The organism is Paenibacillus nasutitermitis, from assembly GCF_014641075.1.
In the GTDB taxonomy this organism is placed as follows: Bacteria; Bacillota; Bacilli; order Paenibacillales; family Paenibacillaceae; genus Paenibacillus_Z; species Paenibacillus_Z nasutitermitis.
The window spans coordinates 865,072-922,742 of the sequence record NZ_BMHP01000003.1 but is presented as its reverse complement, the minus strand read 5'-3'; the positions used below and the strand labels follow the sequence as shown (position 1 = coordinate 922,742).

Here is a 57,671-nt window from a genome sequence, read left to right as displayed (position 1 = left end):
TGCGCTACAACAGCGGCGCGCTGCTCACGTATTCGCTTGTTGCCTACAGCCCTTACGAGGGCTGGCGGGCCACGATTAACGGAAGCGGAGGCCGGATGGAGCTGACGAATATTTACAGCAACGCGGATATGCGGCAGGAGGAAGACAACCGGATTAAGATTTACAAGCCGGATGGGACTACCGAGGATATCCAGGTTTCGGTATCGGCCGGAGGCCATGGCGGCGGCGATGCGAAGCTGCACAAAATCTTATTCTCCGGCGTGGAGACCGAAGATCCGCTCGGCCAGCAGGCGGGCAGCTATGCGGGGGCGATGTCGCTCCTGATCGGCCATGCCGCCAACAAGTCGATCCAGGAAGGACGGCAGGTGCATATTGCCGATCTGCTGCCGATACGAACGATTTAAACGGGATTGGGAGGAAAGCGCCGATGAGCGGATTATCTCAATTGGAATCCTTTATATGCACGTTATACGATACGAAAGACCAGTTGAAGCGGCATATTTTCGACCGCTCCGATGCTGCTTTCCGGCAAGGCGACCAGGACCGGGACGATATCCGCAGCCTGGAGCAGCTTAAAGCTCGGAAGCAGCGGATGCGCCGCAAATTTCTGGAGGCGGTCGGCGGCCTGCCGGCCGATGCCCCCTCATTGAATGCCCGGACCACAGGAACGATACGCCAGGGGAATTGGCGGATCGAGAACGTGATCTTCGAATCGAGGCCAGGCCATTATGTGACGGCCAATCTGTATGTCCCTGATGGGTCCGCGTCCCCTGGCCCGGCAGTACTGTTTCTGTGCGGACATGAACGCGATGCGAAGCACAGCGATCTCTACCGGAAAGTATGCATCCGCCTCGTCCAGGCAGGGCTGATCGTTCTTGCGGTGGATCCGATCGGACAGGGCGAGCGCTTCAGCTACATGCAAGGCGGTGGCCCGGGAACCGCTGTGAGCTGGGGTACTGCGGAGCATCAGCATGCAGGGGCGCAGTGCCTGCCGCTTGGCGAAGGACTGGCCCGCTATTTTCTGCATGATGCGATGCGGGCCGTCGATTATCTGCTCAGCCGGCCGGAGGTGGATCCTTCGCGGATTGGCGTAACCGGCAATTCCGGCGGCGGCACGCAGACTGCGATGATGATGCTGTGCGATGACCGCATCGCGGCGGCGGCTCCAGGTACATTCATCATGAACCGCAAGGATTATATGCATGCGGGCGGCGTTCAGGATGCGGAGCAGGTATGGCCGGGACTCAGTGCCGCAGGCTTCGATCACGAGGATCTGCTGCTGGCTTTCGCGCCGCGTCCGGTGCTTGTGCTGGCAGCCGCTTATGATTTTTTTCCCATCGAGGCCACGCGCCGCACGGTGGAACGCAGCCAGCGCTTCTGGGAGCTTTACGGCCAGGGCGGACGGCTGCGTCTGGCAGAGGACCAGACGCTGCACAGCTATACGGATGTTCTGGCGAAAGAAGCGGCCGTCTTCTTCCGCCGTCAGCTTGCAGGGAACTCTCGCGAGGTGGACTGGACACCGGAAATGCTGCCGCTCGACGGGAGTCGCCTTCAATGCACGGGAAGCGGTCAGGTCGTGACAGAGTTTGCCGACGCCAGAGTGGTCAGGGATGAGAACGAGGCACAGGCGGCGAAGCTTGCAGCTTGGCGGGCGGAACAGCCCGAAGCCGTCCTGCGCAGGAGAGGGCTTGCATGGCTGGCAGACCGGGTCATCGGGCCTCGCCTGCCAAGTCAGCTGAATCCCCGGCGCATGCCGCTTGGCTGTGTGGACGGCCTCGAAGCCGAATATCTGCTGTGGTGGTCGCAGCCGGGACTCATGAACAGTGCCATCCGTTTCCGTAAGCCGGCGGCTGTGCCGTCTGGAGGGGAATCCGGTGCGGCGGGCAGCTGCAGCACAGTCCGGGGCAATGGCGAGGAAGCGTTCGCTTCTAACGGCTCGAGTCCTCTGAGAGCGGCGAATGCAGCGGACAGGGAAAACGTCGGGGATGTCCGGCCCTCTGCTGTCGCAGCTTTATGGGAGGGCGGGACAACGGCGCTTGAACGTCATGGGGACTGGATCAAGGAAACATGCGCATCCGGGAGAGAAGTGTATGTGCTCAACGTCAGCGGGATGGGGCCGCACGAGCCGTATCCCATCTATAGGCGACCGGCGCTGCCGTTCTTCGGCGTTCTGCACAAGCTGTCTGACGACCTGCTGTGGATAGGCGACAGTCTGGCCGCCGTCCGGGCCTACGACGTTATCCGCTGCCTGGATTTAATCGGCCAAGTAAGCGGCCTGGGCGGGGAAGCGGTGGATTTCTACACGGCCGGAAGGACGAATCTGTATGTGAAGCTGGCTGCGGCGCTTGATCCTCGTGTTGGGGCTGCAGATGTGGTGGACCCGCTGCCGGAGGTATCTGCCTGGGTCAGTGCAGCCTTATATGAAGAAGAAGACGCGATGAGTTATATTCTTCCGGGCATGCTGAATTATTTTGATTTGGCGGACCTGGACAGGTGGCGCCTGGAGGGCAAGTGACAACTACGATGAAGAAGGGAGCGGATGACATGAAACGGAATGAACCGGTTACCGTCACGCTGATCGGCGCAGGCTTCCGGGGAATGATCTACACCGACTATGCCAAAAGCCGGCCTGACGAGCTTCGTGTTGTTGCCGTCGCAGAGCCTGATGAGCGCAAGCGCAGCCGGGTTAAGGAAAAGTTCGACCTTCCCGGGGAAAGCTGCTTCTCCAGCTGGGATGAGCTGTTCGCACAACCGCGCCAGTCCGATGCGGTGATGATTTGCACGCAGGACCGTTATCATTTTGAACCGGCGATGAAGGCACTGAAGGCAGGTTATCATGTCCTGCTGGAGAAGCCGATGTCGCCTGATGCCGAGGAATGTATCGCAATGGGGCGCCAAGCGGAGGAAGCGGGGCGCATTCTGACGATCTGCCATGTGCTGCGCTACTCGCCTTTTTTTCGCACGATCAAGCAGCTGCTGGATGAGGGGCGGATCGGCCGGCTGATGTCCATCCAGCATAATGAAAATGTGGGCTACTGGCATCAGGCCCACAGCTATGTGAGAGGAAATTGGCGCAATACCGAGACCTCAAGCCCGATGATTCTGGCCAAGTCCTGCCACGATCTCGATATTATGCTGTGGTTTGCCGAAAGCGACTGCCAGAGTCTCTCCTCCTACGGCAGCCTGTCGCATTTCAAGGCTGAATCCGCTCCACCGGGTGCGCCGCTGCGCTGTCTCGACGGTTGTCCGGTATCGGACAGCTGCGTGTATTATGCGCCCAATATTTATCTGCATGCCGATTACGGCTGGAAGCAGGCGGCTTCAAGTCCTGATCCCAGCTATGAAGCACGATATCAGGCGCTGCTGGATGGACCGTATGGCCGGTGCGTGTATCATTGCGATAACGATGTGGTGGACCACCAGGTTGTCAGCATGGATTTTGCCAATGAAGTTACGGGTGTCTTCACCATGAGCGCCTTTACGGAGGAAACAAGCCGTACCCTGAAGCTGATGGGAACGCTAGGCGAAATCCGGGCCTCGATGGAGAACAACGAGATTGAGCTGCGGATCTTTGGCAGCGGACGCAAGGAGCAGATTACGCTGACCGATCCCGGCGGACATGTCGGGCATGGCGGCGGGGACCACAGACTGGTCCGCGATTTTGTTCAGTCGGTCAGGCATTATGGAGAATACGATAGTGCCACTTCGGCCCAGGCCTCGATTCAAAGCCATCTGATGGCATTTGCGGCCGAGAAGTCCCGGCTGGAGCGGCGGATGGTGACGCTGAAGGAATTTTCATAACCTGTTTTGTGTTCATTTAGATGAGAAGAGCAGCCGGCAACGCCATAGCAGAGATGCTTTAACAACAAGCTGCACATCAAGGAGGAGTAAATCATATGCAAATTAATATTCTGGAAAATGCCGACCGTCTCGGTTACGAAGCTGCCCTCGCCAGTGAAGCGGCGCTTAAGGAAATTATCGCAAAACAAGGCCATGCCAGGATCGCCCTGTCTACAGGGGCCTCGCAATTTGAGTTTTTGAAGCACTTTATCGGTATGGACATTGAATGGAACAAGATCGAAATGTTTCATTTGGACGAATATATTGCCCTTTCCGAGCAGCATCCCGCAAGCTTCCGCAAATATCTGAAGGAGCGGTTCCTGCAGCATGTCAAAATTGGCAGCTGCCATCTGGTCGACGGGGAGGGAAATGCCGAAGAGACCGTCCGGCAATTGAATGAGCAGATTTCCAAAGCGCCGATTGATCTGGCGTTGATCGGAATTGGCGAGAACGCCCATATTGCGTTCAATGATCCCCCGGCGGATTTCAACAAAGCGGAACCTTATCATATCGTGAATCTGAATGAGGCCTGCAAGCAGCAGCAGGTTGGAGAAGGCTGGTTCGCTTCGCTTGCGGATGTGCCTAAGCAGGCGATCAGCATGTCGGTGAAACAGATTATGAGCAGCCATCGGATTATTTCCTGCGTACCACATCAGGCCAAAGCCAAAGCGATTGCCAACACGCTGAAACAATCGCTGGATCCGAACTGCCCGGCCACGATTCTGAAATCGCATCCGGATTGGAAGCTGTACCTCGACAAGAAATCCGCATCCGAGATTTACGCCTGGGTGTAACACATGATGATCTGCAAGGGTATTCGCGCAGATACAGGTGTGGCGGTGGAGATTTCGGTGGATGCGGGAGTGCTGCAGGGCATCACTCCGCTTGCAGACTTAAATTCCGGGACAGGGAAGCTTCCCTGGATATCCCCGGGATGGCTCGATCTCCAGGTTAATGGCTACGGCGGCTATGACTTCAACGCGGAGGAGATCTCGTTCGCCGACATCGAAGGGGCCAGCCGGGCACTTCATTCCCGTGGTGTAGCGCTTTATCTGCCGACAGTCATTACGGGCAGCAAAGAGCGGATGCTGCAGGGACTTGGGGCAATATCAAGCTACTGCCGCTCGCATCAGCATGCATGGGGTTCCATTGCAGGCATCCATCTGGAAGGCCCTTATTTATCCGGGGAGGACGGATGCCGGGGCGCTCACCCCAAAGAGCAGATGCGCGATCCGGATTGGGCTGAGTTCCAGGCGTTTCAAGAGGCGGCGGACGGCATGATCTCGCTGGTCACGCTGGCTCCGGAGCGCGAAGGCTCAGAAGCATTCATCCGCAGGCTGGTTGAAGCGGGGATTGCGGTTGCAATTGGCCATACCAAAGCAACGGCCGTCCAGTTGGACCGGGCCGCTCGGGCAGGAGCCTCGATATCGACGCATCTGGGCAACGGCTCCGAACCGCTGCTTGCCCGACATCCCAATTATATCTGGGATCAGTTGGCTGATGACCGGCTGTGGGCGACTTTCATTCCCGATGGCCATCATCTGGCCCCTTCCGTGCTCAAATCGATGCTTCGTGCGAAGCAGAGCAAAGCGGTTCTTGTGAGCGATTGCGTCAAGTTTGGCGGCATGCCCCCGGGACGCTACGACAGCCTGATCGGCGGGCAAGTGGAGCTGCATGCCGATGGCAGGTTGAACACGGCGGCCAATCCCGCCATTCTGGCTGGCTCGGCGTATTCGCTTGATCTGGGCATCAGCAGCGTTCTGCGGTATACGGATTGGCTGCTGCCCGAAGCGGTGGAAGCTGTTACTTCGAGACCGGCGCAGGCTCTTGGGCGGCCAGAGCTTGGGAAGCTTGAGCCGGGCAGTCCGGCGAATCTGACGCTATTCGAATATAATGAAGTAACGCATCAAATCACGATTCAAGAAACCATTGTCGCAGGCGAATCCGTCTTCCGGCAGACGTAAACCATAACCAGCAGCGTCACTTGCGAGTTCATCGCCGGACGCTGCTGGTTTTATGTTTTATTGCCCCTGCACGAGCGAAGGAAAAATATCGTTCCCGCCTCATCCCGGAAAAAGCCTGATGTGGTATAGTATTAAGCAATAAATACCGGCAACAAGGCCTATAAGGCGAACCTTTGTGAAGGAGTCGACCCGATGATGACAAAACGCAATTCTCTGAAACCGGAAGTGACCGCTTACCTGGAGCGGATCGGCTATAAGGGCGTGCTGGACGGCAGCGCGGCTGTACTGGCCGAGCTGCAGGAAAGGCATCTCCATTCGGTCCCTTATGAAAATTTGGATATTCTGAAGGGGATCCCGTTATCCCTGGAAGTTCCGGCGCTTATCGATAAAATCGTCGTTCGCAGGCGCGGCGGATACTGTTTTGAACTGAATGCCCTGTTCGGGTGGCTGCTGCGCGAGCTTGGTTACGTCGTCACCGATCTGTTTGCGCGGTTCTGGCGGGACGAGACCAACGCACCGCCCAAACGGCGCCATCATGTGTTGAGGGTAGAGGCGGAGGGCTCCACCTATCTGTGCGATGTCGGGGTTGGCGGTATTGTTCCGCGCCGCCCGGTTCGGATGGAGGAGCATCTGGAACAGCCTCAAGGCGACGAATGCTACCGGCTGGAGCGGGATTCGTATTACGGCTGGGTGCTCTGCGAGAGGAAGCGGGGGGAGTGGTGCTGGCTCTACTCCTTCACGGAAGAGCCGCAGCTGCCCAAGGATTTTATTATGGCGACCTACTGGTGCGAACACGCCCCGGATTCGATTTTTGCCCGCAGCGCTATGGCAGCTATGCGCACCTCTCAGGGAAGAAACACATTGGCAGGCAGGGAGTTCCGTATTTTCACTCCGGAAGGCGTTCAGGCTTTTACGCCGGAATCGGAGGAAGCCTATAACGAAGCGCTTAACACCTATTTCGGTATTGAGGCTCCTTAAATAACCGGCCTTGTCCGGTTATCCGACAGCCTGACGGTAATGTTATCACATATTCTCGATGCAATGGCCTGATGCAGCAGCAGCGTGTCTAATCCAACTATGGGAATCAACGGAAGGAACCGACGTGCATTTGCTGGAGCGCGCGCTGAGCAACTGTTGGATAGTGCCGTACGGCACACGCCTGAGCGTGGCAGAATAACGTGGAATGCCGCAAGGAGCATGACCGGATTTCGTTCACTATCCGCGATTCAAGACCGGCTGATGCGATTGCGAGAGAGGTTTACACCAGCAGCCCGTCAGCCCAAGTTACATAGGCTAATACACGTAACGGGCTAGCGGTGATTAGAGGCGGGAACCTCCGCCGAATTGATCTGCGCAACCCGCAACCCGCAACCCGCAACCCGCAACCCGCAACCCGCAACCCGCAACCCGCAACCCGCAACCCGCAACCCGCAACCCGCAACCCGCAACCCGCAAGAGTGACACTTTGACGTGTTCCTCTCTTGCGGGTTTTTTGTGGCAGCATCCTTGTCTCACGATCACTCGAACGGCTCGCAGGGCGTACCGGTATCACGGATGTTTCCTATTTGAAAGACCATGGAATATTCCCCGAAATCGTGATTTTGTCTTATACCATTATTGAAATGCGGATTATATAATGGGATACATCGGGCTAATGAAAGGGTTTACATTTGATATTACTGGAGGGAGGCACCGGTCTGATGAAAGCAGAACCATCCATAACAGAGCCAGTGGAGCCTGGAAAAACCGGCAAGGCATGGAAGGAAATCCGGATGGATTACCAGCTGTACCTGATGCTTCTGCCCGCTTTGGCGGTATTGATTGTATTCAAGTATTTTCCGATTTATGGCGCGCTCATCGCATTCAAGGACTATAACCTGGTAGAAGGGATCTTTGGGAGCAAGTGGGCAGGCTTGAAGCACTTCCAGAATCTATTCCAATCCGAGAAGTTCTACAGTGTATTTATCAACACGCTGCTTATCAACTTATATAAGCTGGTGTTCCAATTCCCCATTCCAATCTTATTGGCATTAATGATTAATGAAATTAGACATACCGTGTTCAAGCGTTTCAGTCAAAGCGTGACGTATTTGCCCCATTTTCTCTCTTGGGTTGTCGTCAGCGCAATCTTTGCCAACTTGCTGTCGCCTACGAGCGGAATCGTAAACGCTGTTATCGGGTATTTCGGAATCGATCCTATTCTGTTTATGACGGATGAACGGTTTTTCCGGGCTGTATTGGTCACCTCTTCCGCTTTCAGAGAGAGCGGATGGAGCTCCATTATTTATTTGGCCGCGATTATGGCCGTTGATTCGCAGCTGTATGAAGCAGCACGGATGGACGGTGCGAGCAAGCTCAGGCAGATCTGGCATATTACCTTGCCAGGGATACGAAGCGTGATCGTCTTCATCATTATGCTGCGTCTAGGTGCCGCATTAGCGAATGACTTGGAGCAGGTCTTGATGTTCTATAGTCCGATGGTATACAGCGTGGGTGATGTTCTTGGCACGTATGTGTATCGGATCGGCCTAGGACAGATGAAATACAGCTTCAGTACGGCGGTCAACTTATTCCAGTCGGTCATCGGATTGACGCTGGTCATCACAGCTAATGCGATCAGCAAGAAATTCGGAGAACGCGGGCTATGGTGATGCAGGTTGAGGCAAGCAGACATGCGGGGAGGGAGCAGGGCGCATCATGGCGTTAAAAACGAGAGGTGAAGCGATATTCGAAATCGTGAATTATTTCCTGCTGAGCATCGTTATCGTAGCGTGTTTATTACCGCTGCTCAATATAGCGGCAAAGTCTTTCAGCAGTGAAGCCTATGTCTTGGCGGGTGAAATCTTTATCTGGCCTAAAGGCTTCAGCGTCCAGGCTTACGAGATTGTTCTGGGCAGCCGGCGGTTCTGGACTTCTTTCGGGAATACGGTGTTCATTACAGTCGTGGGTACTGCGCTGAACACCACTCTTACGATCTTCGCGGGATATGCGCTGTCCCGTAAGCGTCTTCGAGGACAAAGTGTGATTATGTTTCTGTTTATCTTCTCGATGCTGTTCAGCGGGGGAATCATACCGACCTATCTGATTATGAAGGAAGTCGGGCTTCTCAACTCCTTGTGGGCACTCATCATCCCAGGGCTGGTAGCGCCTTTCAATATGATCATCATGCGGCTGTACTTTTACAATATCCCGGACAGTATGGAAGAGTCGGCGAAGATCGATGGAGCATCCCATTTCAGAATTCTGTTCGCGATTATGATTCCGCTCGCGATGCCTTCAATTGCGACGATCTCCTTATTCTACGCGGTGGAATACTGGAACAATTATTTCGATGCGTTAATCTATCTGAATAAGCATAGTCTGTTTCCGCTGCAGGTCTATTTGCGGGAAATCATTCTCAACGCGTCGAGCGCGGATGTGAATAACATCGACTTGATGCTGAATACCGCGCAGGAATCGGTGCGGGGGGCTACGGTTGTGGCGGCTACGCTGCCGATCCTGGTCGTGTATCCGTTTCTCCAGAAGCACTTTGTCAAAGGTGCAATGCTTGGGGCGGTGAAGCAGTAATCGTGTTCACATGTTTCTTCGGGAAGGAATTCAGAGCGGTCAGACGAAGGTCTGAACCATTCTTTATTCATAGATGAGCTAGGATGAATAGAAGGCGGACTATGGGAGGGAATGCTTGTGAAACGCTTGTGGGGAAATAGGCTTCAACCCGTCATGCTCGCGATGCTGGCTATGATAATGATCGCAGGGTGTGGAGGCGGGAATAACGATTCACCGAAGGGCGATGATGCCGCTGCAAAGGGGAATAATCAGGGCTCGACCGCAAAGGGGAGCGTACAAACGAAGCTAAAGGTGTACGTTCCATCGAATGTCGAGGAGTTTCCTTCGGGAACGGACCTCAATAAGAATGAGATTGTAGACTATATTAAAGAGAAAACGGGTTTCGACATCGAATGGGAGATGCAGCCGAAGGAAAGTGTGGATCAGAAGATCAATATTATGATGGCTTCCGGGGACACGCCGGACTTGATCATTACAGGCAGCAAATCCATCTATGCCAACCTTGCACAACAAGGGCTGCTTGCTCCTCTTGATGAGGCGCTGAACGAGCACGGGCCAAGAATCATGGAGACCGTCCCTGCGGATACATGGAAAGCGGTTACGTATAATGACAGCATCTATGCCATCGCGGTTCCCCAGAATCAGTCTTCGACGATGGGGATGCTGGTAAGAACGGATATTCTGGACGAACTGGGCATTCCGATTCCGAAGACGTTGGATGAATACTCGGCTGCGCTGAAGACGATTCATGAAAAGAAGTCTGCCAGTGGACTTATTCCATTATTGGGCGGGGCTGCTGACGGCAATGGCGATGCATTCGGATATATTCAGAGCTTCTCCGGCGCATTCGGGCTTGGCGCACAGTATGTGGTCGAGGGCGACAAAGTCGTACACACCTATACGCAGCCGGCTGCCAAGGAATACCTGTCGTATATGAGCAAGCTGCATGCGGATGGCATTCTGGACCGTGAGTTTCCAGTCAATAAGAATCCGAACATCCAGGAGAAATTGGTTAGCGGGCAGGCGGCAATGGCTACCGTCGGCTGGGCGGATGCGAAAGGGATTATTGAAGCCTTCAAGGAGAAGAATCCCAATGGAAAGCTTGAGCTGATCCACCCGCCGGTTGGTGCTGACGGCCAATACGGCTACCAGAAAAATACACCTGTACGCGTCTATATGCTAATTCCCAAAGCAAGCGCCAAGGTGAAGGAAGTCGTCCAGTTCATCAACAATTATATGGCTGAAGATATCCTGAATGTGGTCTCCTATGGATGGGAAGGCAAGCATTACAATATGAAGGATGGCGTGGTCGTCGCTTCGGAAGAAGCGGAGAATATCCGATACCGGATCTACTACCAGCTGTGGGATACGGAGAAGAATTTCTTGAACCGCGTTGCACTTAAGGGTTTCTCTCCTTATTACGATCCGCTTAAAGAATATCCGACCTATACGGAAATTACAAACTATGCGCCGCCGATTCCGGAGGTGGAGGAGAATTCGCAAGCGCTGCTTGATCTGACGAACGAGTATTTCATCAAAATTATTACAGGCGCACTGCCGCTTGATGCCTTCGATGAGTATGTAAGTAAATGGAACAGTCTAGGTGGAGAGGCCTCCCTGAAAGCCATTAATGAGTGGTACCAGACGTTTAAGTAATGTTCCCTGAGGACGGGAGAGGGACGTCCTCTCCTCCCTGGTCCCGTCTTATAGCCGCCATTGATGATGGTATAATAAGGACACGAGAGTTGGTTTAGCTTACGTTCTCTTCAAAGGGGTTAGGAGGAACGAATCGTGTTATCGATGGTTATTGTAGACGATGAGGATATTATTCGCGAGGGACTGAGAGACTTCGTCGATTGGTCGGTAATGGGCATCCGGATTACCGGCGAAGCGGGGAATGGAAGGGAAGCGCTGCAGAAGATCAGGGAGCTGAAGCCGGACATTCTGCTCACGGATGTGGTGATGCCGGGTATGAACGGTCTGGAGTTAATTCAGGTGATCCGGGAAGAAGCCCATCCGGTGGAGATCGTTGTTCTAAGCGCATTCGAGAATTTTCAATACATTAAATCCGCGCTTAAGTATGATGCAGTCGATTATCTGGTGAAACCGTTCAACCAGATTGAGCTTGAACAGGTGATGGATAAAGTTGTCCTGCAGGTGAAGCGTGATAAGCTGATTGCGGAATTTATTCCGGAGCAGACGCTTGCCGCCGGAGGCCGCACCCGGGAGGGTCGAATCTCGCAAGAGATCGTGAAGCTGATTGAACGGCGCTATATGGAGAAGCTTTCCATTCAAGATATCGCGAATGAAATTTGCCTATCGATCAATCATATGGCGAGCGTGTTCAAGAAAGAGACAGGCGATACCGTTGTCGATTATTTGACCAAAGTGCGCATGATGCATGCGAAGCGGATGCTACGCGATCCATCCTATAAGATTTATGAGATTGCAGATGGTACAGGGTACGCGGACGCGAATTATTTTGCCAAGGTGTTCAAGAAATATTCGGGTCTGAGTCCCAAGGAGTATAGAGACCAGTGGTCATGAAGAGACGGGGATTGACTGCAGGAACGAGGTCTTGGCCGGGGCGAATTGTCCGAAGGCTTCTGCCGAGAAGCTTGACTTTACGCGGCAAGCTCTTGCTTTCTTACTTGACGATCATTATTCTGGCGACGGCACTTATTGGATATTTTTCATACTTGAAAGCCACGCAGATCGTGGAAGAACAAGTCAGTGTGACTTTCAAGCAGGCCCTGCAGCAGGCGGCCATTAACATTACGTATCGGCTGGAAGAAGTGGAGAACGTATCGGAGCTCATTCTGATGCACCCGCAATTGCAGCTTATTCTGAAGAGGGAACGCTCAGGGTATGGCGATACGACGACGGTGCAGCTGCTGAACGACTTTCAGGATTTGATCAGTATTGTGACCAATCTGGAGAACAACCGGAACATCTATCGGATTCGAATCTTCGTCTCCGGCGATTCCCTGTACTCCCGCGAGAGCAATAATATTTTTAGAATGAAGGATCTGGACGGCGCGTTGATGAAGCAGCTGATGGATTCGGATGGTCATATCTTGTGGAAGAGCACGTACGAGCAGGAATACCTGCCCCGTAATCGGCTGGAGGTCATCTCCATGTTCCGCACTATGAACGATTTGCAAAACCTTCGATCAGTGATTGCAGTCGTTGCGATCGATATTCAGGAGAATGTGCTGAACAGCGTGTTCAAGGAGGTCAATTTCTCCGAGAATGGCGCCATCTTCGTCTATAACAACGGAGAACGGATAACGTCCTTCGCTTCTGAAGCGATATCCGAATTCGATGAACACGATGTTATGGAGAAGATCTCGCAGGCCGATCATACCGAGGATATGCCGATCATTCGATTGGGTGAAACGGATTTCTTCACAATCCTCCAGAAAGTGGAGTACAACGGCTGGGAGATTGCCGCCTTGGTTCCTGTCCGCGAAATCAGGGCTAAGAATCGAATTATCGGTGAATATACGGGCTATATCGGTCTGCTTGTGATCGGTCTTGCCACATTGTCGGCTATTCTGCTGGCGAATCGGCTGACTCGCGGCCTGCGTACGCTGGTTCTGCATATGCAGGATGTGAAACAGGGGAACTATGGAGAAGCGATCCAAGTAACCGGCAACGACGAAATATCCGGCTTGCAATCCCAATATAACAGTATGGTCCTGCGGATCAAGGAATTAGTCGATACGGTCTACCTGATAGGCGTACGTAAACAGGCGGCGGAGCTTACGGCATTAGAATCGCAGATTAAGCCGCATTTCTTATACAACACGCTGGATACGCTGAAGTGGATGGGGATCAGGATCAAGGCCGATCATATCGTGTCGCTGGTAGACTCGTTGTCGAGGTTTTTCCGGATCGGCTTGAATCGGGGGCAGGAGCTGACAGCGGTGGTGAGCGAGCTCAATCATGTCCAAGCCTTTATGAATATCCAGGAGATTCGCTATGCGGGGAAGCTGCATTACTACTGCGAGGTCGACAGTGAACTGCTCAGCCGCCGGATCACGAAGCTGATTCTGCAGCCGATTGTGGAGAATGCGGTTCTGCATGGGATTCAGCAGAAGGAAGACCATTCCGGAACGGTTATCGTACGGGTGCAAACGGATGATGACCACCTGGTGTTCACCGTTATCGATGACGGGGTTGGTATGACGCGCAAGCAGCAGGAGGTGCTGCTGCGCGAGGATCGTGGGGGCGGATATGGCGTGAAGAACGTTCATCAGCGGATACGTCTGTATTACGGGGAGAAGTACGGCGTCGAATGCTATAGCCGCCCGGGGATCGGAACATGCATCCGCATCCGCTTGCCGCTCGCCATGAATGAGCTTCATGGAAGCGGAAGGCTGCACGTCTAGCTTGGGACCGGCAACCGCTCCAGGATAATCAGTTTTTTAGAAATTATCATCATATACATGTTGGAGGGAATGGGCAGATGAATGTAAATCTTACGTTTGAGCAGCTGGCAAGCTACGAGGAAACGGGATATTTGGTTCTGCGCAATATATTCAGTGAGCAGGAGGTTCGATTGTGGCAAGCGGAATGCGAGCGTCTGCAAAGCTTGGAGGAGTACGTCAATCCACAGAATCTTCGGGTAGCCTTTCGCAAAGTCGCGAGCGGCGAGCAGATGATCGAGAAGTTCGATCCGCTGCTCGACGTCTCCCCGGTATTCGCCAATCTGTTTCAGGATGAGCGGATCCTGGCGCCGCTTCGGGATATTTACTTGGATGAGCCGCTTCTCTTCAAAGATAAGCTGATCTTCAAGCTGCCAGGCAATGCCGGCTATACGATGCATCAGGATGCCGCCTTCTGGCATGGATTCCCGTACGATGGACTCATCTCCGTCATGGTGGCGATTGATGGCGCAACGAAGGAGAATGGCGGCCTGGAATTATTCCCCGGCTACCACGACAAGTTCCGCCAGAAGGAAGCGCTGCGAAACTTCGACGCGGAAGAGGTGGCGGCGATTGACGCCTCCAAGGGGATCATCTACGAGACCAATCCGGGCGATATGATTCTATTCTCATCCTTGACGCCGCATCAGAGCGGCACGAATACGTCCAATTCCAGCCGCAGACAGCTATTCCTGACGTATTCCCCATCGAAGAACGGGCAGTTATATAAGGCGCATTATCAGCATTACCGGCGCTATGTCACTCGCGGAGCTGAAGCGAATGCATTGAACGAGAAGTACTTTAAATAAGCCGATTGTGGAGGGGGGTGTGGGAGTTAGACCACCCGCCTCCATTCGCGCATTTATATGAGAGAGGAGGATCAGCACATGTCGGGTCGTAAACAGGCCGATGCCGCGGCGATTACAGGGATTCCAGGGCTGATTAGCTTCTGGGATTTTCAAGAAACGGATGGGAATGAATACGTGGCGAAGGGGCTGCATCCGTACCGGCTCAAAGAAATGAACGGAGCTGCGGAGCGGGTGCAGGACGGGGTGTTTGGTGCATACTCGGTCAATGTAACCCATGGTAAGTGGCTAAGCATCCCCCGCAATGATTGCCCTGAACTGAATATTCATGGACCGCAGGCCAAGCTGACGGTGGCTGCATGGGTAAACCGGGCTGTGATCGCGAGCAGGGGCTGCGAGTTTATCGCAGGTATTTGGAATGAAACGGCTGGAAAGCGTCAGTACGGCATGTTCTTGAATTTGGAAATATGGGATAGTGCGGAGCAGGTGTGCGGACATGTGTCGGCTGTAGGAGACCCGACTCCTGGCTACAAATATTGCATGACCAGCTCAATCGGAGCCACTCCCGTATCCAAAGGAGAATGGCATTTCATAGCGTTCACCTATGACAGTGCGGAGTCGCGGGCCTATCTGGATGGACGGCTTGACCAGAGGGAAGCATTCAATCCGTATTCCTACCCGGATGGACTGTTTGACGGAGGAGAGGAGGGCGCAGACTTCACAGTAGGGGCAGTTAACCGCTCCGGTGAAATCGGCAACTTCTACAATGGCCTGCTGGGCGGACTCGCGGTCTTCAACCGTGCCTTGTCGGAGGAAGAGATACGCTCTCTCTATCAGCAGTGGACGGGAAAGCCATAACGGCACGACGGCTATGCATAAGCCGGTTTCTCACCGCTTGTTGGTTCCGGACTGAAGAAAACAACGGACATGTCCATCTACGTTTGCACTAAAAATAATCTATGTATTTGCTCCCCGTCGATTATGAACAGGGGAGTTTTTTCGTTTGTCGGCATATCGGCTTGCAGCGATGTCAAGAATAGCTGGTCACCGCAAAAATTGCTGGTGGACGTTGAAAGCGTATTAAAATACCATAACGACAAAGGAGGCCCTTGAAGAAATGTTAGCCGCACTCGCAACTTGGAAGGAAGGTGAAGCACTCTTGAAGCATGCTCCTCCGGCAGCGGCTTCCGCGCAGGCCGTAATTGGCCGCCGATCGGTGTTAGGCCGTTCGCTCAAGAAAAACTGGGATTTGTATATGCTGCTATTGCCGGTCGTCGCCTATTACTTCATTTTTCATTACATCCCGATGTACGGAGTGCAGATCGCATTCAAAGAATTTATTGCTTCCAAAGGGATAACCGGCAGCCCTTGGGTTGGTTTCGCTCATTTCCAGCGTTTTTTTGACAGCTACTATTTTTGGCGGCTCATCCGCAATACGCTTGGCATCGGAATATATGAGCTGATCGTCGGCTTCCCCGTCCCGATCATTCTCGCGCTGCTCATCAATGAAGTGAAAGCGAAATGGTTCAAGAAAACGATTCAGACGGTAACGTATGCTCCTCACTTTTTATCGACAGTCGTGCTCGTCGGCATGCTGATGATTTTCTTGTCGCCGAAGCATGGAATCGTGAACCTGTTCATGGGGTGGTTGGGCGGGGACTCCATTTCGTTCTTGACGGAGGCGAGCTGGTTCAAAACGATCTACGTTTTCTCCGGGGTATGGCAGCAGATGGGCTGGAGCTCGATCATCTATTTGGCCGCCTTGACCGGCATCGATCCGCAGTTGCATGAAGCGGCCAAGGTTGACGGAGCTAGCCGGCTGGCCCGCATCTGGCATATTAACCTTCCGGGCATATTGCCTACCATCGTGATTTTGCTAATTATGAATGTCGGATCCATTCTTGGCGTCGGCTTCGAGAAAGTGTTTCTGATGCAGAACAGTCTGAACATGGAAAGCTCGGACGTCATTTCGACCTACGTATACCGAAGCGGCATCCTGGAAGCGCAATACAGTTTCTCTGCCGCCGTAGGGCTGTTCAATTCGGTCGTCAACTTCATCATGCTGGTCACGGTCAACTACATTGCGCGGAAGGCTGGTGAAACGAGCTTATGGTAAAAGAGACGTTTGGCGACAAGCTGCTCAGTTTCATCATTCACGCTCTGCTCGTTCTCGTCCTGATCGCCGTCCTGTATCCGCTGTTGTTCGTGCTGGTCGCCTCGATTAGCGATCCTTCCAAAGTTTTGGGCGGAGAGGTGTGGCTGTGGCCGAAGGGCATCACGTTCCGCGGATACGAGAAAGTGTTCCAAAACAACGACATTTTGCAGGGCTACGGGAATACGATCCTGTACACCGTTATCGGGACGGCTGTCAATATCGTCATGACGATATTGGCCGCCTATCCGCTGTCGCGCAAAGATTTGGCCGGTCGCGGCCTCTTTACCGCCTTTTTCGTATTTACGATGTTTTTCAGCGGCGGGCTCATTCCGGCCTATTTGCTGGTGAAAAATCTCGGCATGGTCAACACGATGTGGGCGCTTATAATTCCGAATGCGCTCGCCATATGGAACGTCATCATTATGCGCACCTTTTTCCAGCAAAACATTCCAATCGAAGTACAGGAATCGGCGCAAATCGACGGCTGCTCCAACCTGCAAATCTTGGTTCGCATCGTCCTTCCGCTGTCAATGCCCATCCTGGCCGTCATGACCTTGTTTTACTGCGTCGCCCATTGGAATTCATTTTTCAACGCGCTTATTTATTTGACCGACCGGGGCAAATACCCGCTTCAGCTCGTGCTCCGGGAGATTTTGATTCAGAGCAATTTGAAGGATATGGTGGGAACAAGCGAGGAATCGCTTGCCAAAAGCGTCATGGAAGGCGAATCTATCAAATACGCGGTCGTTATCATCGCGAATCTGCCGGTTCTTCTGCTTTATCCATTCCTGCAGCGCTATTTCGTCAAAGGACTTGTCATCGGTGCGGTAAAAGGTTAATCCCACCCAGGAAGTGCCACAAGAAAAAGGAGGTCTTTTCTTGAAATTTAATAAAACGACAGCAGCCTTGTTATCCCTCTTCGTACTGCTGAGCTTGCTCTCGGCTTGCTCGGGGGACGGATCGAACGAAGCGGAAGGCGCCAAACCGAAAGAATCCGGCATCAATAAGATGGGCATGCCGATCGTAGCCGATAAAATCAACCTGAAGATGGTGGCCGGGAAAGCGCCAACGACCGCCTCCAACTGGAACGAAGTGATGCTCTGGCAAGAATATGAGAAGCTAACAAACATACATGTCACTTGGGAGATGGTTCCAAACGACAACTTGACGGAAAAGCGTAACATTATGCTGGCCGGCGGCGATTATCCGGATGCCTTCTTTACGGCAGCCATCCCTTCGACCGATTTGCTCAAATACGGTTCGCAAGGCGTATTTATCAAGCTGAACGATCTGATTGACCAATATGCCCCGAATCTCAAAAAGTTATTGGATCAATACCCGGAGGTACGCAAAGGGCTGACGATGCCAGACGGCAATATTTATTCCTTCCCGCTAATCTATGACCCGCAGTTTACGTCCGTGCTCGGCGGCGGCAAAGTGTGGATCAAGAAAGAATGGCTCGATAAGCTTGGCTTAAAGGAGCCGGAGACGACTGGGGATTTCTACAACATGCTGAAAGCGTTTAAAGAAAAAGATCCGAACGGCAACAACCAAGCGGACGAAATTCCGTTCGAGAGTGTTGGGCTGCCGACCATAATAAGCTACTTCAAGGGCGCCTGGGGGATCGGCACCCGGGGGACAGGCCACGCTAACGTAGATATGGACAACGCCGGCAAGCTCAGATTTATCCCTACCGATCCGAACTACAAGCAAATGCTGGAATATTTGAACAAGCTGTACAGCGAAAAGCTGATAGCGGAAGATATTTTTACGATCCAAGCAAATCAATTTTACGCGACCGGCGCAAAAGGATTGTACGGAGCCACCATCACGACAAGTCCGTACACGCTGATGAGCCAGACGGGATATATAGGCGCAAGCGCGCTCAAAGGTCCTCATGGCGACCAATTGTATTCCTCCGTCGGCTCCCCTCTCGCTGCTCCGGGCGCGTTCGTCATTACCGACAAAAACAAAAGTCCGGAAGCGACGGTTCGTTGGATGGATTACTTGTACGGCGAGGAAGGCAGCAAAATGTTCTTCATGGGCTTCGAGGGAAAGTCGTACGAGAAAACCGCCTCCGGCGATCTTCAATATACGAAAGAAATTACAGCCAATCCGAACGGCCTGACGATCGAGCAAGCGCTAGTGAAATACGTCGTATGGCCGGGTGGCGGTTACCCGAATATGGTGCAGCAAAAGTTTTTCAAAGGTGCCGAATCGCAGCCGGAATCGATCCAGGCGGCGGAGAAGTTCAAGAAATACATGCCTAAGGAGGTTTGGCCGACATTCAACTATACCGCCGAGGAAAGTACAAAAATGTCTGCGCTATCCGCTGACATCAATACGTACGTGTCCGAAATGGCCGCCAAATTCGTCTCCGGCAAAGCGTCTTTCTCGGAGTGGGATAACTATGTAGCCACACTGAAAAAAATGCGGCTCGACGAATATATGCAAATTTATCAAGCCGCATACGATCGGTACAAGAAATAAGAAAAACGCGGCGCCGGAGCGGTGTGGACCGATAAAACGGACCGGTACCGAGCGAAAAACGGGCGGCATGGCGAAAAGTGCTAGGATCGTACACGGGAGAGTGCGAATATGACGCTTGCCCGGCTGTAAAGCCCGGGTACCAACTACTCCCGGAACCGGTATGGAGGAGCGACCGATGAACATGATCCGCAGCCAACGATTTTACAGCTTCCTGTTCTCCTATATTGTGCTGGTTGTCGTTCTGCTCGTTGCCGTCAGCAGCGTCGTGCACCAAAACTTTTTCGATACGCTCCGCAAAGAAGTAGAGCATACGACCGTAGGTGCCCTCGGACAATTTCGGGATGCGGTCGATCTGCGCATGAACGAAATGAACCGGCTTGCCTCCCAGCTGTCGTACAATCCGGTACTGACTCCTTACATGGCCTCGGACGGAGGATACGGTTCTCTGCAAGCGGTTTCCGAGCTGAAGCAATATTTGTCCACGAACCTGTTTATCGAGGATGTCGTGTTATCCTTCAACGCACCAGGCAACAAACAGCTTTATGCCGCAAGCGGAACGTACAAACCCGATCTGTTTTTCGATTCGATCTACCATTATCGCAATTGGAGCCATTCGGAGTTTATGCAAACGGCCGTTACATTGTCCGCTCCGCTTATGCGAGGGAGCGAGCCGGTCCTGTTCAACCGGCTTGAGGAACGGCGGTATGCCACCTACATGGTGCCGATCCCACTAAACGCGGAAGTCCCTTACGGCGTCGCGCTTTTCCTCATTCGCGAGCGGGTGCTGACAGATTTGGCCCAAGGCGTGCTGACGGAGTCGAACGGCTTTCTGTTCATCCTGAACGAACGAAACGAAACCGTGTTCAGTCAATCGCAAGGAGAATCGCCCGAATCCGGCATACGCCTGCTCGAACAAATCAACGATATTCCAAGCCGTTCTCCCTTCAGCGAATTGTCCATGGACGGCCGGAAATATTCGGTGCTTACCCATTCGTCAAGCAACCGTCAATGGTCTTACGTGGCGGTACTGCCGACCGACCAATGGATGCAGAAAGTGAATGAGAAGCGCGGCATATTCACCATGACCATCGCAGCCGTTTTCCTAATCGGGGTTGCCATCGCCTTCGGCTTCTCGGTCAAACATTACCGGCCGCTCAAGCGTCTGGCCGGGATCGTTTCCAGCGAGGCGCGGTCCGAGCCGCTAGTAGGTTCGAGCGACGAGATCGATTACATTTCCCGGGCTGTCGGCCTCATGGCCAGTGAGAAGCAGAGCTTGCAGCATCAGCTGCGCAGCCAAGGCCGCACGCTCCGCGAGCAGGTGCTGCTGACGCTGCTCAAGGGGAAGCTGAGCACGAAAGCGGAAATGAGCGACATTATGCAATTTTCCAATATCCAGCTCGACAAACCCCACTACGCCGTCATGATTGTGCTGATTGACGATTACAACCGCTTTCGGCAGGACAATTCAGAGAAGATGCAGGAGGTGCTGACGTACAGCTTGATGAAGGTGGTCGAGGAGCTCGCCTTGGAGTCGGGAGCCGGATATGGAGCCGAGCTGATGGACGGCCGCAGCATCGCTTTTTTGGTCAATTTGAACGAAGGCTTTGACGATGCCGACGTTTTGCGGGAACTGGCCGTGAAGGCAAAGGCGTTTTTCCGGCAATATTTCCGGCTTACAGTAACCGTCGGTATCGGGGGCATTTACGACGATTTGACCTCCGTTCCGCAATCGTTCGTAGAAGCAAGTCATGCCGCAAGGTACCGGTTCGTGAAGGGAGGCGACCAGGTGTTTCTGTTTGCCGAGATCGGGCCCCGCCCAAGCGGAGAGTACGTCTACCCCGTCGACCGGATCGACCGGATCGTGAAGGCGATCAAGCAAGGGAACATGATTCAGGTCGAGCCGGCCGTTCGCGAGGCGTTTGGCCACATCGTGGAAACGGACGTGTCGCTCGAGGCGGCGGAATGCATCTGCTTCGATATCGTCAACAATATGATGAAAACGCTCATCGAGCTGGAAATCGAAATCGACGACGATCTGGGGGAAACGATGCAGCAGCTGTTCGTTCCGCGCTTCGAAACGATCGAGGAACTGGAACGTCTCGTCGTCTCGATATGCCGCAACGTATGCCGGTACGTGGAAGCGAAAAAAGAGAGCAAGAATATCGAGCTGCTGGAGAATATCAAGGTTTACGTCGCCCAGCAGTATTCGGATCAGACGATTGACCTCGAATCGATCGCGAACCGGTTCGGCGTCTCTCCGTCTTACGCGACGCGATTTTTCAAAGACCATACCGGCTGTCCGCTGATGAAATATATCGATTCGATCCGGATGGATCAGGCGAAAAAGCTGCTGAAAACAACCGATTTGCTGCTCAAAGACATTATGAACGAGGTCGGCTACGTAGACTCGACGAACTTCATTCGCAAATTCAAAAAAGTCGAAGGCATCACGCCGATTCAATACCGCAATATTGCCAAAAACTAAACCGCTTGACGAACAGGGAACGTATTCAGGAGCAGTTTTGGCTGGCTATATAGAGTGCTACGAAAAGCTGTTTCTCACGGAAGGCCGGAACCTGGTATGGGCTGCGTAGAAGCGCGATGTGCGGGCACGGCATGTCGAGTCCGGGAAGATTCCTGGGCTCGTCGCCCTGGTCAGCCGGTACGGTGAGACGCACGTCGAAGCGGTCGGCACGATGCGTCTGGACACGATGGTGTCCACATCCCATCGAAAACATCCACCATGTCATATGAATAAACCTGTACAATCAGCCCATCATGGACATGGATTAAATCTTGCTTCCCGCTAAATCAAGTATGGAATGAATGAAAGGCGCTTTAAGCTTGGTGTACGTTTCACGGTCATCCGCATGAAGTGAAGCAAGCTGCCGTTTCAATCGGGCATATTCCTGTACTTTCTCCGGGTGGTTTCTTAAATAATTTCGAAACAGCAGATTATTGTTCCATTCCTCGCTGCCGAGCTCATACACATGCAAATGATGAGTGCCTCTGCGCCATTTCCCTTTTCTGAAAAATTTTCGGTTTGGAAAATCCGCTTTGGGTACATACTCGTAATCCAACTCACCTAATGGCGTTATAAAAGCGTCCGCTTCCTCAAGATCATGTACGCCAATTGCGATATCCAATATCGGTTTTGAAGGAAGGCCTTCTACGGAGGTGCTTCCGATATGCTCAATGACGATGGACTTATCAGGCAAGACTGCTTGAAGCTTTGCTTGTTCCTGTTCAAACTGCGCGACCCATCCCGGGTTATATTCGGCAATTGTAACTTCGCAATCCATGTGTCATCCCCCTAACTAGACAGAACGTTTTTGTCAACTATCCCCGGAGCTTGCGAGCGATGATAAATCGTCCAGGAATATAATACCATACCCATTATTGCGATCAACCGATTCGAATTAACCGGATTGTCTTAAATACTAGAAGAAATGCTCAACAGCTTCAGACACAAGGCTTCTGATTTCTACGGGATCGATATTGGAGAAGCAGAGAGGAAGGATCGTGTGGCTTCAAAAGAAACTGTTCAAGAGATGGCTGTTCTTCGGGCGATCAGTATACTTGCTGTACTTATGGTTCATGCGACGTCCTCGGCGGTCAGCGCAGAGACGGGGTCCTCGTATTTTGGCCTGTTTTCTTTTCTGAATTCCATTTCAATGTTTTGTGTGCCGGCCTTTATTTTTTTAACCAGCTTTGTATTGTTTTATAATTATTACGAGCAGCCGTTCACGGCCAAAAACATGATGACGTTCTTCAAAAAAAGATTTACATACATCCTGATCCCCTACGTGATGATTTCATTATTCTATTTTGTTTATCGGCAGGTGACGGTTGATCCCAACCTGGATATAGGAGACGCTGCGCTGGCGTTTGCCGGGAAGCTTTCGAATGGTACCGCCTATTTTCACCTGTATTATGTTTTTATCGGGATTCAGCTTTATCTGCTGTTTCCATTTCTCTTGCTTCTCTTTCAGAAGCGGCCGCATCTGGCCAAATGGGCGATTCCGATCGGCTTCGCGGTTCAATGGGCATTTTATGCGGCTAACCGCTATATCTTCCTGCTCTCCTCCAAAGGAAGCGTGTCTTTGACTTATTTCGCTCCTTTTTTGCTCGGTGCCTTCGTGGGTATTTATTTTGACAAAATGAAGGGGTGGTTAATTTTGGATCGCGGCCACTGGCGGTCGGGGAAGGGATATGCTTCCATTGCCTTGTGGATCGTCTGGCTGGGCAGCGCGGCCGGCTTCTCCGGCATGTGGTATGTCACCAGAGTGACAGGGGAATGGTATGAGTCGGTCTGGTATGAGGCAGGGTATAATGTGTTCACCTTCTCCTCGATCCTGGTCATGACTCAAATTTCCTTTCTGGTTCTGAAATGGGTTTCGCCGGCTTTTCAAAAACTGATCATTGATTTGGCTTCGCTTTCCTTTGGCGTTTATCTGATTCATCCTTTTTTCCTGATGATTTACAAGCTGTATCCGCCGGATTTCAATCCGCTCTGGGAATATCCCCTATGGATAGCGGGTGGCTATGGCGTTTCGTTGGGATGCTCTTTGCTGGTCCTGCTGGCTGCTTACCGTACTGTCAAGGGAGCCTGGATTCTGTTCGGAAAAGTACCCGCAAAATTTCATGGCCAACATTAGGCAGGGCTTCCGGGCAATCGTCCTTTTCCCATATCCAGCGTATTGGCAGAGCGATTTTGGGGAATAACGTGAAAACTGACCTTTTTACATCCTGGGTAAGGTATAATAAGTTCCAGATGTGCCAGAGAGGATGATCAAATGTTTAAAGTTACGGAATACACTGCGGATTTGGTAAAGGATCCATTCGGGATCTTGACGGGGAAACGTTATGAGTTTGTGCTCGATCTGGATGTGCCGGAGGAAGACGAGCTGCACTCCGATAAAGGCGTTTATATTAAACTTATTTACATGGTAGACGAGAACCGCGAAGGCATTCTCAAGTATGAATTGCATGAGCGGACAACTGATCTGATATTGGATTTTGAAATGGAAGAGGACGAGCAGGAAGCGATTGCCGCTTTTTGCAAGGAACATTTGCCGGAATAACCCGGAAATAGCAGTGGCAGGAAGAGGGTATGCGGACCGGAAGGGTCCGGTACGCTCTCTTTTTTTATGCGGCAACTGCATATGCATTCTGCCTCCCTACATAATCTGATCATAGAGGAAGATGGGATGGAGGTTGGTGAGGATGACGATTAGACCGTTTGCGCTGCAGGCGGGAGATACCATCGGGATTGTTTCGCTGGGAAGCCCGCTGCCGGAGAACACCATAAATGAACGGATTGCTTATCTGAAAAGCATGGGGCTTCAAGTCGTTCTGGGACGTTATGTTTATACCGAAAATGGATTTCTGGCTGGTTCGGATGAGCAGCGGGCAGAGGATTTGATGAGCATGTTTGTCAATCCTGATGTGAAGATGATCCTGCCGGTCCGGGGAGGGGTGGGAGTGGAAGGCATTCTTCCCTACCTGGACTACGCCCTTATCCATAACCATCCAAAACTGATCAGTGGCTACAGCGATATTACGGTCCTGTTGAACGCACTGTACCAGTTTGCCGGCATCGTGACCCTGCACAGCCTGCTGCTGCTGGATTTCAAGGCGTCAACGCCGCCTTACAATTTCGAGCAATTTTTTACCGCGACTTCATCCCTTGAAGCTCCCCGCTTGCTGCTCAATCCGCCGGATATGCCGCTTGAGAGCAAGGTGGCGGGCAACGTAACAGGCCCGATTGTCGGCGGAAATCTGACCTCGATTACCGGTTCGCTTGGCACGCCTTATGAAATCGATACGTTGGGGAAAATTCTGTTTATTGAAGAAACGCATGAACCGGTCAATAAGGTATACCGGTATGTGGAACAGATGAAGCTGGCTGGGAAGTTTCAGGATGCCTCTGCGATCCTGATGGGACAATGTACGGATTGCGCAGATGCTTATGGTGTCTCCTATGCAGAACTGATCGATGAGATTATTGTCCCGCTGGGCAAACCGCTTATTATCAATCTGGCCTCCGGCCACGGGCGCTATAAAGCGGCTGTTCCAATCGGGGTGCAGGCGAATCTTAACAGCTTCACCGCTACCGTCACACTGCTGGAGCCGGCCGTGCGTTACTAAAGATACCGGTGCGCGTTTGCGCTTGGCGGTCCCTTTCGTTATCATGAATATACGGGTTGTCTTGATAATGAAAGACCAAAGAGGGTGTGAAGAGGATGCGCTTAAGCGTTTTGGACCAATCGCCGATTCCAGAGGGAAGCAGTGCCGCGGAGGCCTTGAAGCAGACAGTCAGGCTGGCCGAGCTGGCGGAACGGATGGGTTATCACCGGTTCTGGGTTTCGGAGCATCATAACACGGAAAGTCTGGCACATTCGAGCCCGGAAGTATTCATCTCCCATATCGCGGCGAATACCACAACGATCCGCGTGGGTTCAGGCGGCGTTATGCTGCCTCATTACAGCGCATATAAAGTAGCGGAGAACTTCCGCCTCCTGGAAGCTCTGTACCCCGGGCGGATCGATATGGGGCTGGGACGCGCGCCCGGCGGGATGCCGATTGCCACGAGGGCGCTGCAGGAGGGAAATGCCGGTACAGTCGACCGGTATCCGCAGCAAATCGAGGATCTGCTGCATTATCTGAATGTCGCCAGCCACAGGGAACATCGCTTTCCAGGGCTTACGGCTTCGCCTTCGATCAGCTCGGCGCCGGAGGTATGGCTGCTCGGCTCAAGCGGAGACAGTGCCATGCTTGCCGCAGAACGGGGTCTGTCCTTTGCATTCGCCCAATTCATCAATGGCAGCGGCGGGGCCAACTATATGAGGGATTACAAGGCGAATTTCGCTCCCATGCGCCATGGCGGCAAACCCAAATCCATGGCGGCGATATTCGTCGTCTGCGCCAAAACCGATGAAGAGGCGGAGCGGCTGGCTTCAAGCTTCGATTATCAATTTTTATTGCTGGAGCAGGGCAAGTTCGTCGGCATTGTGCCGCCGGAGAAAGCGCTGGCCTACCGTTATTCCGAGGTGGAGAAAATGCGGGTGCGGGAGAACCGCAAGCGTGTGGTCGTCGGCTCCCCGGAGACGGTGAAGGAGCAGCTGCTGCGCCTCGGCAGGGAATATGATACCGACGAGATCATGATCGCGACGATGGTGCATGATTATGAAGCGAAGCGGACCTCGTTCAAGCTGCTGGCGGAGGCGTTTGAACTGTCGGCAGTAGAGTGAATGGAATAGGATGAAGAGGCAGCCGCTCTGCGGCTGTCATGTTGCTGGTGGAGACTGGCATACGCAAAGGCGGAGCCATTTATTTCTTTGTATAGGGTAGGGGGGCTATGGTACAATATAAGAAAAGGGGGCGAGGTCGCATGGATGAACGCATTCAAGAAACGAATAAACATGAATCATGCGGTACTGATGGGCGCAAAAGCCATCATTCCGACAAAACCAAAAACAATCTCATTAGCAGACTGAATCGAATTGAAGGCCAAGTGAGAGGAATCAAGGGACTAATCGAGAAAGACACTTATTGCGACGATGTGCTTAATCAAATTGCTTCGGTCCAGTCCGCTTTGAACGGTGTCGGAAAGCTGCTTCTGGAACACCATATGAAGAGCTGCGTCATCGAACGGATTCAAGAAGGCGAGAATGAAGTGCTGGATGAGCTCTTAATTACGATCAATAAATTAATGAAATAAATGCTAGCCCCAGGGATTCGAAAGAGTCCTTTTTCTGCAGATTGTAATATAGGGTTGGGGGGTAACCTAAAAAAGTAGTTGACTCAATATAGGGTAGAGGGGTATACTACGATACAAGGAGGTGATAACGCTTGGAAGCTATTCAGGTGTTAAATCAAATTGCCTCCGCGATAGACCGTATCTTGACGGGGGACGTAAAGTTCTCTTGAAAGGGCATCTTAAAGAATGCATGGTAACTCGTATGTAACAGGGAGATTCCGCAATTGTTGTTGAACTGCTGCACAACTTTCAAAAGTTATGAAAGAACCCATTCGATTATAAAGGAGAAATGAAACATGAAGAACGTCATACTGAATGTCGAAGGAATGTCCTGCGGGCATTGTGTCAATTCAATCGAAGGCGCGCTGGCAACAATCGGCGCGAGCGGTAAAGTGGACCTGAGCGGAGGTACGGTTGCTGTTGCGTACGACGAAAGCAAGCTGACGCTCGAGGCCGTTAAGGAAACGATCGAAGAACAGGGATACGAAGTGGAGTAAATAATCAGAAAAAGAAGCGAGGTGTTCGTGATGGACGCAGCCAGGTTGGAATCGGAGCAAACGTCGTTGCAGCTAACCGGCATGACGTGTGCAGCATGTGCAAACCGAATTGAAAAAGGACTCAGTAAAATCGAAGGGGTCGCAGAAGCGAACGTGAACTTTGCCCTCGAACGGGCAACGGTCACGTACGATCCGAATAAAGTAACGGTTCCGCAAATGGAACAAACGATTCAGAAGCTCGGCTATGATACGGTGAAGGAAGTTGTCGATTTGCAGCTCGTCGGCATGTACTGCGCCGCATGTGCGGTCAAGATCGAAAAAACGATAAACAAAATGCCTGGTGTGACAAGTGCTGTCGTTAACTTCGCGGTGGAGAGCGCCCGGGTGGAATACAACCCGTCATCTGTTTCGATTGCCGATATTCAAGCCCGGGTAGAGAAGCTCGGCTATCAGGCGATTCCGAAGCAGGAGGCCGCCGATCCCGCGGAGCATCGCGAGAAAGCCATTTCGCAGCAGAAACGCAAGCTGCTCATCTCCGCGATTCTTTCCTTGCCGCTGCTCTGGTCCATGGTCAGTCACTTTTCATTCCTGTCCTGGATCTGGATGCCTGAGCTTTTCATGAATCCATGGTTCCAGTTGGCGCTGGCGACGCCGGTCCAGTTCTACATCGGCAAGCAGTTTTACGTCGGTGCGTTCAAAGCCCTTCGCAATAAAAGTGCGAATATGGATGTGCTCGTGTCTCTCGGAACATCGGCGGCCTACTTCTACAGCCTTTATTTAACGATAGAATGGGCATCGATGGGCAGCATGGCCCATCATGGCCCTTCGATGTATTACGAAACAAGCGCGGTCTTGATCACACTCGTCATTCTCGGAAAGCTGTTCGAGTCGCTTGCCAAAGGACGCACTTCCGAAGCGATCAAAACGCTGATGGGGCTGCAGGCTAAGACGGCTTTGGTCATCCGCGACGGGCAGGAGTTGACGGTTCCGGTTCAAGATGTGCTGGCCGGGGACATCGTTGTGATTAAACCGGGAGAGAAGATACCGGTTGACGGGGAAGTCATTGAAGGAAGTTCCGCTGTCGATGAATCGATGCTGACAGGAGAGAGTATCCCTGTCGAGAAGAAGGCGGGAGACAACGTCATCGGTGCGACCATCAACAAGAACGGCAGGCTGACCGTGAAGGCGACGAAAGTCGGCAAGGAAACGGCGCTTGCCCAGATCATCAAGGTTGTGGAAGAAGCACAAGGCTCGAAGGCGCCGATTCAACGGGTAGCCGATGTCATCTCCGGCATTTTCGTACCGATCGTTGTCGGCATTGCGGCTGCCGCGTTCGTGGTATGGTATTTCTGGGTCACACCCGGCGATTTTGCCGGTGCGCTGGAGAAGGCAATAGCCATTTTGGTCATTGCATGCCCATGTGCGCTGGGACTCGCCACGCCTACGTCGATTATGGCAGGTTCAGGCCGCGCCGCGGAGCTTGGCGTACTTTTCAAAGGCGGCGAACATCTGGAATCGACGCATAAGATCGACACCATTATTCTTGACAAAACCGGCACCGTGACGAAGGGCAAGCCGGAGCTTACGGATGTTTTCACCCAACATATGGAGGAGCAGGCTTTTCTCCGCTTGGTTGGATCTTCTGAGAAGAACTCGGAGCATCCGCTTGCGGAGGCGATTGTAACGGGTATCACGGCTAAAGGCATTCAGCTTCCGGCAACCGATGAATTCGAGGCGATTCCAGGTTACGGTATCCGCGCAGTCGTCGAAGGCAGAGAAGTTTTGGCCGGTACGCGCAAACTAATGGCCAAATATGAAGTTGCGGTCGAAGGGGCCATGGCTCGCATGACGCAGCTGGAGGAAGCAGGAAAGACAGCCATGCTGATCGCGGTCGACCGCGAATATGCGGGTCTTGTCGCAGTGGCCGATACCGTTAAAGAAACCTCCACGGAAGCGATAGCGCGGCTGAAGGAATTGGGCATCGAGGTCATTATGATTACAGGCGACAATGAACGCACGGCCCAGGCGATCGCCAGACAAGTCGGGATTGATCATGTCCGGGCGGAAGTGCTGCCCGAAGGCAAAGCGGAAGAAGTGAAGAAGCTGCAGGCGCAAGGCAAGAAGGTAGCGATGGTCGGCGACGGCATCAATGACGCCCCCGCGCTGGCTATGGCGGATATCGGCATGGCAATTGGGACCGGAACGGATGTGGCGATGGAAGCCGCTGACGTTACGCTCATGCGCGGCGATCTGAACAGCATCCCGGATGCGATCTATATGAGCCGCAAGACGATGAGCAACATCCGGCAAAACCTGTTCTGGGCGCTTGGCTACAACACATTGGGGATTCCGATTGCCGCACTCGGCTTGTTAGCCCCCTGGGTTGCAGGAGCCGCGATGGCGTTAAGCTCCGTCTCGGTGGTGCTCAATGCACTTCGGCTGCAGCGGATGAAGGTATAAGAGGCCTTGAGTTCATTCAGAATATGGGAGAGTGATTGGGTTGGCCGTGAAGAAATTTGCCGTTTCCCCCGGATTTGGAGTAGGCGGTGTATTAATTAAACCGGAGCAGCTGGAAATTATAGGACGTATCTCAGGCGAAAATTCCGAAATCGAAATAACCACGTTCAAGCAGCTCTATATCGCCATGGAAGAGGATCGGTTGGAAGAAGTGCAGGGTGAGCTTCGGGAGGCGGGCCTGCAGATCCTTCCATCGGGTTTTGTCACCAAAAGCTTGATCGCCTGTAATTTCTGCAAAGGTGCGGAGGAGGCCGGTCTGGAACTGGCCAAGGCGCTGGATGAGGCGATTTCAGGCCAGGAGGTACCGAGTCCGCTGAAAATCGGATACGCGGGATGCGCCCTGGGAACAAGCGAACCGCTGCTGAAGGATATTGCCGTCGTGAAGATGAAGGATACATTCGACATTTACGTCGGCGGTGAAGCGAAAGGTTTGAAGGCTCATCTCGCTACGCTCTTTATGTCCGGTGTGGAGGAAGAACAGGTGATTCCGGTTGTTTCCCGATTGATTTCCACTTTTCAGGAACAAGGGAAAAAGAAAGAGAAGTTCAGCAGATTCGTGGAACGCATAACGATGGAATCACTCCGTGAATTCGCTGCGCAGCCGTTTCCAACTGGAAATCTTAGGGGTGTTGGACAGGGTTAGACAATAGGCGTTTTATGGAGGGCAGTTATGAAAACCATATTAGTCGTCGATGATGAGGCGAAAATTCGGGATGTCGTCGTATGCTATTTAAAACAAGAAGGCTTTCAGACGTTAGAAGCCGAAACGGGCAGCGACGCCGTGCGGATCGTGAGAAATGAATCGGTTGATTTCGTTATTCTGGATCTCATGCTTCCAGATATGGAGGGCGAACAGGTCTGCCAATCGATTCGTCTCATCCATTCCGTTCCGATTATGATGCTGACCGCGAAGGTTTCGGAAAACAACCGGATTAAGGGGTTATCCCTGGGAGCTGACGATTACTTAATTAAACCTTTTGACCCGCGCGAAGTGGTCGCCCGGGTACGGGCCATCTTACGGCGTTCCGACGACCAACTTTTGCTGGCTGATCGTTTGGCCTTTAACGATGGGCAGCTGATTATTGATTCACTGAAGCAGCAGGTGTTCTGTGACGGCCAGCTGGTGAACCTGACACCCAATGAATACAAGCTGCTGCTTGCCATGGCAAAATATCCGCAGCGGCATTTTACGCGGGAAGAATTAATTGAACGCGTACTGGGGTATGATTTTGACGGCGATATCCGCGCGATTGATCAGCATGTTAAAAACACCCGGCAAAAAATCGAACGTGATGCCAAGACCCCTGCCTATATTGTAACGGTATACGGTTCTGGCTACCGGTTCGCAGGCGGGACCCCATGAACAGGCGGCTTCATACACGACTTGCTCTAATTATGATTGGATTTGCGGCTGGAATTATCCTCATTTCTTCTGTCAGCGTCATTTTGACTACGCACTACCACTTCGCGATCTATAAGTCGCAAGCCCCCGGCATGAATCATGATTTGCCGCAGCTGGACTACCATTTGGAACAAGCGCTGGTGCAGACGATTATATGGACGTGCCTGGCATCCATTGTGCTGGCCGTCTTTCTTGGTTTCTACGTGGCCAAACGGATTTCAGCTCCATTGGTGCATATGAAACAGGTGGCGGAACGTATGACAATTGGGGAATGGGGTTCGAGAGTGTCCCTTCAGGGTCAAGACGAGCTTGCGGAATTAGGCACCTCGTTAAATACGCTCGCGGAGCAATTGCAGCGGCAGGAGCAGCTGCGCGTCACCATGACCGAAGACATTGCCCACGAGCTCCGAACCCCGTTGACAACGCTAAAAAGTCATATGCGCGCGCTGGAAGATGGTATTTGGGCCCCGACACCTGAGCGCATTCATTCCTGTTATGAAGAAATCGAGCGATTGACGCAGCTGGTAACCGAACTGGAAGATCTGATGCAGGTGGAATCGCCCGGGTTTCAATTGGCGCAAAGGGAAGTGCCGCTATCTGCGGTTATTGAGCGAAGCGTGGAGCTGGCGGCTGCAGCTTACCGGGAGAAAAACGTTCACTTAAAAAGGTCAGTCGATCCCGGCATTCGAGTATATGCCGATCACGACCGCATGATACAGATTCTCGTCAATCTGCTTACCAATGCGCTGCGGTTCACGCCAAGCCAGGGTGAAGTTCGGATTCAGGGATCGGAAGAGAGCGGAAATGTGCTTCTTGTTGTGCAAGATACGGGAATAGGGATATCGCAGGAAGATTTGCCTTACGTGTTCGAGCGGTTCTACCGGTCGGATAAATCGCGGCTTCGAAGTACAGGCGGAAGCGGGCTCGGACTAACCATAGTCAAGCAGCTAACAGCCGCCCACGGGGGGCAGATAAGAGTAGAAAGCCAGACGGGCATTGGCACTAAATTTACGATTCAGCTTCCGAATGTATACTAATGGAACCTACACAGGATCTTCATAAGTATGAGTTACACTTATCGTATTCAAAGCTGTCACTGCTGAATCCGCGGGCAAGCTCGCAGATGAAACTGCCAATGCTAATCGGTGGCTGCTGCGGGTGCGAAAGAGGGGAGATGCTGTGCAAATGAAAATGAAAATAAATAGGAAATGGATATTCGGTGCCGTTATCGTGGTTGTTCTTGCTCTAAGTGCATGTGGCAAAAGTACAAACAATGAGAACCCGGCGAACACGAACCATAATAGCCATAATTCCATGGACGGTATGAATCACTCCAGTTCCGGCGAAGTTCCTGCAGGTCTGGAAGAGGCAAAGAATCCCACCTTTAAGGTGGGCAGCCAGGCGACGATGAATACGGATCACATGGAAGGGATGAATGGAGCGAATGCAACAATCGCAGGGGCGTACAGCACAACTGTATATGCCGTGTCCTATTCCCCGACTACCGGTGGCGAAAAGGTGACCCATCATAAATGGGTGATTCATGAGGAATTGAAGAACGCCGGTGAAGAACCATTCAAACCCGGGGATAAAGTTGTCCTGCAGGCCGAACATATGGAAGGCATGGATGGCGCTGAAGCTACCATTGATTCCGCCGAGCAAACAACGGTCTATATGGTTGATTATATGCCGGCTACGGGCGGAGAAATGGTGAAGAATCATAAGTGGGTGACAGAAAGCGAGCTTTCGAGTGCAGGAACAACCGGTGGTTGATGACAGGTCGGAAAATGTGCCCCTAACCCTGCCAGGTTACATCGCCCTTTGATAGGGTAACATAGTAAGGTATGAAATTTTTAAAGGAGGTGACCAACATGTCCCATGAAAAATTTCAACATTGTATCGACGAATGCCTGAAATGTATGCAGGCATGCAATCACTGTTTTGATGCCTGTTTGAATGAAGAGCACGTTGCGATGATGAAAGAGTGCATCCGGCTGGACCGCGAATGTGCCGACATTTGTGCCTTTGCAGCACAAGCGATGTCCCGCAACAGTTCTTATGCACAGGAGCTTTGCCGGATTTGTGCCGACGTTTGCGAGGCTTGCGGAAATGAATGCAAAAAGCATGATCATGAGCACTGCCAGCGCTGTGCCGAAGCATGTTTCTCCTGCGCCAAGGCTTGCAGGGCTATGGCCAGCTAAGCTTGCCGCTTCACTACGACATTCACTACGACCATTGTTATAATCCGAAAAGTATGTACTTAAAATATCATAACGAATAACGGACCACATGCGAGAGTATAACAACTCCATGTGGTTTTCGTATTCGACAAAAAAATCCAATATTTTGCTTTTTTCACTCTTTACATAAACCTGCGTTAAAACATAATATGAGTTTATATAGAAAGATCAGGAAAGTGTATTTTGTTGCTTACGCAGAGGAATGGTGATCATGGCAAACGATAAAGGAAAATCTGCTTCGATGGCTCTGCAGGAATCGATGAGCGCTCTCGAAGAGCGGCAGGATCAGTTTATCGCAGGGCGGGCCGAGCAGCTTGCGCTTTTTCAACGCAGCATTTCAGGTGAATCCGTCGGCGGCAAGACGATCTGGAATGTATACGGCACAGCTGGGATTGGAAAAAGTTTCCTTATTGATTCGTTTCGCCGGCAGGCGCAGCGGGCAGGTGCCGTCATGCTGTATCTGGACAGCCGCGACTTTAATCATAAAGGAGATTTGTTATGCCGTGAGCTGCTTCTGCAGCTGCCGGTTCCATCAGGTGAGAGAGTGCAGTATCCAAATTCGCTGGTTGCCTGCCTGACCAGGTTGAAACAATTGGCTTCGGAAGTGAAGGTCGTGCTGGCTCTAGACACGTATGAGGAAATGGGCGAGTTGGATAACTGGCTTCGGGATCAGTTTATTAAATGGCTTCCAGACAACATGCTGCTGGTGATTGCAGGCCGATACAAGCTGAGTGGGAAATGGATCATATCCCCCGCTCTGCGGGAGCGTCTGCTATTTATGCCGCTCGGAAATTTGACCAATGAGGACAGCGCGGTTTATCTCAATCAATGCGGCATAATGGATGAGCAACAAATCGAACGCATCTGGTTTAAAACGGGCGGTCATCCTCTTGCACTTGCGCTGGCCGCTGATGTTTCACCCCACGCGGACTGGATGAGCTCGTCGATAGATGAGTCGGGATGGTTTGACCATCTGGCCAAAGCGTGGCTGCGCGAAGTACCGGACGCCCACCTTCGGAAAGTGGTCGAAGCGGCGGCGGTTCTGCTGCGTATTAATCGTGAAGTGCTGCAGGTGATCCTGGACCAGGAAATCGAAGATGAAACCTTCAGCCATCTGATCTCCATGTCTTTTGTCCGTAAGACAGAACGCGGTTGGATGCTGCACGACCTGATGCGGCTTGCCATGCGCAAGCAGCTGGAGGAGCGAACGCCGGCTTATTTTGAACGGCTCAGGGGCAGAGCGGTACAATATTATGCGGCCCGGATTCGCCATTCCGCTCCTTACCGAAACACCGCATGGGAAGTGGGCGAGTTATTTTATTATACCGGTGTTCCGATTCTACGTGCGATTATTCAAACCTATTCCAGAGGCCAGTATGTTTGGGAGCCATTGACGTTGTCGAACTTGAGCGAGGGCGAAGCCTATTTGCGCAGAAGGCTCGATGAGGCCACCCCGCTAACGCTCGCCGGTATGGATCCGGAAACCAATCAATTCTATGATGAGTTTGAAGGCAAGGAAGATATGACGTTTACGATCAAGCATCTGAATTTACGCACATGGGTCGAGCTCGATCAACAAGCGGGAATGCTCCTTCGCACCACCGACGGAAGAACGGTAGGTCTTGCCGTGATCGTACCTATTCATAAGATGACACTGCCTGTGCTTGACGAGGATCCGTTCGCCAGCCCTTATTTGTCTTCGTTGCCGGAAGCCGAGCGCAAGCTTCTGGAGGTTGAGCCTCCGGATCAGGCGGGATGGTTTATACGGACGATCGATTACGGGGATTGGCAAAATCCCGATATGTTCATGGAGACGATGTATTTGATGTTTTCGTACATGTGCTCGGGCGGTATTTTCGTCACTTCCCCGCCTCCTTTGGATTTTTTCCGCGAAGCTCATCTGAACCTCGGTTTCCGTATGATGCCGGGTGTCGTGCACCATAACTATGACGGCAAGACGCCTACACCGACCTTTGTCATTGATACTCGTGGAGACAAGCTGGGGGAGTTTCTCCGCTTTTTGTTAAAACGGGGCGGATTCCCGGATGAGCTGCACATATCCAGCGAACATGAAATGCAGTTATCCAAACGGGAACGGGAGGTCGTTGCGCTTGTTCTCGACGGCCTGACCAATGCGGAAATTTCCAGGGCGCTTTTTGTCAGCGAAATTACAGTCAAAAAGCATGTCAGCTCCATTTACAGCAAGCTGTCGGTAAAGGGACGCACCCAATTGATCAAGCTGCTGGCGGTGAATCCAAAGATAAGCTGAGCCCAAAGCTCACACCCTTATGCGGTGTGGGCTTTTTTACCTTACTTACGAGCCTGAGATCGGGCAGCAGGGAGCCTCAGGTATCGCTTACGATGCCAGTCATTGCGGTCAAAGACTTTATATTTATAGTGAAATTTGCTAAAATGTACATACGTTAAAATGTTATTACAGTTATAAGGTATAACGGGTTGAGCGTGGATCATACTTATAGAGAGGGGAATATCAATGAATGGTGTGGTCAAAGTGACAAATGATAAACCGAATGTGATGCGTTTTTCCCGCAAGATAGGGCGAATGGGCAACAGCCTGGGAGTAAGCCTTCCAAAAAGACTGGCCGAAAAATTAAATGTCACACAAGGGGATGAGCTCGAATTTATTGAAAACGATCGTGGTGAAGTAGTATTGAAAAAGGCTCGGCAAGGGCAGCTCCCTGAGAATGTAAGACCAGAGGTTCTTGAAGCTTTTTTTGACGTGTTTGAAGAAGATGAAGGTATCCTTGAGGATTTAAGGGACCGATGAAATGACAACATTCCTAACCAAAGAAGAGGTTATTTCAGCCCACTACTTCATGATGAAAAAAATGAATGACGCAGACCAAGCAGGTGTGAAGGATCATGGCCTGTTGGAATCTGCGGTACATAGACCTCAGCAATGTGTTTTTGGAGAAGATGCGTATCCAAATTTATTTGACAAAGCCGCGGCCTTATTAGAGTCCCTGGTCAAGAATCATTGCTTCCACAATGGCAATAAACGTACAGCCTATCTGGTTACCAAATCATTTCTTATGATAAATGGGAAACATCTAGGAATGGAACGTGTGTATGCTGTGGAGTTCATAGTAGATATTGCAAAAGGAATTCATTCGTTGGAGACGACTGCATTTATTTTGAAAGAGTATTCTGTAGACAGATGATTCATAGGGCGCTTGCGGGGTGACATCAAAAACGTGACTATACCCGCAGATGCCTGTGTGGCGTTAATTTCGGACAGGGGTTCGACTCCCTTCGCCTCCATCTAGAAAATCCACAACCGCACGAGGTTGTGGATTTTCGCTTTCTATTACTTGTATTTTCAATATGACCTCTGCGTAATCTTTGTAGACGATAACTTTTTCTACATAGCTGCTGATGTTTTTTGGATCTCAGGAATATTCTTATCCGCTACAATACGATATAACCTTTCGAGCGCTAATTATGGGCTTATGAGGCTTGCTTCTTTTTCCGACCCCAACTTTCAGTTTTGATTTCTGTAATCGACAGGCTTCGCACCGATGGTCCTCTCGAACATTTTACTGAAGTATTTGGAATCCTTATATCCGACCTGACTGCTAATTTCATACACTTTTAGGTCGGTTTTCTTTAACAGCTCCTCGGCTTTCTTAATCCGAATATTGGTTAAATACTGAAGGAAGGTCGTGTTCGTTTTTTTCATGAATAACTGGCTTAAATAGCTGGGATTAATAAAGAAGGCATCGGCTATGGAAATTAACGTCAAGTTGCTGGCATAGTGTTCAACCATATAATCTTGGATATCCTTGATGACACCTGTTTGATGACGCTCTTGAAGATGCGAAGCATACAAGGGGGGGTGCATATTTGCAAGCTGATCTTTGTTGTATCGTTCTTGTTCTATATCCTTAATGACCTCTTTAATGCTATTCTCCAATTCGATTTCGTCTACAGGTTTAAGCACATAATTTTGGATGCCGATTTGAATACCTCTTTGGGCGTATTTGAAATCCGAATAGCCGCTTAGAATGATAAATTTAGTCGTATGATGATTTTTTTTGAGCGCAGCGATCATTTCAAGACCATCCATATAGGGCATATTGATATCGGTAATCATGATATCCGGTTTGATTTCTTCAGCTAGCTTCAAGCCTGCTTCGCCATTGTAAGCTGTGCCGGCTACGATGCAATTTAACTGTTTCCAAGGAATGATTTGCTGTAAGCCGCGAGTGATTCTGTTCTCGTCATCAACTAAAAGCACTTTATACATAACAGGGCTCCTTATCACTCAAGTTTGATTGGCGGGAAGGAGAAGGAAATAACCGTTCCTTCGCCCGGGAAGGAATTCATGCTTACTATCAGGTCATCGCCATAATGCAATTGCAAACGCTCAATGATATTCCTTAGCCCCAGAGAATCCGATTCTTCCACCTCGGCGCCTCGTGAATACAAGCGCTTCTGTAATTGTGCCAGCTTCTCCTCGGTCATTCCTTCCCCATTGTCTCTGATGGAAATGCTGAATAATTCTTCTTCACAGCTCCCTTCAATGAAAATGCTATAATCGCGATCATGTTTCAGAAAGCCGTGTATAATGCTGTTCTCAATCAAAGGCTGGAAGATCATCTTGGGAATATGGACATCAAGCAGTTGTTCATCGAGCTCAGTATAAAGATGGAAGCGATTGTCGAATCGAATGTTTTGCAGAGCGATATAAGTTTGAATATATTCGATTTCATCACGAATCAGATTCGTGCGATTCGATTTATTGAGGCCAAGCTGAAATAGTCTGCCAAGTGTTTGGATCATCTTGGCTACTCCAGGAGAATTGTTCAATTGTGCTTCCATTCGGATTGATTCCAACGTGTTGTTCAACCAGTGTGGATTAATCTGATTTTGTAGTGCGAGAAATCGGGCTTCATTGTGTTTGATTTCGGCTGACAACACATCTTCAATCAGGTGCTTGATCTTGCCAATCATCTGGTTATAGTGCCTGGTTAATGTACCCAGCTCGTCTGAACGGTTAGTCTCGAGAATGGGGTGATAAAACCCTTCTTCAACATGCTTCATGTTATAAAATAATCGTTGAATCGGTTTTGTAATTTGATAACTGATCCAAATCGATGCGGGGATGATAATGACCAGCACAAGCAACGTAATAAGGAAGGATAAATTTTTATAATGATCCAGCTGTTTATATAGTCTATTGGTCGGAACGTGTACGGTAACGCTAATTCCTGTAGCGGGGGAACGGTTAGTAATGCTTAATATCGAGCTATCAGGCGCGGAAGACTGAGCGTTTAATTGGTCTACAGAGGACTTTTCATACTCTGGGTTCATCTCAAACAGAAGCTCGTCATTTTTACTGTGAACCAATATTTGGGCCTGGTACTGGTCGCGAAGCTCGAATAGTTGGTTGTCGATGGTGATCAGACTTGCGGAGGAAAGCTCGAATAAGATAACGCCCGCTGCAACGCCTTGCTGATCCTTGATGAGGCGGCCTGCAGTAAACACGTCAAACTGCTGCTCCTTTAGCATGGTCTTGATATAGTAGGGAGCTATGACGAGCTGTCCGCCGGCTTGCACAATATCCTGAATCCATCTTTGCTCTAGAAGTGATTGATAGTCTGTAAGCGCACTAATATTACCGGTAGAATATTGTTTTCCTTCATTGCTAATAATTAAAACCCCCTCAACATAGGGCAATTGATCGGCAAATCGAATGAGCTGACGGGAAATCAATAGATTATTATCTATTCTCTCTCCCGTTGAATAGACGGATTCTTCTTGCAAATAGGCAATCATGCCATAATCGCTGAATATGCTTCTCGAAGTATAATCGATTTGAAGGAGATAGTTGTTCAAGGTTGTGTTCAGTTGTGATACATACAATTGAATAAAATCGGTGGTGGCGGCCTTGATCGTTGTTTTTCCTTGCGAATATAGAGTATGGATGATGATTAGCAACGGAATAATGCACAATACGAGAAAGTACAGGAATAGCTTCTTGAAGAAGCTAGTAATTTGTATCCGCTTCCAAATAAATCTTAGCATCCGCCATTCTCCCCAATTCATTATGAAACGTAGCAATAGTATAGAAGAGATATTGAAGGTTGACAAGGCTAATGAGGAGATTTGAAAGCGCTACCTAATAGATGTCGTACTAAATCATAAAGATTGTCGTATTTCAATCAATATTTGATAGGGCTACAATTTAAAACAGAGCAGGGCAATCTGCAATAGACATCTGAGTTGACGATATAAATGGATCGCATTTAAGGGAGATAAGGTTGATGAGTGAGTTGATTAAACAACAACGTGCTGAATCTTTTGTTTTTGTGGGTGAAGAAGCATTGAAGTTACGATATAAACCATTGCGTCGGGGGGCATTTGTGGTCAGAAGCCAGGCTGTAAAGGAGAACACGAATGATGAATATGTGATATTTCAAAAACATGAGGATTATGTGGTCGATTATGAACGTGGGGTCATAAGTCGCACGCCAAACAGTCGTATTCTAGATTGGTCATTGCACCCCATGTTTGGTGTAAAACGTTTTGACCATACATTGTACGCTGATTATAGCAATCAAGCTTATACGGTTTATGTGCAATATGATTACCTAGCAGACCATTCTGAAGGAGAAATAGACCCTGATATAGCCTCATCTATTTTGCCACAGACGATGGCCAAGCTTCAAGCAGGTGAGCAAGCGACCTACACTGTTTTAGGTGATAGCATCAGTACAGGGGGTGAAGCAAGTGCCAAGAAGTGGGCCTTTTTCAGCCGGGTATCGCGTTATTTATATGAGCAATACGGCACTGCGTCGGGAGCGGACATCATCCTATCGAATCAAGCGGTCGGTGGTGAGACAAGCAGTGGCGGTTTGGCCAGGATAGAGCATGATGTCATTCCAACACGACCGGATTTAGTAACGATAGGGTACGGTATGAATGATCAGAGTATATCTACCAAAGGGCAAGCTAGTGCTGTACCATTACCTCAATTTATTGAAAATATGGAAGCGATGATCACATTGCTTCGTGATCGAACTTCCTGTGACATTATTTTAGTTACCCCCTGTTCCCCGAATCCAGACTGGCAACGTACGAGTGGGAGAACGATTGATTACGCTGCCGCACTATGTGAGCTGGGGATAAGGCATAGCATTGGAGTGGCTAACACCTATGCAGTGTGGGAAACAGAACTTGCTGCTGGCAAAACGCCTGGAAGCTTGCTGCTAAACAATATTAATCATCCAAATGACTACGGACACGAGCTTTACTTGCAGGCATTTTTGAAATTATTGAATGGCAAATAGAATAATTCTCTGCTGCTAAATATAAGCGCATACTAACATTTGTCATACCAAACACTAACGAATGACTCATTTCTACGAGATGTTTGTGGATGGTAACATGTAAACGCAAACAAATAAAGTCGTCCTACAAACACTGTGAAAGGGGTAGTAACATTGCGAACTGTAACTAAAGTCCATCTTGAGAAGGAAGGATGGATCAAGAACATACGGAAATACAAAGCACTCTATTTAATGGTTTTTCCTGGAGTGCTCTACTTTATTATGTTTCGATATATTCCCCTAGGGGGTATCATTATTGCCTTTCAAGATTACATGATTTTTAAAGGCATTTTGGGTAGTCCTTTTGTGGGCTTCAAACATTTTGAATCATTGTTTTCGTATGCGCAATTTTGGCGTGTGTTAAAAAATACGGCGATTATTGGATTTTATAATATTGTTTTTGTATTTCCTGTTCCGATCTTTCTAGCTTTACTATTCAATGAGATCAGACATTTAGCTTACAAAAGAACGTTGCAAACGATTTATTATGTGCCTCATTTCTTTTCTTGGGTTATTATCTCTGCGCTTACCGTTCAATTTCTTTCTCTTTCAGGTATCGTTAATTCTGTTCGTGAATTGCTTGGATTTGAAGCGTTTTTGTTTATGCAGAGTGAAGCTTACTTTCGCATGATCTTAATCTTGACCAGCATATGGAAAGAGGCGGGTTGGGGAACCATTATATTGCTGGCAGCGATCAGCAGTATTAATCCAGAAATATATGAAGCAGCGATGGCTGATGGAGCGAGTCGATTACGCCAAATGTTTAACATTACGTTGCCATTATTGATGCCTACCATTGTTGTTCTTTTATTATTGAATATTGGGAATTTTCTAGATCTGAGCTTTGACCAAATATATAACTTGCTTTCACCGATGACCTACCCTGTTGGCGATGTGATCGATACTTATGTGTATCGTGTCGGTATCATTCAAGGACAGTACAGCTCAACTACAGCGATCGGACTTTTTCAATCACTGATCGGCATTATTCTCGTTGTATTTTTTAACAGTTTGGCAAGGAGATATCAGGAAGAGGGTGGATTGTGGTAATGGCCCAATATAAAGAAAGCTTAGGGGATATCCTATTCCGTTATCTCAATATGATTATTTTGGGCTTGCTATCCCTTCTGATGCTCATGCCGTTTGCGAAAGTGTTAGCGACAAGTTTTAGTGGGCCTAATCCAGTCGATGCAGGTGAAGTTTATTTTTGGCCAGTGCAATTTACTCTGGAATCCTGGTCTTATGTTTTGAAGCAAGCGCCGCTATGGAATTCATTCCTACTTACGTTGTTCGCTACGGTTGTAGGAACGTGCATATGTTTGCTAGTCACTGCCTTAATGGCTTATCCGCTCGCGAAAGGCGAATTTAAATTAGCGAAAATAATAATGGTCATGGTTGTGATTACTATGATTTTCCGCTATCCTATCATTCCTTACTTTTTGGCTCTTCGCTCTTACGGATTGTATAACTCGATATGGGTGCTCATCATTCCCCATACGATATCCGCCTTTAATCTAATTATTATACGAACCTTCTTTAAAGGAATGCCGAAGGAGCTGGAGGAAGCAGCACAGATAGAAGGTTGTGGTTATTTCAGGTTGCTGTTTAGAATTGTGCTTCCTTCATCGAAAGCGGTGTTAGCTACACTTGGAATTTTCTATGCGGTAGGAATTTGGAATCAATTTATGACACCACTAATGTTTATAGAGGATCAAGCATTATATCCACTGCAATTGAAATTAAGAGAATATATCATCTTCACTGATATGATCGCTGAAGGGCCGAAAGTAGTATTACCTTATAATAATACGACCTTGCAAGCTACTACCGTTATTTTTGCTACAATACCTATCTTGCTCGTCTATCCATTTTTGCAAAAACATTTCGTTAAGGGTGCTATGTTAGGCTCTGTGAAATGATGCCGTATGGTGTACTCAGTTGATCACAACTGTTTACCATATTATAAAAATGAAGGGGAAGTGTTAAATGAATACACGTCGTAAAAGCCACATCAGCAAACCGTTCATCTTATTTGTTCTTATTTGTATGGTCATCGTTGGTTGCAGCAATAATTCAGGAGGTAAAACATCTAAAGAACAGACGAATGGGCAGAGTGAATCGAAAGACCCGGTAAAAAATGCAGGGAAGGAAATAGAAAAGGAGATTCCGTATGTCGAAATATGGGGGAATAGTGGGAACTTTAAAAAAGCTTTAGAGAAAGACTCCCCTTATTCAAAATGGATGATCGACAATGTTGGGGTAGGTTACTTTTCACCTTTAGTACCTTGGGAAGGTGGAACAGCTTATATCCAGCGCCTAAACACACGGATTGCCAGCAATGACTTACCGGATGCATTCATTCCTTGGCAAGGGATTGAAGGAACATTAATCGCACAAGGTGCTTTGGCAGATTTGACTGATTATTTACCGAAATATGCGCCGCATATTTGGAATGCGATTCCTGAGGAAATATGGAATGTTGTGCGCACGTCAGATCCGACAGGACAAGGAAGAATATTTTACTTGCCTAGGGTTGAGCTTTACCAGGGCTATGGTTCATTCATTAGACAAGATTGGTTGGATCGCGTAGGGAAGAAAGTGCCAACAACGAAAGCAGAGTTCGAGGACGTTTTGCAAGCATTTCTTGATCAAGATGCGAATGGCAATGGCGATCCCAATGATGAAATCCCAATATCGGGTAGAGAATTTGGACGTTGGATGGACGTTTTATTTGGAATGTATGGTATAGCGATGTGGGAAGGCTTCCCGATGTGGGACATTTATGAGGGTGAGATTACTTATTCTGGTGTCACTTCGAATATGAGGGATGCCATTCTCAACCTGCGAGACATGTATAAAAAGAAATTGCTAGATAATGAAACATTCCTGAACAGTGCTGCCGATTGGAGTGCCAAGATGAATTCCGATCGAATGGGTGCCTGGTTCCACATTAATAAAAATACGACAGGACCACTTGATAATATCATAAAAATAAATCCAGAGGTCAATTTGGTCGCAATGCCTGTTCCTAAAGTTGATGGTTACGAGGGTTTTGTTACACATATACAAATTAATCGTCCAGAATTCGTCATCGCTAACAAAGGAGAAGAAACAGTCATCAATGTACTCAAGATATTAGACTGGATCCATGATCCAGCCAATCGAGAAGAAAACATATATGGCGTTGAGGGTGTTGATCATGAGGTTGTCAATGGGGAGAAAGTACTTCTACCACCTGACTTTGAAGGTAATTCAGCTAAGATAGTAGGTAATTTTGTATTTGACTTGGATTCCTTATTAGCCCAGCTTGACTTGGAAATGAAAGGTCTTGATGAAGAGACGTTGAAGATCGTCAAACAGCGGAATCAAATTGTGAAAGACAATCAAGCCTACTCTAAATCAATCGCTGGAGACGGTCTACCGGCAAGTGTATATGAGGGGTATGCGGACATTCAAAATCACACCTTGTATCAGGAAGTGATGACGAAGATTATTATTGGGGACTATCCGATCGAGAAATTCGATTCGTTCGTGAATGAATGGTACAAGAGCGGTGGAGAAGAAGTGACTAAACGTGTACGTGATTGGTATGCACAAGTCAGTAAGTGATGGTTTGTTATGCGTACACTATCCTAAACATGGAGTGATGGATATGTCAATTTCAAACATTATGAAAAGCGCGATCCAGACTATTCTTCGAGTTTCAATGTGTGCCTGCTTTGCTGTTGTACTGATGATGGTAGTAGGAACTTCGCAAGCAAGTGCTGCCGATATCGGTGATGATCTATTGTTGAATGGCGGATTCGAACAATATGACATGGCTATCCCAGATAACTGGGAAGCCACGGGTGGCTGGGGGAACCCAGAGGTTTCTCTGTCATCCGATGCAGCACGAAGTGGAACGAAGGGAATGAGGATACAAACAACACAACCTACGAACCCTTGGATTATGCAAATCGTGCCTTTTGAAGAAGGTGCGACTTATAACATTTCCGCATGGCTGAAGGCAGCGGGTGTGCAAGGTTCAGGCATAGGCTTCAAATTGGAGTATTACAGAGGCAATGAAGCAGTCAGTGCAAATCATATTCTGGGTCACGATAAGACATTTATCATGGCAAGTAATCAGTTAACAGGCGATTGGCAGCATCTGGAGCTTCAAGATACAGCACCGCCTGAGTCAGGATTAGTCAAAGTATATGTGCGACTATATGGCACTGGCATGGTTTACTTCGATGATGTTTCCTTCGTACTTCTAGAACATAAACCAATGATCGAACTAAACACAGACCAAATTATCTACTATTCGCATCTGACTGATGGCCAAGTGAATGTCACACTTGACTCCCCTGCGGGGCAGCTCAGCGACAAGCATGTTGATGTTCGCATTTATAATGAAGCAACGAATGTAACTGTAGCAACTTATTCACAGGCGGCTGTGGAAGATCAGATTACATTTCCCTTCGATCCATCGCAAATGGTGAAGGAGGAAACTTACCAGGTTGAAGTACAAGTTTTGGACAATGCGAATGTCCTCTTGGAATCAGCGAAAGAAGCCATTTACAGGTTTGATCGACCATCGATGATCCAGGATGACGGCACACTGTTGGTAGATGGAGAGCCTTTCTTTGCCGTAGGTGCTTACCATGTAGCTCTAAGCGATTATCCGTATCTTAGCCAAGCGGGTATCAATGTGCTGCAGAGCAGTGGAACGAATAATGCCGAAGTATTACAGAATGAGCTGGATACTGCCGAGCAATATGGCCTGAAGTTAATGGTTGTACTCTACAACGGCATGAAAGTACACGAAAATGCCGCCATGACAGAAGAGTTTGTCACGAGGTTCAAAGATCATCCTGCTGTACTAGCATGGATGATCATGGACGAACCGATACTCAATGGCAAGACGAAGGAAGAGCTGATCAATGCGAATCGCATCATTCGATCCATTGATAAAAAGCACCCGATCTATATGGTTGAAGCACCGATTACATGGGCGTATGATATTACAGCTAAATTGACTGATATTTTCGCAACGGATTATTATCCACTTCCTAATCTCCCTATTTCATTGGTTGGGGAACATACCGTATTAGGCAAAGAAGCTGCTGGCGATGATAAACCCGTTTGGACTGTTTTACAAGCGATGTACAATTATAACCATCCGTACCTCCCAACGATTAATGAAGTACGTAATATGGCCTATCAGTCGATCGTAAATGGTGGACAAGGACTGGCTTATTATTCGCTTAATGAATTTGAATTCAAGTTACGGGAATCCGCACTTTGGCCTGGTTTGGTACAGTTTAGTGAAGAACTAGCATTGATCGGCCGACTAGTCACTGAAGCTGAACTACACAGCAGCGGGAAGTCAGAAGTGGACGGATGGAATTTATGGAAAGATGAAGGACATCTGTACGCTATGGCGGTTAACACGAGCGATGAATCACAACAGATAACGATTCCATTAGGTTTGACTGGCTATCATGCAGAACTATTGTATGGAGACTCCTATACTTCAATGGATAGTCAAGCTGATGCATTGCAAGTGTCGTTAGAAGCGAATCAGGCACTCTTATATCACATCATTCCATACGAAACATTGATCGAACAGGCAATGGATGCTGCTAATGAGACAGAGGGGCTTTCAACAGATCAGCAATGGTTGTCACATATGCAAAGTTTGAAACTTAGCTTGAATGTGATCCAGACCAAGTTGCGATCCCCCAATCCGAACATGACAGATGTCGTGAAGGAAACGGTGAAGGTATTTAAAACGATTGAGAAGTTAACAAGCCGTGTCAATAGCATGGCGAATGGGCCAACGAAAGAAATGATGTTGCTAGCACTCACGCAAATCGAAACGTATGTTGCACCGATCATGGGATCAAATATAGAAGTGGACATGAGGCTTGCAGATGAAATTCTAGTCGGTCCCATGCAATCGAATGAAGTGTCTGTGAATCTTCTAAATTTGGTCAATAGCCATATGAAAGATGTGAAATTGACATTAGAATTTCCTGAAGTTTTCGCGCTGGAGCCGATGACTCAGACGATCGCCAAGCTTAAGGGACAGGAAACTGCAGTGAAGGCATTTGCATTCCAAATCGAAGCGCCTGTGCCAGAAGGTCGTTATCGCCTTGTGTTGAAATTGGAATATAAATACCAAGGCACTATCATTTCAGTGGAAAAAGAGGGCTACTATCAGTATGTGGAACTCCTTGATGCCAAGGTGGAGCCTGCAAAGATTATTGCGAACAAGGATGGGAGTTATGCGTTTAATATAACGATTTCGAACCATGTTGCAAACGATCAGCAGATCTCACTAGAAGTAGACCAGCTTCCAACAGACATGACGATGCAATTACCGGAAGCATTTGTATTAGCAGGGCATCAGGATACAACGGTAACAGGTTCAGTTTATTTGCCCCTAAGCATGATTGAAGGGGAGTACGAGATGGCGATAAACATTAAATCAGGTGGCGACGTTACTCATTCATTACCACTATCGGTTACTGTTAGCTATAATTTGTTGCACAATCCAAGCTTTGAGCAGGCCAATAATCTTGGGGCTGCACCGGATGGCTGGCTCATGCGTCAAGGAAGCTGGGTTCAAGATGTGGTGCATGACGGGCAATATGCTGTTGCATTAATTCCGGATGGCGGCACGAATACGTTCAATGTGATCAATTCCTCTGGCTTTATTCCCGTTCAGCCTGGTGCGACATACGTGTTGCGCGGTTGGGTGAAGAATGCATCGACGACTGGGCTTGTACAGATGGGTTTGAGGGAGATCAAAGCAGATAAGGTCGGATCAGTTAAGTATGTTTATCAGGACATTCAGCCCGATTCCGAATGGCAGTATTACGAGTTAGCGGTGACACCTGGAGGTTTATCCAAGTATCTGCAAGTTTATCTGAGCTCAAGTACGCATACAAATGGAACGGCTTGGTTCGATGAATTGTATGTGCAAGAACTATTAAATCCGTGATCAAACAAGTATGGCCTGAGTTCCTAGTACAAGGAACTCGGGTCATGTTTAAAAGATGGAGGGGGGATGTTATGCGTATCGGCATGAGTTCATATTGTTTAAGCCAAGCCATGAGTGCTGGGAAAATGACGATTGTTGATGTGATTGGATGGGCTGCTGAGCAGGGGTGTGAGCATATAGAGATCGTCCCTATTGGGTTTACTTTAGATGATAACCCTAGGCTGATCGAGGACATTCGTATGAAGGCTGAGCAATGCGATATTCTTTTGTCGAATTATTTAATTAAGGCAAACTTTGTCGGAGATGATGAAAGCCAATATGAGGCGGAAATCACTAGGGTGAAGCAACAAGTGGATATTGCGGTCGCTCTAGGTGTGCCACGCATGCGTCACGACGTAGCACACAGGCCGATTAAAGAAACGACACTACGTCAATTTTACAAGGATTTGCCACGTTTGACGGAAGCATGCAGGCACATAAACGATTATGCGCAACAATACGGCATGATAACCAGTGTAGAGAACCATGGTTTCTATATACAACATAGCGAACGGATTGAGACATTAATTGAAGCTGTTGGTAGGAAAAGTTTCGGTACAACATGTGATATCGGAAATTTCTTGTGTGTGGATGAGGATCCGATTGCAGCAGTAAAGAGAAGTTTACCGCTTGCAACGATGATTCATCTGAAAGACTTTTACTATAGGCCTTCTTATCGAGATCCTGGAGAAGGTTGGTTTCAAACAGCGTATGGGAATCACTTGCGCGGGGCAATTTTTGGGCAAGGTGATGTAGACGTTTGGGAAGTATTGAGGTTGATTAAGTCATCTGGCTACGAAGGGGATTTGTCACTGGAGTTTGAAGGCAAAGAAGCGTGCGAGTATGGAGCTAGGATAGGACTAAATAACATCAGAACAATACTTGAGAAAGTGTAGTCGCCAATACTGTCATTTATAAATAAATGAGTATAGAAAAGGAAGTTGTATCCATGAGCATAAGATTTGGAATGATTGGTGCAGGCGGGATTGCTCAGTATCATGTGAAAGCACTGACACGTATTCAGAATGTGCGTATTGCAAGTGTGTTTGATATCAATCCGGAACAGGCATCGAAGGTTGCCAATGAAACGGGAGCCACGATTGCAACTAGCGCAGAACAATTACTTGATAACAAGGAAATCGATGCTGTACTGATCTGCTCACCACAGTTTGCAAGAGGTCAATTAGAGGAAATAGCAGCAAGTCGTAACCTTCATCTACTTGTGGAGAAACCTTTAGGCCTCAGTATGGAGGACGTCATTCGCAAGGGGCGGGCCATTCGTGAATCAGGTGTGATCAACTCAATCGGGTATTGTTTAAGATATTTGGACACTGTGCAGATGGCCAAGCAATACTTACAAGGGAAGCAGGTTCATCTCGTTCAAGTTCATCGATACGGCACAAGACACTCAGCAAAGTGGTGGAATCAGCTTGCTATGTCAGGCGGGTTTCTCGTAGATGCTGTCACCCACCAAGTCGATCTTGTGCGCTATTTGGTTAGTGAGTTTAACGACGTATATGCGAATTTTGGCCGTCATGTTATCCAGCAAGAAAGTCCGGACTCGACTATCTATGACGGTGGCGCCCTGTCATTCACACTATTAAACGGGGCAGTAGGAACGCTAACAGAGTCCTGTGTATCCCCTTATTATAATGGTTCGGAAATTAAAATATTTGGTCCCGATTACTATTTGTCACTCAGTGCTAATGGAATGCAAATCACAATCATTGACGAGAACCAGAATGTAACGAAAACTTCGAAAATGAATGCGTATTATGAACAGGATAAGCGGTTTGTGGAGGCCGTTGTTTCAGGCACTTCGCAACATGTGCTATGCAACTATGAAGATGCTTCAAAAACGCTGGCCGTCACCCTTGCAGCGAATCAATCTTTTATAGAGCGGAAAAGCATGAGTCTAGTATGAACGACTTATCGATGATGTCTCCGATGTCCTTTTGGTTTCTAAATCATCTGTTGGAAGACGACGAATTAATATGGCAGTTGGATGAGATGAAGAGCAAAGGATTCAGAGGTGTGTTTATCCATGCGCGTGATGGTTTGGAGACACCGTACTTATCTAGTAGCTGGATGGAGAAGGTAGGTGTGATTGTCAATCACTGTGAGACAATTGGCCTACACGCTTGGTTGTACGATGAAGATCCTTATCCTAGTGGTTCTGCTGGAGGCTTGGTTGCACTCAATCGACCGGAATATCGAGCAAAAGCACTTTTTCTAGAATCAATGGATTGCTCGGGTGGTGAGGTGCATTTCGATTTTCCCATTGGTCGCTTATTAAAAGTTATGGCTATTCCTTTAGTAGGTGAAGCAGATGCTAGCGAATGGATTGATCTAACGGAGCACACAGGTCAGGTGCGCCTTGACTGGAAGACGTCATATGTCCATCAGTGGCACTATTACACTCCCTATGAAGATAGCGGCAACCCACATTGGCGTACTTCTACAGCAAGATCAGTGTACCGAACACTTGCAACGCTTCCTGAAGGAGAATGGAAGATATGTGCCTTTGTAGAACGCGATTTCAGTGCTACCTCAAGGGGGGGATATGCAGATTTATTGAACCCGGAAGCGGTTCGCTATTTCCTTGAATTGACACACGAACGCTACGCTGCAAGGTTTGGCGGGAAGTTCGGCACGACGATTATAGGCATGTTTACGGATGAACCGAAAATGCTTGGTGATGTTGCTTGGACGAAGGGATTTGCAGCCTATTTTTATCAGCTGTTCGATTATGAGATAACAGACTTTTTACCTCATTTGTTTTTTAAATTAAACGATAGAACAGATCAGGTTCGGTTCGATTATCGCTATGCGCTGAGCCAACTTTTCTTGGCATCGTTTGTCGCCCCGATTGCGAAGTGGTGTGAGACGAATCATATGTTGAGTACAGGTCATCTAAGCCCTGAGGAGGATCCCATCGGTCAGACACGGTGGACGCCCTATCTTATGTCACTACTGAAGCCATTCGATCTCCCAGGTACGGACCTTATCGCTGGTTTGATCGGGAGCGAGAGTACGCCCCTGCTTCATCTAGGGCCAAAACTGGTCAGTTCTGTCGCACATCACGGAAACAAAAGAGGAGTTTTGGTCGAGGCATTCGGGGCAAATAGTTGGGCGATGAATTTCCGTGATATGAAGCGGATGACGGATTGGCTGTTTGTGATGGGCGTAACAGACATCGTTATGCATGCGCAATTTTACTCCATTGACGGACCGCGTAAGCGCGAAGCACCACCTTCTTTGTTTTATCAATCAAGCATGTGGCCGTTTTTCCAGCCGTACTGTGAAGAGTTAGCCGCTCTATCAAAGGTATTGAATGAAGGCAAGCATCGTTGCCATTTATTACTCTTGTACCCACAGAGTTCGTTCAGCGTCTATTATCCTGATCGAAAGCAGGAGATGGAAAGGCTGCGCGAGAGAATGGCTAAGCTTCAGCATGAGTTACTATCGCATCAGTGGGATTTTGACTGGGTAGATGAAGAGACTCTGCTAACGATGTCGATGGATGACGGTACGTGGTGTAGTGATGAGGAACGATATGATGCACTTCTTGTATTCGGTGATCATGTGGAGAGCGGTGTGGCAGCCTATTGTCAGCAAGTGCTTTCACAGGATGCGCAAGTGTGGCTGGTCGGCCCTCATCCACAGATCATGCGATCTAAGGGGAGACCGGGCGATACGGTAGCTTTAACTGAACCTTTCTGGTCGCATCATGTTGAAGATGACCGTATTATTGCAGCACTTGAAGCATCGATTGCGCGAGATGTTACGCTGTATAGCGAAAACGATTGTAGTGACGGAAGCCCCGGAACGACATCCGGTCGGGTGTGTGATATTTATATGTTGACTCGTGTTATCGGGTCGCACATACGCCTGTTTCTTGTCAATGCGCTAAATAAGTGGAGAACGGTTTATATAGCGGTGCATACGACGGAAGTGATCAAGGAAGTCATGCTCGCACCGCACGGTTCGACTCTAATAGAGTGGGGCCCATCCGGATGGTCAAGTCAGGCTGAGTCATCGATCAATGGAAGCAAGGCAATTCATCGTGCTAGACTGGCCCTTGCTCATGAGATGCCATCACAAGTATGTGATTTGTCAGGGCACTGGTCCATCCGTCCACTTGAGGACAACGTGTTGGTATTGGTCGATTGGCACTGCTCATCGACGGAGTTGCTTTCGATTGGTTCACCCATTACTACATTGCCGGCCCACAACCTGACACGTCAACCAAATCGTGACATGCAGTCAAATGAGCATGCTTATTGTCGGTTTTTCGTAGAATCCATCCCAGATGAAGTAATGCTGGTGACTGAATTATTTACATTACAACAAGCCTGTGTGATTAGCGTTAATGGCATAATACTGGGTGATAAGCCTCAAAGAAGACGTAGATTTGATACGCATAATTATGAAATGAACATTGCATCACTTCTGCATAAGGGGTTGAACTGGCTACAAGTCACATTCCCGGATGGGGGTATGCTTTGTGATCCATTACGACTTTATGGCAAATTCATCGTGTCATTACCTTATGTTGGTTCATCGACAGGTTTGCTCCGTGAAACACCGCAATGCCGAGAACAACATGGTTTAACCGATTGGACACAGCTTGGGTATCCACATTATTCCGGAACGATGGTCTATGAGAAAGAGATAATCCTTCCGAATGAATGGTTGTCGGATAAAGTAGGAAGGGCCTATCTAATGATCGGTGGAATAGCAGATGTTGCACATTGTACTGTCAATGGAATGGATGCCGGTATTGTGTATGACGAGCCATATGGATGGGACGTAGCCCCCTATTTACAAGCAGGTATGAATCAAATAACACTACAGGTCACGAACAGTTCGATTCATATGATGGAAGGGATCGAAGGACATTCTGGTCTAAGCGATTTTATAAAATTGGTGCTGGTGAACGAAGGGGAGAAGCGAGAATGAAAGTTGCAATAGTAGGTTCCGGAGGAATGGGACACTTGCACGCCTCGGCCTTTGCAGCAATGCCGGGTGTCGAGATCGTAGGTGTATGTGATATTTATTATGCACTTGCAAAAGAACTGGCGTATAAAGCTAGCACGCGTGCATTTGTTTCATTCGAAGCATTGATGGGCACCGTGAAACCCGATGTAGTCAGTTTAACGATACCTAGTTATTTGCATAAGGAATATGTGCTGAAAGCAGCTGGTTTGGGTGTGCATGTGATTTGCAAAAAGCCGATATCGCTCTCTTTGGACGATGCATATGAGGTTGTTGATATTTGTGAAAGGCATCGTGTCAGATTGTTCGTCGGCCATGTTGTGCGATTCTTCCCGGAATATGTTCAGATGAAAGAGAAAATCGATGCAGGCAATATTGGTAAGGTCGGGGTGGCTCATCTGAAAAGAGTGGGCGGGTATTCGGATGATGTGAGACCATGGTTTAAGGAAGAGGAGAAGAGTGGCGGGGTTATTGTTGACTTAATGATTCACGATATTGATTTGTATTGTGGACACTTGGTGAAGTCAAGTCGGTGTATGCGATGCGCCGTCGTGAGGATCAATTTGATTATGCCTTGGTTACGTTAGTATTTAAAAGCGGTGCTGTTGCGAACCTTGAGGGGTACTATGGATATCCGGGAGAATTTCGCACCGCCGCTGAGTTTGCGGGCACCAAAGGTGTTATTCGCAGTGACAGCACAAAGGCGAAGTCGGTGCAGGTTCGCAAGATACGGGAAATAGAGGAGGGAGCGCGTTTTGTTGAGGTTCCTGGGAGTCCGTTGATTAACGCCCCTTACTTTATCGAGCTTGAGCATTTCATGAATTGCATTCGCGAGAACCTTGAACCGATCGTATCGGCGAGGGATGCATGCTTGGCACTTGAAATTGCCAGTGCAGCTCAGGAATCTACAATAACCGGCAAAGCTATATTGTTCTAGTAAGAACTCTGACGGGGAGGAACTTAGGTGATGAGGAAATTAAGAATAGGGATGATCAGCTTCGCGCACTTCCATGCTTTTTCGTTCTTGAACGCATTGCGTAACATGCCTGAGGTGGAAGTTACGGGGATTTCACACGAAATAAGAAGCAGAGTAGAATCGGTGTTGGAGCAGACGGGTATTGCCTACTATGAGGATTATCGTGAGCTGTTGAAGACGGATATTGACGCTGTCGTCATCTGCTCCGAGAATGTTAAACATGCGGCTCAGACGATAGATGCAGCAAATGCCAAGAAGCATGTATTATGTGAAAAACCATTGGGAATTTCGGTTGAAGAGATGGAGCGGATGATTGCCGCTTGTGAGGTCAACGGAGTCCAATTGATGACCGCATTTCCGTGCCGTTATCTTACTGCTGTGGTCCAAGCCAAGCAAGCCGTGAATCGGGGAGAGATCGGGAAGATCGTGGCTATCAAAGGGACGAATCGCGGTACATTCCCAGGCGGATGGTTCGTGAATCCACAACAGTCCGGCGGCGGCGCACTGCTCGATCATACTGTGCACGTCATGGATTTGATGAACTGGTTCCTAGCTGGTTCCAGAGTGAAGGAAGTGTATGCTTATGCGGCAACCTTGTTCCAAGAAGGCGCCGAAGTGGAGGATGCGGGCATGATCCATATGAAGTTCGATAATGGGGTATTCGGTGTGATTGATACAAGCTGGTCAAGTCCTAAATCCTTCCCGACTTGGGGAGATGTCACGATGGAGATTGTCGGGACCAAAGGGGTAATTTCCGTAGATTCATTCGCGCAGAAAAACGAGCTATTCTCTGATGATATCGGCAAGGGGATATACAGCTTCTGGGGAGACGGCATGGATAAATATATGGTGAAAGGCTTCGTCGATGCCGTTCTGAACGATAGCCCTGTTCCGATCAACGGTCTCGATGGCCTTCGTTCGGCAGAGGTCGCGCTAGCCGGATACCGCTCCGTCAAGCTGGTACAGCCCGTGCAAATCTAGCTTCAGCAGGGTTTGGTGAATGAACTTCCATATACTAAAGAGGAAAAAGTCAGGAATGCAATTTCATAGCTAGTGTCAATGGGATTGAGCTGTGTGCGTTAACGACTACGGGGTATGTGATTAGTCTACATAGGGAGAGTATGACTTCATACTTATCTAGCAATTTAAATATCAAATAAGGAGTGTTAGCTTATGACGATAAAATTTGTAGTAGCGGGTACAGGTTGGGCTGCGGTTGAATATTTAAAAGCAATAAATAAACAAGACGATTCGGAAGTATATGGAATAGTAACGCAAGATACAAATCGGGCTAAATCTTTATTAGAACAATTGGGTATCGAGGCTAGGATCTTTACCGACTATGAGGAAGCCGTTAAAGATGCGAGTGCGGATGCTGTGGTGCTCTGCTCAACTCCTGACGTACGACCTGAACAGGCCATATTAGCTGCACAGTATGGAAAACATATGGTAATTGAGAAACCAATGGCAATGGATAGGGTTTCGCTCGAAAAAATGGCTAAGGCTATTCAGAACAATCCGGTTCATACTGTAGTCAGTTTTGTGCTGCGATGGAATCCGTCATTTGAAACGACAAAGGCGCTGATAGAAAATGATGCATTAGGCAGAATATATATGGCCCAAATAGACTATTGGCATTTTGTTGGTCCACAGTATGGTCAACATCGTTGGAGTAGTAAGAAACGACTAGGTGGGAGTAGTATGCTTTCCGCGGGGTGCCATGCAGTGGATGCTGTTAGATATTTTGCGGGTGAAATCTCTGAAGTAAGTGCCTACAGTTGTGCGACGTGGAAGAACTCTGAATATGAGTTCGATCCGAATGCGATAGCGATATTTCAACTGAAAAATGGTGGGCTTGGGAAGGTCTCCTCGTCATTGGAATGTAAAACACCTTATAAATTTAACATCCACTTATTGGGGGAAAAGGGAGCGATTATGGACAATAAACTGTATAGTCATATACTACCCGGCCAAACAGATTATGCGGTCATTCCTACGATCCTACCAGATAGCGGGGATGTATCGCATCATCCTTTTAGCATGGAAATTGATGAATTTGTGCAGGCGATCTTGTACGATAAAGCTATTCGTTGCGATTTCTTTGATGGATACAAAACAATGGAGGCCTGTATCGCAATCGACGAATCGATCGCTAGTGGTCGAGGGGTAGTTATTTCCTAGATTACGAATGGTTCAAACAAGAAAAGAAATATCGTCGTCTTCCATCATCTCCAGAAGATCCATTGCCTCAATTTATTCGTATTATTCGCGAGTGTCACACTGACATTCCTATTCGGCGATGAGTACTCCAGTGATTACACTGTAAACGGCATCCATCCGACTGACCTTGGATTCATGAGCATGGCCAAGACACTTGAACCCATTTTTAGGGAGCTGTTGAAAGACGTCTAGTAGAGTCAGATAATGATTAGCATCTTCAAGATAACAATATACGGAGGTTGAATAGAAATGAAAATAGAAGTAGCAGAGACGCATCCGGCCAGTTTTCGCAAGTATTTGCAGGAGCGATTTCTTTCCTATGCTGTTGGAGCCAAAGCTCATTTGGTTAACGGGGAGAAGGACATTGCCAACCATTTTGCAGAGCTGACCCGGGATATTCGTCGAGCGCCGCTCGATTTGTCGCTGATCGGAATAGGTGAGAATGCCCATATTGCTTTCAACGATCCTCCTGCCGATTTCAATTCGACCGAAGCTTACAAGGTTGTTGAATTGGATGTAGCTTGTAAAGGGCAGCAGGTGCGCGAGGGTTGGTTTGAATCGCTAGAGAAGGTGCCGAATCAGGCAATCACAATGACGGTGCGGCAAATTCTCGATAGTGCAACAATCATTTCCTGCGTGCCCTATCAAGTAAAAGCGAACGCGATCAAGCTAACTCTGAGAGATGAGACAACCGCGCAGGTGCCGGCATCCATCCTGAAGACACACAAGGATTGGCGTCTATTCCTGGATCAGGAATCGGCTTCGGAACTGGACGTATGAAGAGGTTTGCAATTGTCGGCGCAGGCGGCAGGGCTATGCAAATGTTCGCTGTTCCGCTGGCCGCCGAGCTAAAGACGGACGTGGAGCTTGTCGGTGTGTATGATGTTAATCCAGTCCGTGCCCGATTGCTAAGCGACGCTGCCCACGGCATGGCCGTGTTCGACGATTTCGACCGGATGATTCAGGAGGCGAGGCCGGATTCGGTCATTGTGACGACTCCGGACAGCTTGCATGATTATTATATTATCCGCTCTTTGGAAGCGGGGTGCGATGTGATTTCCGAGAAACCGATGACAACGACTGCAGATAAATGCAGGGCGATTTTGGAGGCGGAACGAAGGACGGGTAAGAAAGTGACGGTGACCTTCAACTGCCGCTTTATGCCCTATGTGGTTCGAGTGAAAGAACTGCTTAAAGAAGGTGCGATCGGTCGAATTCATAGCGTTGCACTTGAGTGGTCGCTGGACAAGAGTCATGGAGCGGACTACTTTCGACGTTGGCATCGGCAAATGAGCAATAGCGGCGGGCTATTGATTCATAAATCGACGCATCATTTTGATATGGTCAATTGGTGGTTGGAGGACGAGCCAGAGAGTGTGTTCGCGAACGGTGATCTGTCGTTCTATGGACCGACGAGAGCTGAGCGCG

The 57,671-nt window shown here is 49.1% G+C and carries 47 protein-coding genes and 1 pseudogene (2 of these 48 only partly in view); 45 read left to right on the top strand and 3 right to left on the bottom strand.

What is annotated here, in order from left to right; translation table 11 throughout:
- The 17 genes from IEY46_RS22910 to IEY46_RS22830 form a co-directional block, all read left to right on the top strand.
- On the top strand, positions 1 to 404 hold the final stretch of the coding sequence (locus tag IEY46_RS22910; RefSeq protein WP_188995370.1) for a Gfo/Idh/MocA family oxidoreductase. It extends 826 nt beyond the left edge of the window; only the last 404 of its 1,230 coding nucleotides appear in the window; the start codon falls outside the window, past its left edge; the stop codon is at positions 402 to 404.
- A gap of 23 nt (positions 405 to 427) precedes the next feature.
- A complete protein-coding gene (locus tag IEY46_RS22905) occupies positions 428 to 2,515 on the top strand; it encodes an alpha/beta hydrolase family protein (RefSeq protein ID WP_188995368.1) in 2,088 nt (695 codons plus the stop codon).
- A gap of 29 nt (positions 2,516 to 2,544) precedes the next feature.
- Positions 2,545 to 3,801: a Gfo/Idh/MocA family protein gene (locus IEY46_RS22900; RefSeq protein WP_188995366.1), complete on the top strand. Its 1,257-nt coding sequence runs from the start codon at positions 2,545 to 2,547 to the stop codon at positions 3,799 to 3,801.
- 95 nt (positions 3,802 to 3,896) lie between these two features.
- Positions 3,897 to 4,634, top strand: a complete 738-nt coding sequence (locus IEY46_RS22895) for a 6-phosphogluconolactonase (protein ID WP_188995364.1) — start codon at positions 3,897 to 3,899, stop codon at positions 4,632 to 4,634.
- Positions 4,635 to 4,637: 3 nt separating this feature from the next.
- Positions 4,638 to 5,804 carry an N-acetylglucosamine-6-phosphate deacetylase gene (locus tag IEY46_RS22890; protein ID WP_229750474.1) on the top strand — a complete coding sequence of 389 codons (1,167 nt, stop codon included), beginning with the start codon at positions 4,638 to 4,640 and terminating at the stop codon, positions 5,802 to 5,804.
- A gap of 192 nt (positions 5,805 to 5,996) precedes the next feature.
- Entirely contained in the window at positions 5,997 to 6,782 is a 786-nt protein-coding gene (locus IEY46_RS22885; protein ID WP_188995361.1) for an arylamine N-acetyltransferase family protein, read from the top strand.
- Positions 6,783 to 7,504: 722 nt separating this feature from the next.
- Entirely contained in the window at positions 7,505 to 8,455 is a 951-nt protein-coding gene (locus IEY46_RS22880) for an ABC transporter permease (RefSeq protein ID WP_188995359.1), read from the top strand.
- Positions 8,456 to 8,501: 46 nt separating this feature from the next.
- Positions 8,502 to 9,371: a carbohydrate ABC transporter permease gene (locus IEY46_RS22875; protein ID WP_188995357.1), complete on the top strand. Its 870-nt coding sequence runs from the start codon at positions 8,502 to 8,504 to the stop codon at positions 9,369 to 9,371.
- Between the two features lie 117 nt (positions 9,372 to 9,488).
- Positions 9,489 to 11,027 carry an extracellular solute-binding protein gene (locus tag IEY46_RS22870; protein WP_188995355.1) on the top strand — a complete coding sequence of 513 codons (1,539 nt, stop codon included), beginning with the start codon at positions 9,489 to 9,491 and terminating at the stop codon, positions 11,025 to 11,027.
- A 144-nt stretch (positions 11,028 to 11,171) separates the two neighbouring features.
- Complete coding sequence (locus IEY46_RS22865; RefSeq protein WP_229750516.1) at positions 11,172 to 11,918, top strand: response regulator transcription factor; 747 nt, start codon at positions 11,172 to 11,174, stop codon at positions 11,916 to 11,918.
- Positions 11,915 to 13,765: a sensor histidine kinase gene (locus tag IEY46_RS22860; RefSeq protein ID WP_229750515.1), complete on the top strand. Its 1,851-nt coding sequence runs from the start codon at positions 11,915 to 11,917 to the stop codon at positions 13,763 to 13,765. The genes IEY46_RS22865 and IEY46_RS22860 overlap by 4 nt, the downstream gene beginning before the upstream one ends.
- Positions 13,766 to 13,842: 77 nt before the next feature.
- Positions 13,843 to 14,610, top strand: coding sequence for a phytanoyl-CoA dioxygenase family protein (locus IEY46_RS22855; RefSeq protein WP_188995349.1), 768 nt, complete (start codon positions 13,843 to 13,845; stop codon positions 14,608 to 14,610).
- A 78-nt stretch (positions 14,611 to 14,688) separates the two neighbouring features.
- The gene (locus tag IEY46_RS22850; RefSeq protein WP_188995347.1) at positions 14,689 to 15,465 is read left to right on the top strand and encodes a LamG domain-containing protein; all 777 of its coding nucleotides are present in this window, start codon (positions 14,689 to 14,691) and stop codon (positions 15,463 to 15,465) included.
- A gap of 259 nt (positions 15,466 to 15,724) precedes the next feature.
- Positions 15,725 to 16,723, top strand: a complete 999-nt coding sequence (locus IEY46_RS22845; RefSeq protein WP_188995344.1) for an ABC transporter permease — start codon at positions 15,725 to 15,727, stop codon at positions 16,721 to 16,723.
- Positions 16,717 to 17,601 (top strand): carbohydrate ABC transporter permease, encoded by an 885-nt coding sequence (locus IEY46_RS22840; protein WP_188995342.1) that lies wholly within the window; start codon positions 16,717 to 16,719, stop codon positions 17,599 to 17,601. The genes IEY46_RS22845 and IEY46_RS22840 overlap by 7 nt, the downstream gene beginning before the upstream one ends.
- Before the next feature lie 40 nt (positions 17,602 to 17,641).
- A complete protein-coding gene (locus IEY46_RS22835) occupies positions 17,642 to 19,252 on the top strand; it encodes a type 2 periplasmic-binding domain-containing protein (protein WP_188995340.1) in 1,611 nt (536 codons plus the stop codon).
- A gap of 175 nt (positions 19,253 to 19,427) precedes the next feature.
- Positions 19,428 to 21,737: a helix-turn-helix domain-containing protein gene (locus tag IEY46_RS22830; RefSeq protein WP_188995338.1), complete on the top strand. Its 2,310-nt coding sequence runs from the start codon at positions 19,428 to 19,430 to the stop codon at positions 21,735 to 21,737.
- A 304-nt stretch (positions 21,738 to 22,041) separates the two neighbouring features.
- On the opposite strand, the gene IEY46_RS22825 is transcribed toward IEY46_RS22830, so the two are convergent.
- A complete protein-coding gene (locus IEY46_RS22825) occupies positions 22,042 to 22,554 on the bottom strand; it encodes a GrpB family protein (RefSeq protein WP_188995336.1) in 513 nt (170 codons plus the stop codon).
- Positions 22,555 to 22,776: 222 nt separating this feature from the next.
- Between IEY46_RS22825 and IEY46_RS22820 the strand changes: the two genes are divergently transcribed.
- From IEY46_RS22820 to IEY46_RS22750, 15 genes are all read left to right on the top strand, one after another.
- On the top strand, positions 22,777 to 23,910 hold the full coding sequence (locus IEY46_RS22820) for an acyltransferase (protein ID WP_188995334.1): 1,134 nt from the start codon (positions 22,777 to 22,779) through the stop codon (positions 23,908 to 23,910).
- Between the two features lie 138 nt (positions 23,911 to 24,048).
- The gene (locus IEY46_RS22815; protein ID WP_188995332.1) at positions 24,049 to 24,336 is read left to right on the top strand and encodes a DUF6509 family protein; all 288 of its coding nucleotides are present in this window, start codon (positions 24,049 to 24,051) and stop codon (positions 24,334 to 24,336) included.
- Between the two features lie 142 nt (positions 24,337 to 24,478).
- On the top strand, positions 24,479 to 25,402 hold the full coding sequence (locus IEY46_RS22810) for a S66 peptidase family protein (RefSeq protein WP_188995330.1): 924 nt from the start codon (positions 24,479 to 24,481) through the stop codon (positions 25,400 to 25,402).
- A 95-nt stretch (positions 25,403 to 25,497) separates the two neighbouring features.
- Complete coding sequence (locus tag IEY46_RS22805; RefSeq protein WP_188995328.1) at positions 25,498 to 26,505, top strand: LLM class flavin-dependent oxidoreductase; 1,008 nt, start codon at positions 25,498 to 25,500, stop codon at positions 26,503 to 26,505.
- Between the two features lie 140 nt (positions 26,506 to 26,645).
- Complete coding sequence (locus IEY46_RS22800) at positions 26,646 to 26,975, top strand: metal-sensitive transcriptional regulator (RefSeq protein WP_188995326.1); 330 nt, start codon at positions 26,646 to 26,648, stop codon at positions 26,973 to 26,975.
- Between the two features lie 335 nt (positions 26,976 to 27,310).
- On the top strand, positions 27,311 to 27,511 hold the full coding sequence (locus IEY46_RS22795) for a cation transporter (RefSeq protein WP_188995324.1): 201 nt from the start codon (positions 27,311 to 27,313) through the stop codon (positions 27,509 to 27,511).
- A 30-nt stretch (positions 27,512 to 27,541) separates the two neighbouring features.
- Positions 27,542 to 29,971, top strand: a complete 2,430-nt coding sequence (locus IEY46_RS22790; protein WP_188995322.1) for a heavy metal translocating P-type ATPase — start codon at positions 27,542 to 27,544, stop codon at positions 29,969 to 29,971.
- A 46-nt stretch (positions 29,972 to 30,017) separates the two neighbouring features.
- Positions 30,018 to 30,671, top strand: coding sequence for a nitrite reductase (locus IEY46_RS22785; protein ID WP_308422835.1), 654 nt, complete (start codon positions 30,018 to 30,020; stop codon positions 30,669 to 30,671).
- A gap of 27 nt (positions 30,672 to 30,698) precedes the next feature.
- On the top strand, positions 30,699 to 31,391 hold the full coding sequence (locus IEY46_RS22780; RefSeq protein ID WP_188995318.1) for a response regulator transcription factor: 693 nt from the start codon (positions 30,699 to 30,701) through the stop codon (positions 31,389 to 31,391).
- A complete protein-coding gene (locus IEY46_RS22775) occupies positions 31,388 to 32,467 on the top strand; it encodes a sensor histidine kinase (protein WP_188995316.1) in 1,080 nt (359 codons plus the stop codon). Before IEY46_RS22780 ends, IEY46_RS22775 begins: the two co-directional genes overlap by 4 nt.
- Positions 32,468 to 32,621: 154 nt before the next feature.
- Positions 32,622 to 33,203 (top strand): YdhK family protein, encoded by a 582-nt coding sequence (locus IEY46_RS22770; protein WP_188996130.1) that lies wholly within the window; start codon positions 32,622 to 32,624, stop codon positions 33,201 to 33,203.
- A 98-nt stretch (positions 33,204 to 33,301) separates the two neighbouring features.
- The gene (locus IEY46_RS22765; RefSeq protein WP_188995314.1) at positions 33,302 to 33,631 is read left to right on the top strand and encodes a four-helix bundle copper-binding protein; all 330 of its coding nucleotides are present in this window, start codon (positions 33,302 to 33,304) and stop codon (positions 33,629 to 33,631) included.
- A gap of 250 nt (positions 33,632 to 33,881) precedes the next feature.
- Complete coding sequence (locus IEY46_RS22760; RefSeq protein WP_188995312.1) at positions 33,882 to 35,939, top strand: LuxR C-terminal-related transcriptional regulator; 2,058 nt, start codon at positions 33,882 to 33,884, stop codon at positions 35,937 to 35,939.
- A gap of 225 nt (positions 35,940 to 36,164) precedes the next feature.
- Entirely contained in the window at positions 36,165 to 36,458 is a 294-nt protein-coding gene (locus IEY46_RS22755) for an AbrB/MazE/SpoVT family DNA-binding domain-containing protein (RefSeq protein WP_188995310.1), read from the top strand.
- Position 36,459: 1 nt separating this feature from the next.
- Entirely contained in the window at positions 36,460 to 36,852 is a 393-nt protein-coding gene (locus tag IEY46_RS22750; protein ID WP_188995308.1) for a type II toxin-antitoxin system death-on-curing family toxin, read from the top strand.
- A 320-nt stretch (positions 36,853 to 37,172) separates the two neighbouring features.
- On the opposite strand, the gene IEY46_RS22745 is transcribed toward IEY46_RS22750, so the two are convergent.
- Positions 37,173 to 37,937 carry a response regulator transcription factor gene (locus IEY46_RS22745; protein WP_188995306.1) on the bottom strand — a complete coding sequence of 255 codons (765 nt, stop codon included), beginning with the start codon at positions 37,935 to 37,937 and terminating at the stop codon, positions 37,173 to 37,175.
- Between the two features lie 14 nt (positions 37,938 to 37,951).
- On the bottom strand, positions 37,952 to 39,718 hold the full coding sequence (locus IEY46_RS22740; RefSeq protein WP_188995304.1) for a cache domain-containing sensor histidine kinase: 1,767 nt from the start codon (positions 39,716 to 39,718) through the stop codon (positions 37,952 to 37,954).
- Positions 39,719 to 39,957: 239 nt separating this feature from the next.
- On the opposite strand from IEY46_RS22740, the gene IEY46_RS22735 reads away from it, so the two are divergent.
- The 13 genes and pseudogenes from IEY46_RS22735 to IEY46_RS22675 form a co-directional block, all read left to right on the top strand.
- Positions 39,958 to 40,983: an SGNH/GDSL hydrolase family protein gene (locus tag IEY46_RS22735; protein ID WP_188995302.1), complete on the top strand. Its 1,026-nt coding sequence runs from the start codon at positions 39,958 to 39,960 to the stop codon at positions 40,981 to 40,983.
- A 153-nt stretch (positions 40,984 to 41,136) separates the two neighbouring features.
- Positions 41,137 to 42,072 carry an ABC transporter permease gene (locus IEY46_RS22730; RefSeq protein ID WP_308422827.1) on the top strand — a complete coding sequence of 312 codons (936 nt, stop codon included), beginning with the start codon at positions 41,137 to 41,139 and terminating at the stop codon, positions 42,070 to 42,072.
- Positions 42,072 to 42,941, top strand: coding sequence for a carbohydrate ABC transporter permease (locus tag IEY46_RS22725; protein ID WP_188995299.1), 870 nt, complete (start codon positions 42,072 to 42,074; stop codon positions 42,939 to 42,941). Before IEY46_RS22730 ends, IEY46_RS22725 begins: the two co-directional genes overlap by 1 nt.
- Before the next feature lie 67 nt (positions 42,942 to 43,008).
- Entirely contained in the window at positions 43,009 to 44,631 is a 1,623-nt protein-coding gene (locus tag IEY46_RS22720; RefSeq protein WP_188995297.1) for a type 2 periplasmic-binding domain-containing protein, read from the top strand.
- 43 nt (positions 44,632 to 44,674) lie between these two features.
- Positions 44,675 to 48,010 carry a carbohydrate binding domain-containing protein gene (locus IEY46_RS22715; protein WP_229750473.1) on the top strand — a complete coding sequence of 1,112 codons (3,336 nt, stop codon included), beginning with the start codon at positions 44,675 to 44,677 and terminating at the stop codon, positions 48,008 to 48,010.
- A gap of 71 nt (positions 48,011 to 48,081) precedes the next feature.
- Complete coding sequence (locus IEY46_RS22710; RefSeq protein WP_188995293.1) at positions 48,082 to 48,945, top strand: sugar phosphate isomerase/epimerase family protein; 864 nt, start codon at positions 48,082 to 48,084, stop codon at positions 48,943 to 48,945.
- A 53-nt stretch (positions 48,946 to 48,998) separates the two neighbouring features.
- Positions 48,999 to 49,973, top strand: a complete 975-nt coding sequence (locus IEY46_RS22705) for a Gfo/Idh/MocA family protein (RefSeq protein ID WP_188995291.1) — start codon at positions 48,999 to 49,001, stop codon at positions 49,971 to 49,973.
- Positions 49,970 to 53,011: a glycosylhydrolase-like jelly roll fold domain-containing protein gene (locus tag IEY46_RS22700; RefSeq protein ID WP_188995289.1), complete on the top strand. Its 3,042-nt coding sequence runs from the start codon at positions 49,970 to 49,972 to the stop codon at positions 53,009 to 53,011. Before IEY46_RS22705 ends, IEY46_RS22700 begins: the two co-directional genes overlap by 4 nt.
- Positions 53,008 to 53,984, top strand: a pseudogene (locus IEY46_RS37085) (Gfo/Idh/MocA family oxidoreductase); the annotation flags it as partial. The gene IEY46_RS22700 and the pseudogene IEY46_RS37085, both read left to right, overlap by 4 nt.
- Before the next feature lie 30 nt (positions 53,985 to 54,014).
- Positions 54,015 to 55,004 (top strand): Gfo/Idh/MocA family protein, encoded by a 990-nt coding sequence (locus tag IEY46_RS22690; protein WP_188995287.1) that lies wholly within the window; start codon positions 54,015 to 54,017, stop codon positions 55,002 to 55,004.
- 192 nt (positions 55,005 to 55,196) lie between these two features.
- Positions 55,197 to 56,204, top strand: coding sequence for a Gfo/Idh/MocA family protein (locus tag IEY46_RS22685; protein ID WP_188995286.1), 1,008 nt, complete (start codon positions 55,197 to 55,199; stop codon positions 56,202 to 56,204).
- A 288-nt stretch (positions 56,205 to 56,492) separates the two neighbouring features.
- Positions 56,493 to 57,023 (top strand): 6-phosphogluconolactonase, encoded by a 531-nt coding sequence (locus IEY46_RS22680; protein WP_188995285.1) that lies wholly within the window; start codon positions 56,493 to 56,495, stop codon positions 57,021 to 57,023.
- Positions 57,020 to 57,671: the 5' portion of a Gfo/Idh/MocA family protein gene (locus IEY46_RS22675; RefSeq protein WP_188995284.1), read on the top strand. Its footprint extends 566 nt past the window's final position; 652 of the gene's 1,218 nt are visible here — the first part of the coding sequence; its start codon is at positions 57,020 to 57,022; its stop codon lies off the right edge, out of view. The genes IEY46_RS22680 and IEY46_RS22675 overlap by 4 nt, the downstream gene beginning before the upstream one ends.

Bases quoted from the DNA above. Each gene is read 5' to 3' on its own strand.
- IEY46_RS22790 (WP_188995322.1), top strand. From the start codon at position 27,542: ATGGACGCAGCCAGGTTGGAATCGGAGCAAACGTCGTTGCAGCTAACC.
- IEY46_RS22795 (WP_188995324.1), top strand. From the start codon at position 27,311: ATGAAGAACGTCATACTGAATGTCGAAGGAATGTCCTGCGGGCATTGT.
- IEY46_RS22735 (WP_188995302.1), top strand. From the start codon at position 39,958: ATGAGTGAGTTGATTAAACAACAACGTGCTGAATCTTTTGTTTTTGTG.
- IEY46_RS22720 (WP_188995297.1), top strand. From the start codon at position 43,009: ATGAATACACGTCGTAAAAGCCACATCAGCAAACCGTTCATCTTATTT.
- IEY46_RS22815 (WP_188995332.1), top strand. From the start codon at position 24,049: ATGTTTAAAGTTACGGAATACACTGCGGATTTGGTAAAGGATCCATTC.
- IEY46_RS22745 (WP_188995306.1), bottom strand. From the start codon at position 37,937: ATGTATAAAGTGCTTTTAGTTGATGACGAGAACAGAATCACTCGCGGC.
- IEY46_RS22890 (WP_229750474.1), top strand. From the start codon at position 4,638: ATGATGATCTGCAAGGGTATTCGCGCAGATACAGGTGTGGCGGTGGAG.
- IEY46_RS22725 (WP_188995299.1), top strand. From the start codon at position 42,072: ATGGCCCAATATAAAGAAAGCTTAGGGGATATCCTATTCCGTTATCTC.
- IEY46_RS22755 (WP_188995310.1), top strand. From the start codon at position 36,165: ATGAATGGTGTGGTCAAAGTGACAAATGATAAACCGAATGTGATGCGT.
- IEY46_RS22845 (WP_188995344.1), top strand. From the start codon at position 15,725: ATGTTAGCCGCACTCGCAACTTGGAAGGAAGGTGAAGCACTCTTGAAG.
- IEY46_RS22900 (WP_188995366.1), top strand. From the start codon at position 2,545: ATGAAACGGAATGAACCGGTTACCGTCACGCTGATCGGCGCAGGCTTC.
- IEY46_RS22800 (WP_188995326.1), top strand. From the start codon at position 26,646: ATGGATGAACGCATTCAAGAAACGAATAAACATGAATCATGCGGTACT.
- IEY46_RS22740 (WP_188995304.1), bottom strand. From the start codon at position 39,718: ATGCTAAGATTTATTTGGAAGCGGATACAAATTACTAGCTTCTTCAAG.
- IEY46_RS22685 (WP_188995286.1), top strand. From the start codon at position 55,197: ATGACGATAAAATTTGTAGTAGCGGGTACAGGTTGGGCTGCGGTTGAA.
- IEY46_RS22765 (WP_188995314.1), top strand. From the start codon at position 33,302: ATGTCCCATGAAAAATTTCAACATTGTATCGACGAATGCCTGAAATGT.
- IEY46_RS22805 (WP_188995328.1), top strand. From the start codon at position 25,498: ATGCGCTTAAGCGTTTTGGACCAATCGCCGATTCCAGAGGGAAGCAGT.
- IEY46_RS22690 (WP_188995287.1), top strand. From the start codon at position 54,015: ATGAGGAAATTAAGAATAGGGATGATCAGCTTCGCGCACTTCCATGCT.
- IEY46_RS22825 (WP_188995336.1), bottom strand. From the start codon at position 22,554: ATGGATTGCGAAGTTACAATTGCCGAATATAACCCGGGATGGGTCGCG.
- IEY46_RS22830 (WP_188995338.1), top strand. From the start codon at position 19,428: ATGAACATGATCCGCAGCCAACGATTTTACAGCTTCCTGTTCTCCTAT.
- IEY46_RS22680 (WP_188995285.1), top strand. From the start codon at position 56,493: ATGAAAATAGAAGTAGCAGAGACGCATCCGGCCAGTTTTCGCAAGTAT.
- IEY46_RS22850 (WP_188995347.1), top strand. From the start codon at position 14,689: ATGTCGGGTCGTAAACAGGCCGATGCCGCGGCGATTACAGGGATTCCA.
- IEY46_RS22880 (WP_188995359.1), top strand. From the start codon at position 7,505: ATGAAAGCAGAACCATCCATAACAGAGCCAGTGGAGCCTGGAAAAACC.
- IEY46_RS22905 (WP_188995368.1), top strand. From the start codon at position 428: ATGAGCGGATTATCTCAATTGGAATCCTTTATATGCACGTTATACGAT.
- IEY46_RS22810 (WP_188995330.1), top strand. From the start codon at position 24,479: ATGACGATTAGACCGTTTGCGCTGCAGGCGGGAGATACCATCGGGATT.
- IEY46_RS22865 (WP_229750516.1), top strand. From the start codon at position 11,172: ATGGTTATTGTAGACGATGAGGATATTATTCGCGAGGGACTGAGAGAC.
- IEY46_RS22760 (WP_188995312.1), top strand. From the start codon at position 33,882: ATGGCAAACGATAAAGGAAAATCTGCTTCGATGGCTCTGCAGGAATCG.
- IEY46_RS22860 (WP_229750515.1), top strand. From the start codon at position 11,915: ATGAAGAGACGGGGATTGACTGCAGGAACGAGGTCTTGGCCGGGGCGA.
- IEY46_RS22840 (WP_188995342.1), top strand. From the start codon at position 16,717: ATGGTAAAAGAGACGTTTGGCGACAAGCTGCTCAGTTTCATCATTCAC.
- IEY46_RS22875 (WP_188995357.1), top strand. From the start codon at position 8,502: ATGGCGTTAAAAACGAGAGGTGAAGCGATATTCGAAATCGTGAATTAT.
- IEY46_RS22705 (WP_188995291.1), top strand. From the start codon at position 48,999: ATGAGCATAAGATTTGGAATGATTGGTGCAGGCGGGATTGCTCAGTAT.
- IEY46_RS22895 (WP_188995364.1), top strand. From the start codon at position 3,897: ATGCAAATTAATATTCTGGAAAATGCCGACCGTCTCGGTTACGAAGCT.
- IEY46_RS22750 (WP_188995308.1), top strand. From the start codon at position 36,460: ATGACAACATTCCTAACCAAAGAAGAGGTTATTTCAGCCCACTACTTC.
- IEY46_RS22855 (WP_188995349.1), top strand. From the start codon at position 13,843: ATGAATGTAAATCTTACGTTTGAGCAGCTGGCAAGCTACGAGGAAACG.
- IEY46_RS22770 (WP_188996130.1), top strand. From the start codon at position 32,622: ATGAAAATAAATAGGAAATGGATATTCGGTGCCGTTATCGTGGTTGTT.
- IEY46_RS22780 (WP_188995318.1), top strand. From the start codon at position 30,699: ATGAAAACCATATTAGTCGTCGATGATGAGGCGAAAATTCGGGATGTC.
- IEY46_RS22885 (WP_188995361.1), top strand. From the start codon at position 5,997: ATGATGACAAAACGCAATTCTCTGAAACCGGAAGTGACCGCTTACCTG.
- IEY46_RS22700 (WP_188995289.1), top strand. From the start codon at position 49,970: ATGAACGACTTATCGATGATGTCTCCGATGTCCTTTTGGTTTCTAAAT.
- IEY46_RS22715 (WP_229750473.1), top strand. From the start codon at position 44,675: ATGTCAATTTCAAACATTATGAAAAGCGCGATCCAGACTATTCTTCGA.
- IEY46_RS22710 (WP_188995293.1), top strand. From the start codon at position 48,082: ATGCGTATCGGCATGAGTTCATATTGTTTAAGCCAAGCCATGAGTGCT.
- IEY46_RS22775 (WP_188995316.1), top strand. From the start codon at position 31,388: ATGAACAGGCGGCTTCATACACGACTTGCTCTAATTATGATTGGATTT.